This window comes from Streptomyces sp. NPDC002566 (assembly GCF_042889585.1).
GTDB lineage: Bacteria > Actinomycetota > Actinomycetes > Streptomycetales > Streptomycetaceae > Streptomyces.
Genome location: NZ_JBIARD010000004.1, coordinates 248,555 through 305,008, shown reverse-complemented (window position 1 = coordinate 305,008; position 56,454 = coordinate 248,555). Strand labels below are relative to the sequence as shown.

Sequence of the window (56,454 nt, the reverse complement as noted above, 5' to 3'; positions counted from 1 at the left end):
CCATGCTGGAGAAGGTCGGCATCAGGACCGAGGTCACCAAGGTCGCCGACGACAGCTACTTCAAGGACCACATCGCCTCCGGCCAGTACGACCTCGCCCTGTACTCCTGGCCGGCCTCGGCGTTCCCGGCCACCGACGCCCGGCCGATCTACGCCAAGCCGGTCCCGGCCGCCGACGGGTCGCTCACCGTCGAGCAGAACTACACCCGGGTCGGCACCGACCAGGTGGACCAGCTGTTCGACCAGGCGGTCTCCACCCTGGACGAGGAGGAGCGGCGGTCCCTGATCCGCAAGGCCGACGCCCGGATCTGGGCCGCCGCCGGATCGATTCCCCTCTACCAGCGCCCCCAGCTCACGGCGGTGCGCAAGAACCTCGCCAACGCCGGAGCGTTCGGTTTCCAGACCCCCGTCTACGAGGACATGGGCTTCCTGAAGAAGGGCGCCGCGGGTCCGGCGAAGCCGTCGGCGAAGTGACCCCCGTGGCCCTGCGGAGAACGCCCCCCGCCGGGCCACGTACCATGGGGTGAGGCCGTGGCATGTCAAGCCCGGCAGGGCCCGCGTAACACAGACGTACGTGCAGGCCTTCCTCACACTCCGGGAGAACGCCGCTTTATGGCCGTGTCCGCAACACGTCACGACATCCGCAACGTAGCCATCGTCGCCCACGTCGACCACGGCAAGACGACCATCGTCGACGGCATGCTGAAGCAGGCCGGGGCCTTCGCCGCCCACCAGCTCGACTCCGTCGACGACCGCATGATGGACTCGAACGACCTGGAGCGTGAGAAGGGCATCACGATCCTCGCCAAGAACACGGCGGTGAAGTACCACCCCAAGGACGGCGGCGAGCCGATCACCATCAACATCATCGACACCCCCGGCCACGCCGACTTCGGCGGCGAGGTCGAGCGCGGTCTGTCGATGGTCGACGGTGTCGTCCTCCTCGTCGACGCCTCCGAGGGCCCGCTGCCGCAGACCCGCTTCGTGCTCCGCAAGGCGCTCCAGCAGCGGCTGCCCGTCATCCTGTGCATCAACAAGACGGACCGCCCGGACTCCCGGATCGACGAGGTCGTCAACGAGACCTACGACCTCTTCCTCGACCTGGACGCGGACGAGGAGCAGATCGAGTTCCCGATCGTGTACGCCTGCGGCCGTGACGGCATCGCGTCGCTGACCAAGCCGGAGAACGGCACGGTCCCGGCCGACTCCACCAGCCTGGAGCCGTTCTTCTCCACCATCCTGGAGCACATCCCGGCCCCGACCTACGACGAGGCCGCCCCGCTCCAGGCCCACGTCACCAACCTGGACGCCGACAACTTCCTGGGCCGTATCGCGCTGCTCCGCGTCGAGCAGGGCGAGCTGCGCAAGGGCCAGACGGTCGCCTGGATCAAGCGTGACGGCTCCATCAGCAACGTTCGCATCACCGAACTGATGATGACCGAGGCGCTCACCCGCAAGCCCGCCGAGAAGGCCGGCCCGGGTGACATCTGCGCCGTCGCCGGTATCCCGGAGATCATGATCGGTGAGACCCTCGCGGACCCCGAGAACCCGATCCCGCTGCCGCTGATCACGGTCGACGAGCCGGCCATCTCCATGGTCATCGGCACCAACACCTCCCCGCTGGTCGGCCGTGGCGGCACCGGCAAGGGCGCCGACGCGAAGGCGGTCGTCAAGGACCGCAAGGTCACCGCCCGCCAGGTCAAGGACCGCCTCGACCGCGAGCTGATCGGTAACGTCTCGCTGCGCGTGCTGGACACCGAGCGTCCGGACGCCTGGGAGGTCCAGGGCCGCGGTGAGCTGGCGCTCGCCATCCTGGTCGAGCAGATGCGCCGCGAGGGCTTCGAGCTGACCATCGGCAAGCCCCAGGTGGTCACCAAGGAAGTCGACGGCAAGACCTACGAGCCGGTCGAGCGCATGACGATCGACGTGCCCGAGGAGCACATGGGCGCCGTCACCCAGCTCATGGGCGTCCGCAAGGGCCGGATGGACAACATGTCCAACCACGGCTCCGGCTGGGTGCGCATGGAGTTCGTGGTGCCCTCGCGCGGTCTGATCGGCTTCCGTACCGAATTCCTGACCCAGACCCGTGGCACGGGTATCGGCCACTCCATCCACGAGGGTTTCGAGCCCTGGTTCGGCACGCTCCAGACCCGTAACAACGGCTCCCTGGTCGCCGACCGCTCCGGCGCCGTCACCGCGTTCGCGATGACGAACCTCCAGGAGCGCGGTGTGCTGTTCACCGACCCGGGCACCGAGGTGTACGAGGGCATGATCGTCGGTGAGAACTCGCGTTCCGACGACATGGACGTGAACATCACCAAGGAGAAGAAGCTCACGAACATGCGGTCGTCCTCGGCCGACTCGTTCGAGGCGATCGTTCCGCCGCGCAAGCTGTCGCTGGAGCAGTCCCTGGAGTTCTGCCGCGACGACGAGTGCGTCGAGGTGACCCCGGAGGCGGTCCGCATCCGCAAGGTCGTCCTCGACCAGCGCGACCGCGCCCGCACCGCGAGCCGCGCCAAGCACGGCTGACGCCGGACGGCGCCCCGGCGGGCGCCCTCTGCGCATCCCTCGTCGCCCGGTCCGCCCTGTCCGGCGGGCCGGGCCTCAGGCATGCCGCCGGGCAGCCGGCCGGCGGGTCGTCCCCAGGGGTGGGCGACGGCGTGTCCGGGTGACGGACCATCACCCGGACGGCGCAGTCCGGATACCGGTGAATCAGCGATCGCGTTTCGGACATGTAAACCGAAACCTGTCAGTTAATGTCCGTTTTGACGGTTGTTCATCCTGGCTGTCAAGCGCGCTCAGGTGTCGGTCTGCGCAATTTTTCCTCAAAATATCGGCGGTAGGGAGATCCCTATGTCTTCCGCCCTTGACGCGCGTTGAACACTTTGGCGAAAGTTCCCCCAAACCACAGAACCTGCCGGTATCTGTGCTGCGCTCAACTCTCAACCCCCCGGGGGAAGAACAAACATGACCAGTCCAGCCAAGGCTGAGGGCACCGGGCCGTCGATCGCCTTGGAGCCCGAGCTCGAGCCGAACCCCGTTCCCGCCAAGGACGAGAAGAAGCTCGAGGGCCGTTCTCCCGGCCAGTTGATGTGGCAGCGCTTCAAGCGTGACCGTACCGGTGTCATCTGCGCGTGGGTAGTGATTATCTACTTCGTCATCGCGCTGGCGGCGCCGCTGCTGGTCAAGCTGAGCGGGACCGACCCGTACACGCTGTACGGCCAGGACCCGACCTACTCGGACAAGCCCGTCCTGGACGAGTTCGGGCTGCCTCTGGGGTGGTTCGGGGGGATCTCGGGGGACCACTGGTTCGGTGTGGAGCCGCAGTTCGGCCGTGACGTGTTCGCCATGCTGGTCTACGGCATGCGCACCTCGCTGTTCATGGCGCTCGGCGTGACCACCCTGCTGATGACGACGGGCATCGTCATCGGCCTGATCGGCGGCTACTTCGGTGGCCGTACCGACTACTGGATCGGCCGGGTCACGGACTTCTTCCTGTCCTTCCCGCAGCAGCTGTTCTTCATCGCCTTCATGCCCGTGGTGACCTCGTTCTTCGTGGACCCGCGGGAGGAGACGCCCACCTACTTCCGGGCGCTGGCGATGCTGATCGTGCTCTGGCTGCTGGGCTGGATGAGCATGGCCCGACTGGTCCGCTCCACCGTGCTGTCCCTGCGGGAGCGCGAGTTCGTGGAGGCGGCGAAGGTCTCCGGGGCCTCGCCCGGCCGGATCGTCCGCAAGGAGATCCTGCCCAACGTGGTCACGCCGATCCTGGTGCAGTTCACGTACCAGCTGCCCAGCACCATCCTCACCATCGCCTTCCTGTCCTTCGCGGGCGTCGGCTTCGTCGAGCCGACCCCGGACTGGGGCCGTCTGTTCGCGGCCGGCTCCAGCTACGCGCAGCAGGACCCCGCCTTCATCTTCTTCCCGGGCGTGGCGCTGGTGATCTTCGTCCTGGCCTTCAACCTCCTCGGAGACTCGGTGCGGGACGCCTTCGACCCCAAGTCCGGGCGGTAACCGTCCATTGGTGGGGGGTGACTGCCGCCCCCGCGTCGGCCTACCAGCCGCGTCAGGCAGTACTCATGGATAACAACCGACAGGTAGGTGTTTTCGCCATCATGAAGCCGTTCACCTCACGCAGGGCGCGTGCCGTCGTGGTCGCCATCGCGGCCGGCTCGCTGGCGCTCACGGGCTGCTCCGAGAACAAGGGCAGCAAGTCCAGCGGCGACTCCAAGAAGGACCAGGCGGAAGCCGCGACCCAGTCGAAGCCGGTCACGTACAGCGACGCGGCGGGCTCCACCGGTCCCGCCAAGGAGATCCCCGGCGCCAAGAGCGGCGGCACGGTCACGGTCTACCAGGAGGCGGGCCTCTCCCACCTCGACCCGAGCCAGATCTACGTCTCGGACGCCGGTCAGGTCGCCAACCTGCTCTTCCGCCGCCTGACCCAGTTCCAGGAGGACGACAAGGGCAACGTCTCGGTCGCCGGCGACATCGCCACCGACTCGGGCAAGTCCTCCGACGGCGGCAAGACCTGGACCTTCACGCTGAAGGACGGCGTCAAGGACGCCAACGGCAACGTGATCACCTCGGCCGACGTCCGCCACACCGTCGAGCGCCAGTTCGCGAAGTTCATCTTCGACGGCCCGCCCTACCTGCAGACCTGGCTCGCGGGCAAGAAGTACGAGGCGGACTACCGCAAGCTCCTGCCGGGCGGCGGCTTCGACGGCAAGCACCTGCCGGCCACCGTGCTGGACACCCCGGACGCGAAGACGGTGATCTTCCACTTCGACACCGCCCGCCCCGACCTGCCGCAGACGCTGGCCATGGCCGGCTACGGCATCGTCCCGGCGAAGACGGACACGAAGGAGAAGTACGACAAGGCCCCGGTCGCCACGGGCCCGTACAAGATCGCTTCGTACAAGGCCGGCAAGTCCCTGGTGCTCGTCAAGAACACCAACTGGGACCCGAAGACCGACTCCGTGCGCCACCAGTACCCGGACGGCTTCAACTTCCAGTTCGGCGTCACCGAGGCCACCCAGACCCAGCGTCTGATCGCCGACCAGGGCGGCGACAAGAACGCCATCCAGCTCACCGGCGCGGTCGAGGCCACCCAGATCCAGAAGGTCATCAGCACCCCGTCGGTCAACTCCCGCACGGTGAAGGGCTACCAGCCCTACGTCATGCAGCTGAGCTTCAACCTGGACCGGGTGAAGAACAAGGCGGTCCGCGAGGCCGTCACCTACGCGGTGAACTCCAAGTCCCTCATCGCCGGTGAGGGCGGTGTCTACGGCGGTGACGTGGCCCCTAACTACTTCGCCCCGACCCTGCCGGGCTACGAGCCCAAGTACGACCCGTACGGCCGTCTGAAGACCCCCCAGGGCAACGTGGCCAAGGCCAAGGAGCTCCTGAAGGACATCCCGGCCGCCGAGAAGAAGCTCGTCTTCGCCTACTCCAACAGCTCGGCCGGCCAGAAGCGCAAGGTCGCCATCGAGGACGCGCTGACCAAGGCGGGCTTCGAGGTCGTCTCCAAGGAGGTCGACTCCGCGAGCTACTACGAGCAGATCGGCAAGGTCAACAACCCGTACGACATCTACATCACGGGTTGGGGCCAGGACTGGCCGTCGGCGGGCACCGTGATCACGCCGATCTACGACCCGAGCCTGGTCTCCGACGGTTCGCCGAACTACTCGCACACCAAGGACCCGAAGGTCAAGGCCCTCATCCAGAAGGCGCTGACCCAGGAGCCGGTCGAGGCCGCGAAGACCTGGAAGGAGGCCCAGCACTACCTGCTGGAGACCGTCCTGCCGTCCGCTCCGCTGTGGTACACGAAGCAGTTCCAGCTCTCCGGCTCCAACGTCGGCGGAACCCGCTACGGCTCGGTGTCCAGCCTGCTGGACATCAACCGCATCTTCCTGAAGTCGTAACTCTCTACGGCTGATCGGCGGGGGCGCGCACCAGGCGGAGCGCGCCCCCGCACCTCCGTGAAACCTCCCACCGTCTCCGCAGAGAGCAGCCTCCCCGCCATGTTTCAGTTCATCATCCGGCGCACGGTCGGTGCCGTCGTCACCCTGTTCCTCATCGGCGCCGCCACGTTCTTCCTGTTCGTCGCCGCGCCCTCCGACTACGCGTCCCTGGCCTGTGGCAAGGACTGCTCTCCGCAGCGACTCGAGGACATCCGTACGGCTCTCGGCCTGAACCTGCCGCTGCACACGCAGTTCTGGGACTTCATGACCGGCATCGTGATGGGCCGTGACTTCCCCGCCGGGCACTGCGACGCGCCCTGCCTCGGCATGTCGTTCTACTCGGGCGACCCGGTCTGGTCCACCATCCTGGACCGCTTCCCGACCACCCTGACCCTCACCCTGGGCGGCGCGGTCGTCTTCCTCGTCGTCGGCGTCGGCGCGGGCATGCTCGCCGCGTACAAGCGCGGCTCGTTCGTCGACAAGCTCGCCACCGGCGGGTCGATGGTGCTCAGCTCGTTCCAGATCTACTTCCTCGGCCCGATCGTCCTGATCATCTTCGTCTACAGCACGGGCTGGATGGAGAACTCCCAGTACCACCCGATCACCGAGGACCCGGTCGCCTGGTTCACGGGCATGCTGCTGCCCACACTGGTGATGGCCACCATCTTCACCGCCCAGTACACGCGTATGGCCCGCTCGTCGATGATCGAGCAGCTCTCCGAGGAGCACGTGCGCACCGCCCGCGCCAAGGGCATGCCCCGCAAGTACGTGTTCTTCCGCTACGCCTGGCGCGGTTCGCTCATCCCGATCGTCACCGTTCTCGGTATGGACATCAGCGGCATGCTGGGCGGCGCCGTGGTCACCGAGCTCACCTTCTCCCTCCAGGGGATCGGCCGCCTCGCCGTCGACGGCGCGCAGACCAAGGACCTGCCGCTGACCATGGGCGTCATGCTGTTCGGTGCCTTCTTCATCCTGATCTTCAACATCCTCACCGACATCGCGTACGCCTACATCGACCCGCGCGTCCGGCTCTCCTAGGAAGAACGAACCACCGTGACCACACTGACCAAGACCGAGGACGCCCCGGCCCCCACCGGCCCGGAGAGCTTTCTGTCGGTGCGTGATCTGAAGGTGCGGTTCTCCACCGAGGACGGCATCGTCAAGGCGGTCGACGGCCTGTCCTTCGACGTCGAGCGCGGCAAGACCCTGGGCATCGTCGGCGAGTCCGGCTCCGGCAAGTCCGTCACCAACCTGACGGTCCTCGGCCTTCACAACCCCCGCAGCACCACCGTCGACGGCGAGATCGTCCTCGACGGCCAGGAACTCGTCACCGCCTCGGAGAAGGAGCTGGAGCGGCTCCGCGGCAACAAGATGGCGATGATCTTCCAGGACCCGCTGACCGCGCTGTCCCCGTACTACACGGTGGGCCGGCAGCTGTCCGAGCCGTACATCAAGCACATGGGCGCCTCCAAGAAGGAGGCGAAGGCCCGGGCGATCCAGATGCTGGAGAAGGTCGGCATCCCGCAGCCCAAGGCGCGCTTCGACGACTACCCGCACCAGTTCTCCGGCGGTATGCGCCAGCGCGCGATGATCGCCATGGCGCTGATGTGCGACCCGCAGCTGCTGATCGCCGACGAGCCCACCACCGCGCTGGACGTGACCGTGCAGGCCCAGATCCTGGACCTGCTCAAGGACCTCCAGCAGGAGTTCGGCTCCGCGATCATCTTCATCACCCACGACCTCGGCGTGATCTCCAACATGGCCGACGACCTGCTGGTGATGTACGCGGGCCGGGCCGTGGAGCGCGGCACCGTGCGCGAGGTCATGAGCGCGCCCCGCCACCCCTACACCTGGGGGCTGCTCAGCTCGATGCCGCGACTGGACAGCGACGTGGACGAGGCGCTCGTGCCGATCCCCGGCTCGCCGCCCTCGCTGCTCAACCCGCCCTCCGGCTGCCCCTTTCACCCGCGGTGCGCCTTCAAGGACGAGGTGCCGGGCACCCTGTGCACCGACAGCCGCCCGCCGCTGGGCGAGGGCCGGGCGTCCGCCTGCCATCTGACGGCCGAGCAGAAGCAGGCCATCTTCATCGACAAGATCCAGCCCCGGCTGCGCTAGGGAGTACCGAGACATGAGCGACAACCTCACCCTCCCGACGCCGCAGGACTCCGCCGGCTCCACCGCGCCCGAGCCGCTGCTGACCGTCGAAGGCCTCACCAAGCACTTCCCCATCTACGGCGGCTTCCCGATCAAGCGCAAGGTCGGCGCCGTCCAGGCCGTCGACGGCGTAGACCTGACGGTCGGCGTGGGCGAGAGCGTCGGCCTCGTCGGCGAGTCGGGCTGCGGCAAGTCGACCACGGGCCGGCTCATCACCCGCCTGCTGGACCCGACCGGCGGCAAGATCACCTACGCCGGCCAGGACATCACCAAGTCCTCGCGCAGGCAGCTGGCGCCGGTGCGGTCCGAGATCCAGATGATCTTCCAGGACCCGTACTCCTCGCTGAACCCTCGGCAAACCGTCGGCACGATCATCAAGTCGCCGATGGAGGTCAACGGGATCGAGCCCGAGGGCGGCCGGGAGAAGAAGGTCCGGGAGCTGCTGGAGCTGGTCGGCCTCAACCCCGAGCACTACAACCGCTTCCCGCACGAGTTCTCCGGCGGCCAGCGCCAGCGCATCGGCGTGGCCCGCGCGCTCTCCCTGAACCCGAAGCTGATCGTGGCGGACGAGCCGGTCTCGGCGCTGGACGTCTCCATCCAGGCCCAGGTGGTCAACCTGCTCAAGCAGGTGCAGGAGGAGATGGGCATCGCCTTCCTCTTCATCGCCCACGACCTGGCCGTCGTCCGGCACTTCTCGCAGCGCGTCGCGGTCATGTACCTCGGCAAGGTGGTCGAGGTCGGCGACCGCGACTCCATCTACAACCGCCCCCGCCACCCCTACACGCACGCGCTGCTGTCGGCGGTGCCGGAGGTGGAGCTGGACGGGGAGGACAGCCGGGAGCGGATCCGCCTCGCCGGTGACGTCCCCTCGCCGATCCACCCGCCGTCCGGCTGCCGGTTCCGCACCCGGTGCTGGAAGGCGCAGGACAAGTGCGCCACCGAGGAGCCGCCGCTGGTCCAGCTCTCCGGCAACCGTGAGGGCCACCTGACGGCCTGCCACTTCCCGGAGGACCCGACCACCGAGGCCCGTGCCGAGGACGTCGTCCTGGACCCGGCGCTGAAGGCCCTGGAGGCCGAGGCGGCCGCGGAGCCGGGCAAGGCCGCGAAGGAGTGACCCAGGGGCGCAGCGCGGTGTGTTGTTTGCACTGCAACTGCGTTAACAAGCAGGCAACTTGGCTGACGTCGTCCCGATATACGGACGCGTCAGGCTGAACGGCGTACGGCCGTGCGGGTGCCGTAAGCGGGCCGGGGAGCATCACGCTCCCCGGCCCGCCGCCATGCTCTAGGAAAGCCCCAGCGAGCGCTTGAGGAAGTCCACCTGGAGCAGGAGCAGGTTCTCGGCGACCTGTTCCTGCGGGGTCATGTGGGTGACCCCCGACAGCGGGAGCACCTCGTGCGGGCGGCCGGCGGCCAGCAGGGCCGAGGACAGCCGCAGGGCGTGCGCGACGACCACGTTGTCGTCGGCGAGGCCGTGCACGATCATCAGCGGGCGGTGCGGCTCGGCGGGCGAGGAGAGCCCCTCGTCGGTCACGAGGGAGCTCTCGGCGTACGCCCGCGCCGCCGTGGCCGGGTCGCCGAGGTACCGCTCGGTGTAGTGGGTGTCGTACAGCCGCCAGTCGGTGACCGGCGCGCCCGCGATGCCCGCGTGGAAGACGTCGGGGCGGCGCAGCACCGCCAGGCCGGCCAGCCAGCCGCCGAAGGACCAGCCGCGGATCGCCACCCGGGACAGGTCCAGCGGGTACCGCTTCGCGAGGTCCTGGAGCGCCTCGATCTGGTCGTCGAGGGCGACGGTGAAGTCCTGGTGGATCGCCTTCTCCCAGCCCGGGGAGCGGCCGGGCGTGCCGCGTCCGTCCGCGACGACCACCGCGAAGCCCTGGTCGGCGAACCACTGCGAGGTCAGGTGCGCGTTGTGCGCGGCGAGCACCCGGGGGCCGTGCGGGCCGCCGTAGGGGTCCAGGAGGACGGGGAGCGGGGGAGCGGAGGCGGGCGAGACGTCACCGGGGTAGTCCGTTGGCATAACCACGGCGCACGGGATGCGCCGTGCGCCCCCCTCGGTGAGGAACACGCGTGGGGACAGGCCGGGATCCTCCGCGAACGACCGGATCGTGACGCCCGAAGCCGCGCCCGGGGCCGCCTGCGCCCCCCTTTCCCTCCGGCCGCCCTCGCGCAGCATCCGCGCCTGACTCCCCGGCCGGTCGAGCGTCGCCGACACCAGTACGGTCACGCCCCCGGCGCGCACCGCCGAGTGCACACCCGGTTCCCTCGAAAGGCGCTCGACACCCAGTTCGTTGACGCGGTAGACGTGCACCTCGCCGGTCTCCGGGTGTTCCGCGGCCTCCCCGGCCGACGCCGCCACCAGCACGTCCTCGGCCGTCACGTCCAGCACCGCTCGCACATGCAACTGCGCCCCCGTCAGCGGCCGCCCGCCCACCGAGAGCACCCGCGCGCCGCCCTCGTCGGCGATCCGCACCAGATGCCCGGAGGGGCTCCAGCACGGCACCCCGGGGAAAAGATCCAGCCAAATCGGATCTTCGTCGGCATGCACCATACGGGTGGCCCCGGAGTCGGTGTCCACCGCCAGGAACAGCTGACTGCGCTGGTCGCGCGCCTGTACGAGCAGCAGCGGCGCACCCGCCGCTGACCAGTGCACTCGCGCCAGGTACGGATACCGCGCACGGTCCCAGCTGACCTCCGTGCGCACCCCGTCGAGGCCGAGGACGAACAGCCGCACCTCCGCGTTGGCCGTACCGGCAGCCGGATACGGCACGTGGTGTGGGTCACGTTTCGGCTGCGCCGGGTCCGAGATCCACCACCGCTCCACCGGCGCGTCGTCGACCCGCGCCACCAGCAACCGGTCCGACTCGGGAGCCCACCAGAAACCCCGCGAACGCCCCATCTCCTCGGCCGCGATGAACTCGGCCAATCCATAGGAAACCGACTCCGACTCCGGCTCGGCCAGCGCCCGGTCGCCCTCGCCCTCGGCGCCCACCACCCGCAGCGAGCCACCCGCGACATACGCCACGAGCCGGCCGTCCGGCGAGGGACGGGGGTCGATCACCGGCCCTGCGACCGGCAGTTCACGCGCGGTGCCGGCCCGCAGCTCAGCCGTGAACAGCCGCCCTGACAAGGCGAAAGACGCCAACTCCACGGCGTCATCGGTGGCGTAGGCGACGATGCCCGCCCCGCCTTCGCGGCTGCGCTCACGCCGCGCCCGCTCCTGCGGGGAGAGATCCTCCGAGGCCCCGCCCAGCAGGGCGCGCGGATCCGCCGCCACGCGCTCCCCGGCCTCGACGGGGTCGAGCACCCACAGCGCGTTCGCCCGGTCCGTGCCGGAGGCCGAGCGGAGGAACACGACGCGGGAGCCGTCGGGGGCCACCGTGAAAGACCGCGGCGCGCCGAGCGTGAACCGCTGGGTGCGGGCGTGCCGTCGGGGAAAGGAGTCGGACTCGGTCGTCATGCCCCGACCATATTGGCCATGCGCCCCCTTGTGCGGCTGTGCGCCGAGAGATGCGCGCGCACCCGAAGTTATGATCACTGGCGCTACGTGGGTATGAACCTGCTGGCAGTTGTATGGATTTACAAGTTCCCTAGCCCTGTTCCCCCACGTACCCGGGTTCTTGGAGGTGAGCCGCCGTGGCACTCTCGATTTCGGCGGTGGTGCTGCTGGCGATCATCGTCTTCTTGTTGATCAAGAAGTCAGGTCTGAAGGGCGGTCACGCGGTTGTCTGCATCCTGCTCGGCTTCTACCTCGCCTCCTCGACGATGGCGGGGACGATCAACGACCTGACGACGAGCGTGGCCAGCATGATCGGCAGCATCAAGTTCTGACACGCGCGCTGAGCCCCTGGGCGCCGGTGGGCAGTTGACCGGAGCTCACTCCTGACCGCCGTGTGTATCGCGTCTTCCCCGGATCCGGGTCCGTAAGCCACCCGGATCCGGGAGAGGCGGCCCCGACGAGTGCGGCAGCCGTCCGTCCGGCCTGAGGGCGACGCCTGATCCGTCGGCCGGTGGGCTGACCGGGGGTGGGGAGGTGGCCTGGTGACGGGGGTCGCCTCGTAGGGTTGGGGCATGACCGAACTGCCCGCGCGGCGTCTGCTGCTCGTCCACGCGCATCCCGACGACGAGTCGATCAACAACGGGGCCACCATGGCCCGGTACGCGGCCGAAGGCGCGCATGTGACCCTGGTCACCTGCACGCTCGGTGAGCGCGGCGAGGTCATCCCGTCCGGGCTGCGGCATCTCGCGGGCGCCGCCCTGGGCGCGCACCGGCGGCGTGAGCTCGCCGACGCCGCTGCCGCCCTCGGCGTCACCGACGTCCGGCTGCTCGGCGGCACCGGCCGCTACGCCGACTCCGGGATGATGGGCCTGGCCGACAACGACGACCCCGCCTGCTTCTGGCAGGCCGACGTCGACGCCGCCGCCGCGGCCCTCGCCGAGGTCGTCCTCGACGTGCGCCCCCACGTCGTCGTCAGCTACGACGACGAGGGCGGCTACGGCCACCCCGACCACATCCAGGCCCACCGCGTCGCCATGCGGGCCGTCGAGCTGGCCCGGGACGCCGGCTGGAGCGTCCCCAAGGTCTACTGGAACCGCGTCCCGCGTTCCGTCGCCGAGGCCGCCTTCGAGCGCCTTCGCGAGCGGCTGCCCGGCCTGCCCTTCGCCAAGAGCGCCGCCGTCTCCGACGTGCCCGGCGTGGTCGACGACGCGCTGGTCACCACCGAGATCGACGGCACCGCCCACGCCGCCGCCAAGGCCGCCGCGATGCGCGCGCACGCCACCCAGATCGAGGTCGCCCCCGACGACAGCTCCTTCGTGCTCTCCAACGAACTCGCACAACCCCTCTTCACCACCGAGTACTACCAACTCGTGCGCGGGGAGCGGGCACAGGGCGCCGGCCGGGAGGACGACCTGTTCGCCGGCGTCGAGGCGGAGGCGTGATGACGTACCACGGCTCCCCGCTCGCCCAGCCGCTCAAGCGCCCCTCCGCCGGACGCGTCGCCGCCTGCCTCGGCCTCTTCCTGCTCGGCGCGGTCACCGGCCTGGCCGGGGCCCTCGTCCAGGCCGGCTGGTTCCCCGGCGGGCTGCTGCTCGCGCTCGTCGGCGCGGCCGGCCTCTTCGTCGGCGGGGCCCGCGCCCTCGGCGGCCGCGCCGGGGCCGTCGCGCCCGCCGCGGGCTGGATGATCTCCGTGGTGCTGCTCACCTCGGGCCGGCCCGAGGGGGACTTCCTCTTCGCCGCCGGAAGCGGCTCCTATCTCTTCCTGCTCGGCGGCATGGCCCTCGCTGTGATCTGCGCCACCCTTGTCTCGGGGCGGCAACCGGTCGGCGACGACGCCCGACTTGGCAAGTGACGTACCACTTCTCCCCGGCGCGACGGTGGGAGTCCCGTGGGGGTTTCCCCGGCGGTCGTGGGATACAGGCCAGAAGTGGCCAGTATGGTGGTGCGCGCCGCCGAGCCGCCCGTGAGGTTGTGGCGGGCGGTGGAGCCAACCTGGAGAACCTGCCTTGAGTCGTGAAACTGACAGTCCGTCCTCCGGGCCCAACGGGCGCGGCGGAGCCGCATACCCCTCGGGCACCCCGCCGTACGGCACCCCCGTGGTGTCCGACGGCGGTGCGGACGCGGGCCGTTCGGCCGCGCAGCCGGAGGAACGCAAGACCGAGACCACGCTGACGACGCGGATCCGCATCAACATCCCCGGATCCCGGCCCATTCCGCCGGTCGTCGTGCGCAAGCCCGTCGCGGACGCGGAGGGCAAGGGCGGCGGCAGCGGCACCGACGCGCGGGCCGCCCTCCCCACCAGGGGCGGCGCGGGCGCCGCTGCCACGCCGACCGGTGCGCCCGGCGGCGGGAGTTCGGCCGGGGCCACCGCCTCCGCCGGCGCCGTCGAGGCGTCCGCCGAGCAGTCGCCCGGCGCGGAGGAGAAGCAGAGCGACTGGTTCGCGCCGCGCAAGTCCGGCGGCGGCAAGGGCGGTCCTGGCTCGGGCTCCAGCAACGGGGCGGGTCTGCCGGGTGGTTCGGCGGCGGGCGTGGGCCCCGGACCCGCCGGACCGGCCGACGGCGGCGCGCGCCCGGGCGGTTCGGGTGCGGGTGCGCCCGGCGGCCGCCCCGGTGCGGGTGCGGGACGCCCCGGCGGTGTGGTCGGCTCCATGAGCGTGCCGGGCGGCGCGCGTTCGGGCGGCACGAACGGCGCCGGCATGCCCGGCGCCCGCTCCGGTGGGACCAACGGCGCAGGACTCCCCGGCGCCACCGGCGGTCCCGTCGCGCCGGGGCACGGCGGCGGCACGGGCTCCTTCGACGTCACGGAGGCGCTCGCCGCGGGCCCGCTGGGCGGCGGCGCGCGACCCGCGCAGGGCGGCGGCCCCGAGACGCGCCGCGACGACCTGCCGTACTTCTCCGACAACGGCGGCGCGCGCGACGGCCAGGGCGTTCCCGACGGCCCCGGCGGCGGTCCCGGCGGGCCCGGTGGGCGCGCCGGCCTCGGCGGTCCCGGCGACCCCCACGACTTCAACGGGCCGGACAACCCCCGCGGCCTCGGCGGCCCGCAGCACCCGTCAGGCCCGACCGGCGGTCCGGTCACCGGCGACGGCCCCGCCGTGCCGCCGGTGCACGGCGGAGCGCCCGGCGCGCACGCAGGCTCCCTGGGCGCGCCGCAGGCGCCTCACGCGCCCGGTGCGCCCGCAGGTCAGGGCCGCCCCCGCGGCGGTCAGGGCAACCCCGCAGGCCCGGGCGGCCCCGGCCGTCCCGCCGGCCCGGGAGGCCCCGCCGGACCCGGCCGCCCCGGTGCGCCCGCGGGTGGCGGCGCTCCCGCCGGCCGGTACCCCGGCGGCGGGCTCAGCGACGACACCGCGATCCTCACCCCGCAGAAGCCGGCCCCCGAGCCGGGCGCGGGCGGCGGCTACCCCCGGCACGACAACATCTCCTCGGACACCGTCACCAGCGGTATCCCCGTCGTGCCCTCCGCAGGGCAGAAGCCGGGCCCCGGCGACCGGTTCGCGCCGGCCGGCCCCGGCGACGGGCCGCTGCCCAACACCCCGCCGAAGGGGTCCGAGCCGGCCGGCCAGAACGCGTCGGCGGGCGGCTCCAAGAAGAACCAGAAGGCCGCCAAGCCCAAGAAGAAGGGCCGCAGCAAGCTGGTCCTGGTCGGCGGTCTGCTCGTCGTCGGCGCGGCCGGCGCCTACGGCGCGGGTCTGCTGATGAACCACTCCGACGTGCCCAAGGGCACCACCGTGCTCGGCGTGGAGATCGGCGGCGGCACCCGTGACGACGCCGTCAAGAAGCTCGGCAAGGCCTTCGACGGCCGGGTGAACAAGGCGCTGAAGCTGTCCGTGGACGGCTCCGACGTCACCCTCAAGCCGGAACAGGCGGGCCTGCAGTTCGACATGCAGGCCACGGTCGACGCGGCCGCCGGGAGCGACTACAACCCGGTCTCCGTGATCGGCTCGCTGTTCGGTCAGCACCGCGTCGTCGACCCCGTCATGCCGGTCGACGAGGAGAAGCTCCAGGCCGCCCTGAAGACCGCCGCGGGCGGCGCCGGATCGTCCAGCGACGGCACCATCAAGTTCGAGTCGGGCAAGGCCGTCGCCGTCTACGGCAAGGCGGGCAAGGGCATCGACGCGGCGAAGGCCGGCACCGCCGTCGCCGAGGCCTACCGCGCCCAGGTGGAGAGCGGCACCGCGACTCCGGTGAGGGTCCCCACGACCACCCGGCAGCCGACGGTGCCGGACGCCGAGGTCGACCGGATGATGAAGGAGTTCGCGACACCGGCGATGTCGGGCAAGGTCACCGTCCAGACCGACGCGGCGCACTCCGTCCCGCTGAGCCCGAAGAACTCGCTGTGGAAGTTCCTCGGCGTCAAGGCGGTCAACGGCAAGCTCGTCGAGTACTACGACAAGGCCGCCCTCAAGGAGCTGTACGGCAGCGCCTTCGACGGCGTCCTGATCACCCGCGGCACCGGCCAGAAGACGCCCGTCACCGTCGAGGACGTCATCAACGCGCTGCGCCCGGCCCTCAAGAGCGAGACGAACCGCGTCGGAGTCATCGACACCGACCCGAGCTGACCCGCGCTTCCCCACAGGGGCGCCCGGTACAACCACCGGGCGCCCCTGTACCTATGTCCCGGCGCCTCAGCGCACGTCCCGGCACCCCGCCGCCCTCAGCGCACGTCCCGGCACCCGCCGCCCTCAGTCCCGGCACCGGGCCGGCCGGCCTCCGCCCGCCGGCGGCCCGGCCAGCCTCCGCCGGCCGACGGCCCGGCCGGTCTCCGCCCCGCCCGGTGGTCCGGCCGGCCTCCGCCCGCCGGCGGCCCGGCCGGTCTCCGCCCCGCCCAGTGGTCCGGCCGGTCTCCGCCCGCCCGGCGGCTCAGCCGCCCTCGGATCGCCCCGCCGTGTCGGCCGCCCTCCGCGGATGCCCGGCCGGCCTCCGCGCACCCGGCACCCCACACCCCGCCCGACTCTCCCGTAGTGCCCATGACATCTGTCATGCGGCAGTCCGGACGCCCGACACTGCCGTCGGAGACCGCCCGCGGGCCACCATCGACGCATGACGACGACGACACCGGTGGTCGAGTTCGACCAGGTGCACAAGGGGTTCGGGGACGTGCGGGCGGTGGACGGGCTCAGTCTCGCCCTGCACCCGGGGGAGACCGTGGCGCTGCTGGGGCCCAACGGCGCGGGCAAGTCGACCACGCTCGACCTGCTCCTCGGCCTCAAGAACGCCGACAGCGGCACGGTCCGCGTGTTCGGCGCGAGCCCGCGGGAGGCGATCGTCGCCGGGCGGGTGGGCGCGATGCTCCAGAGCGGCGGGCTGATGGACGAGGTCACCGTCGCCGAACTGGTGACGCTCGCCTGCCGGTTGCACCCGAAGCCCTACCGCCCCGACGAGGTGATGGCCCGCGCGGGCGTCACCAGGATCGCCGGCCAGAAGGTCGACAAGCTCTCCGGCGGCCAGGCCCAGCGGGTCCGCTTCGCCCTGGCCACCGCGGGCGACAGCGACCTGATCGTCCTGGACGAGCCCACCACCGGCATGGACGTCACCGCCCGGCGGGCGTTCTGGGCCACCATGCGCGAACAGGCCGACCAGGGCCGCACGGTCCTCTTCGCCACCCACTACCTGGAAGAGGCCGACGCGACAGCCGACCGCGTCCTGGTCCTGCGCCGCGGCCGCCTCCTCGCCGACGGCACCGCCGCCGAGATCAAGGCCAAGGCCGGAGCCCGGCGGATCGCCTTCGACCTCGCGGACGACGCGGTCGGCGAGGCGACCGAGAGCGCCCTGCGCGGCCTGCCCTTCCTCACCACGCTGGACGTCTCCGGCCACACCGTCCGCATCCAGTCCATCGACGCCGACGCCACCGTCCACGCCCTCTACGCCCTGGGCCTCTACCCCCGCAACCTCGAAGTCGCCGGCCTCGGCCTGGAGCAGGCCTTCGTCGCCCTCACCGCCGCCGAGGAGGCGCACACCTCATGAACGGCCTCATCAAACTCGAACTCACCCGCGCCCTGCGCAACCGCAAGTTCCTGTTCTTCTCGGTGATCTACCCCTCGGTCCTCTTCCTGCTCATCGCCGGCAGCGCCGACAGCACGACGAAGATCGACGGCACCGGGCTGACCCTTCCGACCTACATGATGGTCTCCATGGCCTCCTTCGGAGCCCTCACCGCCGTCCTGATGGGCAACAGCGAGCGCATCGCCAAGGAACGGGAGAACGGCTGGGTACGGCAGCTGCGGCTGACCTCGCTGCCCGGCCGGGGCTTCGTCCTCGCCAAGACCGCGAGCGCCGCCGTCGTCAGCCTGCCGTCCATCGTCGTCGTCTTCGTCGCCGCCGCGGCCGTGAAGCACGTCCGCCTGGAGGCCTGGCAGTGGCTGGTGCTGACCGCCGCGATCTGGGCCGGCAGCCTCGTCTTCGCCGCGCTCGGCGTCGCCCTCGGGTACCTGGCGAGCGGGGACGCGGTCCGCCCGATCACGATGATCACCTACTTCGGCCTGTCCATCCTCGGCGGTCTGTGGATGCCCACGGCCACCTTCCCGGAGTGGCTCCAGCAGATCTCGAAGTGGGTCCCCACGCACGCGTACGCTGCCCTCGGACAGGCCATCGAACAGAACCAGGCACCGCACGCCGAGGACATCGCCGTCCTGGCCGTCTACTTCGCCCTGTTCACCGGCGGCGCGGCCTGGCTGTACCGGAAGGACACGCTGAAGGCGTGAGCGGCATACGCATCGGGCAGCGCCCGCAGAACAACCGGCAGAGATACGTCAAGATGCTCTGGATCAGCATCTGGCTGGCGTATCTCGGCGCACCCGTCAGCGACTTGCTGCACGGCGGGCACAGCACCGTCGCCCGCGCCCTCGGCTGGATCGGGCTGGTCGCCTTCGTCGCCTGGTACCTGGCCCTGGTCTTCCGCACCGGGCGGGGTGAGCGCAACGGCGTGGTGCTCGCCTCGCTGGCGGTCCTGGCGACCGAGTCGACCGTCCTGGCCCTCTCCCTGGGCCGTGAATGGCTCGTGCTCTTCGTGTACGTGGCGATCTCCTCCGGCGCCGCCCTGCCGCTGCGCCTGTCCCGCTGGACCGTCCCGGCCGTCTCCGCCCTGCTGACCGGGGTCGCCTTCGTCGTCCCCGGCGGCAGCGACCTTCTGGCGGCGCTGCTCTTCCCGGCCCTCCTCGGCGGCTTCTCGATGACCGGCGTACGCGAACTCATCCGTACCACCGTGGAGTTGCGCGAGGCGCGCGCCACCGTCGCTCAACTCGCCGCCAACGAGGAGCGGTTGCGGCTCGCCCGCGACCTGCACGACCTGCTCGGACACTCGCTGTCGCTGATCACGCTGAAGAGCGAACTCGCCGGCCGTATGCTCCCCGATCACCCCGACCGGGCGGCCCAGCAGGTAGCCGACATCGAACAGGTCAGCCGGCAGGCCCTCGTCGATGTCCGCGAGGCCGTCACCGGATACCGGCGGCGCCGGCTGCCCGCCGAACTCGCCGGGGCCAAGGTCGCGTTGGCCGCCGCCGGAGTCACCGCGGACCTCCCCGGCGAACCCGACCTGTCCGGCGTGCCCGAGGAGAGCGAGGCGGCCCTCGCCTGGGCCCTGCGCGAGGCCGTCACCAACGTCGTACGGCACAGCGGGGCCCGGCGCTGCACCGTCGACCTCGCCCGGCGGCAGACCCTGGACGGCGCGGTCATCGAGCTCAGCGTCGAGGACGACGGCTCGGGCGGCCCGGGGGGAGGCCCCGGCAACGGGCTGACCGGCCTCTCCGAACGCCTGGAGAAGGCCGGCGGCTCCCTGGAGGCGGGCGGAGCCCGGCACGGCTTCCGCCTGGTGGCCCGCGCCCCGGCGGGCGCCCCGGCCGCCGACGTAGGATCCCGCGCATGACGACCCGAACGATCAAGGTCCTGCTCGCCGAGGACCAGTCCATGGTCCGCGAGGCCCTCGCCGCCCTGCTCGGCCTGGAGGACGACATCGAGGTGGTCGCCCAGGTAGCCCGCGGCGACGAGGTGCTGGCGGCCGCCCGGGAGCACGGCGTCGACGTGGCCCTCCTCGACATCGAGATGCCCGGCGCGACCGGCATCGAGGCGGCGGCCGAGCTGCACGCGGCCCTGCCGGGCGTGAAGCTGGTCGTCCTCACCACCTTCGGCCGCCCCGGCTATCTGCGCAGCGCGATGGAGGCGGGCGCCGACGCCTTCCTGGTCAAGGACGCCCCCGCCGCCCAGCTCGCCGAGGCGATCCGCAAGGTCCTCGCGGGGGACCGGGTCATCGACCCCACGCTCGCCGCGGCGGCCCTCGCCGACGGCGCCAACCCGCTGACCGACCGCGAACGCGAGGTGCTGCGCGCGGCGGCCGACGGCTCCACCAACGCGGAACTCGCGGCGGCCCTCCACCTGTCCCAGGGCACGGTCCGCAACTACCTCTCCACCGCCATCCAGAAACTGACGGCCCGCAACCGGGCCGAAGCGGTGCGCATAGCGAGGGAGAAGGGCTGGCTGTGACCCGGCCCGCGGACAGCCGGGGCGGCGACCGCCCACCAGTGCCCCCGCAGGCGACGTTCGCCCCGTCGCCCGAACGTTGCCTGCCGCGGCACTAGTTCAGCATCGACCGGGCCGCGTGGGCCTCCCGTCGCACCCGGTCGGCGGTGCCCTCGTCCACCACCTCCACCAGCCCCGCGTACTCCTCCATCTCCACCGCCCCGGCGACGAACTCACCGCGCTGCACCAGCAGTTGCCCCCGCTCGTAGCGCAACCGGGCCGGATGCGAGGGCAATAGCAGCGCCAGCTCCACCGCCCACAGCGCCACGTCCGAGCGCTCCGGCCGCGCGGACGCCCACGCCCGCACGTTGTTGAGGATCCGCGCGACCACGTCCACCGGCTCCGCCGGCCGCAGCATCTCCGGGTCCGGCGGAGCCCCCGTCGCCCCCGTCACCAGCAGCTCCGCGTCCCGCCCGGACAGCAGCCGGCCCCCGTCGAACGGGTCGACGAGCACCTGACGTCCCGGATCGTCCCGCGGCCCGAACCCGACCACGAAGTGCCCCGGGAGAGCGACCCCGTACACCGGCGCACCCGCCCGCCGGGCCACCTCGATCCACACCACCGACAGCAGGATCGGCAGCCCCCTGCGCCGCTGCAGCACCCGGTGCAGCAGCGACGACTCCAGCCGCTGGTAGTCCGCCGCCGAACCGCGGAACCCCTGCCGCTCGCCCAGCAGCTCCCGTACCGCCACCGCCCACGACCGGGGACCGCCCGGCCGGAACGGCACCTGGCCCGCCAGCCGGTCCAGTTCGACCTGCGCGACGTCCATCCCGGCCTCGTCCAGCGCCCCGTCCGCCTCCGCGGCCACCAGCAGGCACAGCAGCGACAGATCGGGCCGCTCGGACCGCGCCTCCTCGGCGAACCGCCGCCGCACCTCGCTGAACTCCGGCCCCGTCACGGCGCACCCGCCGCCCGCTGCCGGTAGTGGTGGTAGGCGTGGTGCGCCCCGAAGCCCAGCCCCGCGTACAGCGACCGCGCGCCCGCGTTGTCGTCCTCGACCTGCAGCCAGGCCGCCGAGGCGCCCTCTTCCAGCGCCCGCCCGGCCAGCGCGGCCATCACCCGCGTCCCGAGCCCCTGCCGCCGGAGCGCCGGATCGACCTCCACCGCCGCGAACCCGGCCCACCGCCCGTCCACGACCAACCGGCCGACCGCGGCGGGGACGCCCGCCTCGCCGGGCACGGACGCGAACCACACCGAGGGCCCCGAGCCCAGCACCTTCAACGCCACCTCGCTCACCCCCTTGCGCTGGTACCGCGCGAGCCACGCCTCGTCGGCCTCCCGGGCGAGCACCACACCCTCAGCGTCCGCCCGGTCCGCGACCGGCGCCAGCGCTCCGATCCACAGCTCGGCGCTCACCTCGCGCACCCACCCGCGCCGCTCCAGCTCCGCGCACAGCAACTCCTGTGTGCCCTCGGCCCCGGTCGCGGTCTGCACATAGGCGGGCAGCCCCCGGGCGCCGTACCAGCGCCGTACGGCGTCCAGCGCCTCGTCGAGGGGGAGCCCCGGGTCGCCGAGGGGCAGCACGGAGTTGGCGCGGCGGGTGAACCCGGCGGCCGCCCGCAGCTCCCAGCCGCCCAGCCGCTCGCTCTCCAGCGGCCGCCACGCCCGGGACGCGGCCCGGGCCAGCTCCTCGTAAGAGGCGGCCGGCCCCCGGCGGCGGGCGGGGGCGGCCGGCACGACCTTCCCCGCGACCAGGGAGGACGCGGGGATGCGGACGCTCTCACCGTTCTTGCGTGTGATCACCAGCACATCGTCGTCCCATGATGTGAGAACACCGACCGTGTCGGTGAATTTCCCCTGTGTCACGCCTGGTTCGCCAAGGCGTCGCACGGAGACGCGTTTGCCCACGTCAGCAGCGGTGATTCGGACCTCGAGGCGTCCGGCGGCCGAGATTTCCACGGGTCGACTCCCCCCTCCTGTTCGGATCATTGCCAGGAACGGAGATACTAGGGGCGGGCATCGACGACGCCGCGCTCCCGCGCGCCAGGCGGCGGAGCCTGAGAGAGGCCCGCCAGCGCCCTATCGAGGAGGAACGACAGCGTGACCTACGTCATCGCGCAGCCTTGTGTCGACGTGAAGGACAAGGCGTGCATCGAGGAGTGCCCGGTCGACTGCATCTACGAGGGCCAGCGGTCCTTGTACATCCACCCGGACGAATGCGTCGACTGTGGCGCCTGTGAACCGGTCTGCCCGGTCGAGGCCATCTTCTACGAGGACGACACTCCCGAGGAGTGGAAGGACTACTACAAGGCGAACGTCGAGTTCTTCGACGAGCTCGGCTCACCGGGCGGCGCCAGCAAGCTGGGGCTGATCGAGCGCGACCACCCCTTCATCGCCGCGCTGCCGCCGCAGGCCGGGTAAGGGGCCCTCGGCCCCCTGGGGGCCCTCGGCCCCTGAGCGCACGAGCGCCCCGTACCGCTCCGTGCCGCCTCGGCCCCGTACGGCCTGATCACGGCCGTGCGGGGCCGATCCGTCCGCGTACGGGGCCGTCGCACCCGACGAAAGTGAGCCAGTGACCGTGTCCGCAGTCTCCGACCGCCTTCCGGCCTTTCCTTGGGACAAGCTGGAGCCGTACAAGAAGACGGCCGCCGCCCACCCCGACGGCATCGTCGACCTGTCCGTCGGCACGCCGGTGGACCCGGTCCCCGACCTGATCCAGAAGGCCCTGGTCGACGCGGCGGACTCCCCGGGCTACCCCACCGTCTGGGGCACCCCGGCGCTGCGGGACGCGATCACCGGCTGGGTGGAGCGCAGGCTCGGCGCCCGCGAGGTCACCCACCGGCATGTGCTGCCGATCGTCGGCTCCAAGGAACTCGTCGCCTGGCTCCCCACCCAGCTGGGCCTCGGCCCCGGCGACCGGGTCGCCTTCCCCCGCCTGGCCTACCCGACCTACGAGGTCGGCGCCCGTCTGGCCCGCGCCGGACACGAGGTCTACGACGACCCGACCGAGCTGGACCCGGAAGGGTTGAAGCTCCTCTGGCTGAACTCACCGTCGAACCCCACCGGCAAGGTCCTCGGCAAGGCCGAGCTGACCCGGATCGTCGCCTGGGCCCGCGAGCACGGCGTCCTGGTCTTCTCCGACGAGTGCTACCTCGAACTGGGCTGGGAGGCCGACCCCGTCTCCATCCTCCACCCGGACGTCAACGGCGGCTCCTACGACGGGATCGTGGCGGTCCACTCCCTGTCCAAGCGGTCGAACCTCGCGGGCTACCGCGCCGCCTTCCTGGCCGGCGACCCGGCGGTCCTGGCGCCGCTGCTGGAGATCCGCAAGCACGGCGGCATGATGACGTCGGCGCCCACGCAGGCGGCGGTCGTGGCCGCCCTCTCCGACGACGTCCACGTCCACGAGCAGCGCGAGCGCTACGCCGCCCGCCGCACCGCCCTGCGCGCCGCCCTGCTCGACCACGGCTTCCGCATCGAGCACAGCGAGGCCAGTCTCTACCTGTGGGCCACCCGCGACGAGTCCTGCTGGGCCACCGTCGCCCACCTGGCCGACCTGGGCATCCTGGTGGCCCCCGGCGACTTCTACGGCACGGCGGGCGACCGCCACGTACGGGTGGCCCTGACCGCCTCGGACGAGCGGGTGACGGCGGCGGTGGCCCGCCTGACCCGGCGCTGACACCGACCGCACCCGCGGACGGCGGAAACGGACAAGGGGCCCGGCGTGACCGCCGGGCCCCTTCGCGCGTCGCGGGCGTCAGCCCAGCGGCAGCCCCTTCGTGGGCAGCCCCTTCGTGGGCAGCGTGCCCGTCCCCGGCAGGCCGCCCTTGGTCGCCGAGGCGGCCGTGTCCCCGAGGATCCCGCCGGCCGACCCGGCAGCCTCGCCGGCCGCCTTCTGCGCCACCGGCGTGGCCTTCTTCACGGCCTTGCCCCCGGCCTTGCCCGCCGCCGGAACGGCCTGCTTGACCGCCTTGCCGCCGGTGTCGGCCGCGGCCCCGGTGACGCCGCGCGCCGCGCCGTCGAGCGTGTTGCCGACGTTCGCCCCGTCCAGGGCGGTCAGCCCGCCGACATTCGGGGCAGCGGGCAGCGCGGGGGCCGCGCCGGCGGAGCCGGCCGCACCGACCCCGGCGGCCGCTCCCGCAGCGACGAGCAGCGCGGCACGGGCGATCCTGCGGGTCAGGGGGAGGGTCATGATGCTCCTTACACGGTTACGCGATTTCACGGGTCACGCGGAGGGGAACGCCGGACGATCGTCAGGAAGCCGATCGCCCGCCTCGGTCGCAGTGACTACCGCTCGAGATCCACGAAGGTTGCGGACCGCCGCCGTAAAGAGTTGGTAATGCGTCGCATAATCGCCTGCGGATGAAACGGGCAAAAAGTGCCCGGTGTGAAAGTCCGTCGACCCCTCGGAGCCCAGTCCTCCCAGGGGTCCGCCCGGCGCCGGGAGCGGTGGCGCGAGCGACCGGCCGCCCCCGGCCCCGCACCGGCTCCCCGTGACCCGACCGGGTGACCGTCCGTACTACCGACCGGTGACGATCCGTACGGCGTTCGCGCCGGAACCCGCGCTCGAACCCGTGCCCGCCGCCCCCGCGGCCTCCGTCCCGCTCTCCTCGGCCGGACGCCACTTGCTGTCGGTGTGCCCGGCGGTCCACTCCCGCCCGGCGTACGTGACGCGCTCGATGTGCAGCGCCGAGGCGTTGGCCACCGCCCAGTGCGCGAGCTGCCAGCCGCGCTCGCCGACGGCCCGCCCGCCCGCGGATCCGCCTTCGGACAGGGGGAGCGTCACGGTCCGCCCGCTGGTCTCCGCGGCCGGCACGTCCGCACCGGTGGCCGACGACTTCGACGCCCCGGCCTTGGAGTCGTCGGCGTCGGAGTCGTTGACGGACTTCGAGTCCTGCGCCTGCGCCCCCTCCGCGCGGGCTCGCTGCGCCGCCTCCCGGCCGAAGTCGCGCGCGAGCGCCGCGCGCACCGCCTCCGGGCCGGTGGCCGTCGCGCTCGCCGGCACGCCCTCGCAGGTCAGCGTGGCCGCCGAGGTGCCCGTGAGCGCGGCGGCCAGCAGCGTGGCGTCCGGCTCGTGCTTGGCGTACGCCTCCGGGTAGCCGCTGCGCTGCACGCGCTGCGCGGCCACCGTCAGCGGCAGTTCCGTGTAGTCGCGCACCTTCGCCAGATGCGCGTAGAAGACGTCCGCCGCGTACGTCGGGTTCGTGACCTGCCGCTCGGTGCCCCAGCCCTGCGAGGGCCGCTGCTGGAACAGGCCGAGCGAGTCCCGGTCGCCGTGGTCGAGGTTGCGCAGCGCCGACTCCTGCAGGGCGGTCGCCAGCGCGATCGTCACCGCCCGCTGCGGCATGCCCCGGTCGGTGCCGACGGCGGCGATCGTGGCCGCGTTCACCGCCTGCTCGGGCGTGAACTCGTACTCGGGGCCGCCGCCTCGGGCGGAGACGACCCTGCACCCCGGGTCACCGGCGCCGCCGGTGACGTACTGCACCGCGACATAGCCCGCGACGGCGGACAGGACCACGCAGGCCGCCCCGGAACGGAGGAGGCGGCCGCGACGCTTGCGGGAAGGGGACGGCTCTGGCACGCGTACAAGGTACTGGAGAGTACGGAAACCGGGGAGACCGAAGGGAAGGGAGGGAACGGCGGGTGCCGCAGTCGGCGCGTTAGGGTCGACGGCATGGCCGAGACCCCGCTTGACCTCACGCTGGACGCCGCTGCGCTCACCGCCCGGCTCGTCGACTTCCCGTCGGAGAGCGGCACTGAGAAGCCCCTCGCGGACGCGATCGAGACCGCCCTGCGCGCGCTGCCGCACCTGACGGTCGACCGGTACGGCAACAACGTCATCGCCCGCACCCGGCTGGGCCGCCCGGAGCGGGTGATCCTCGCCGGTCACATCGACACCGTCCCCATCGCCGGCAACGTCCCCTCCACGCTGGACGAGGACGGCGTGCTGTGGGGCTGCGGCACCTGCGACATGAAGTCCGGCGTCGCGGTCCAGCTGCGCATCGCGGCGACCGTCCCCGAACCGAACCGGGACCTGACCTTCGTCTTCTACGACAACGAGGAGGTCGCCGCCGACCTCAACGGCCTCAAGCACGTCGCCGAGGCCCGCCCCGAGTGGTTGGAGGGCGACTTCGCGATCCTGCTGGAGCCGTCCGACGGCCAGGTCGAGGGCGGCTGCCAGGGCACCCTGAGGGTGCTGCTGAAGACCCGGGGCGAGCGGGCCCACTCCGCGCGCGGCTGGATGGGCTCCAACGCGATCCACGCGGCCGCCCCGATCCTGACCCGCCTCGCCGCCTACGAGCCGCGGTACCCCGTCATCGACGGCCTGGAGTACCGCGAGGGCCTCAACGCGGTCGGCATCAGCGGCGGCGTCGCCGGCAACGTCATCCCCGACGAGTGCGTGGTCACCGTCAACTTCCGCTACGCGCCGGACCGTTCGCCCGAGGAGGCGATCGCCCACGTGCGTGAGGTCTTCGCGGGGTGCGGGGTCGAGGAGTTCGTCGTGGACGACCACAGCGGCGGCGCGCTGCCCGGCCTCTCCCACCCGGCCGCCGCCGCGTTCATCGAGGCGGTGGGCGGCGTCCCGATGCCCAAGTACGGCTGGACGGACGTCTCCCGCTTCTCGGCGCTCGGCGTCCCCGCCGTCAACTACGGCCCCGGGAACCCCCACTTGGCGCACAAGCGGGACGAACGCGTCGACACGGCGAAGATCCTCGCGGGCGAGGAGCGCCTGCGCGCCTGGCTCACCGGCTGAACCGTCACGGGACCGGACACGCCGACGTCCCCCCTCCGTAACCCGCGTGGATCTACGCTGAGGTACGAACGACGCGCAAGCGGAGGGAGCTCACATGGCTACAGGCAACCCCGAGGGCAAGAAGCAGCCACCGGAGGAACAGCGCCTGGGACCGGTCCTCCGGAGGCGGGACCAGGTGCAGGCGAGCACCACGGACCAGCGGCTGCTGGACGAACGGGCCCCGTCCGACTGGGTCCACACCGACCCCTGGCGGGTGCTGCGCATCCAGTCGGAGTTCATCGAGGGGTTCGGCACCCTCGCCGAACTTCCGCCCGCCATCAGCGTGTTCGGCTCCGCCCGGACGCCCGCGAACTCCCCCGAGTACGAATCGGGCGTGCGGCTCGGCCGGGCGCTGGTCGAGGCCGGCTGGGCCGTCATCACGGGCGGCGGCCCGGGCGCGATGGAGGCCGCCAACAAGGGCGCGAGCGAGGCGGGCGGCGTCTCGGTGGGGCTGGGCATCGAACTCCCCTTTGAGCAGGGCCTGAACCCGTACGTCGACATCGGCCTCAACTTCCGGTACTTCTTCGTCCGCAAGATGATGTTCGTCAAGTACGCCCAGGGGTTCGTGGTGTTGCCCGGCGGGCTCGGCACCCTCGACGAACTCTTCGAGGCCCTCACCCTCGTCCAGACCCAGAAGGTCACCCGCTTCCCGATCGTCCTCTTCGGCACGGAGTACTGGGCCGGGCTGATCGACTGGCTCCGGAACACCCTCATCGCCCAGGGCAAGGCCGCCGAGAAGGACCTCCTTCTGTTCCACGTCACGGACGACGTGGAGGAGGCGGTGGCACTGGTGTCGAAGGAGGCGGGGCGTTAGGGCGCCTGTCCACCGACCGGGTCAGGTGGTGGGTGGGCACAGGCGGGGGTCCAGGGGCGGAGCCCCCTGGTGCGGCCCGCCGGACGACCGCCCACCTGCCACCGCCGGCGGCTTACGCGAGCCCCCGCCGCGCCACCGCCGGCGGCCGGTGCCCCGCGATGGACGCCACCATGTCCAGCACCTGCCGCGTCTCCGCCACCTCGTGCACCCGGTACACCTGGGCCCCCAGCCACGCCGACACGGCGGTGGTCGCCAGCGTCCCCACCACCCGCTCCTTCACCGGCCGGTCCAGGGTCTCGCCCACGAAGTCCTTGTTGGACAGCGACACCAGCACCGGCCACCCCGTCTCCACCATCTCCGGCAGCCGCCGCGTCGCCTCCAGGCTGTGCCGCGTGTTCTTGCCGAAGTCGTGCCCGGGATCGATCAGGATCGACTCGCGCGGCACCCCCAGCCCCGCCGCCCGCTCCGCGAGCCCCACGGTCACCCGCAGGATGTCGGCCATGACGTCGTCGTACGTCACCCGGTGCGGCCGCGTCCGGGGCTCCGCGCCGCCCGCGTGGGTGCACACCAGCCCCACCCCGTACCGCGCGGCGACCTCCGCCAGCCGGGGATCGACGCCGCCCCACGCGTCGTTCAGCAGATCCGCGCCGGCCTCGCACACGGCCTCGCCGACCTCCGCCCGCCAGGTGTCCACGCTGATCACGACGTCGGGGAAGCGCCGCCGCACCTCGGCCACGAAACCGACCGTGCGCCGTGCCTCCTCCTCGGCGGACACCTCCTCGCCCGGCCCGGCCTTGACCCCGCCCACGTCGATGATCGCGGCGCCCTCCGCCACCGCCCGCTCCACGCGCGCGAGGGCCGGCTCGTCGAGGAAGGTGGCCCCCTGGTCGTAGAAGGAGTCGGGGGTGCGGTTCACGATCGCCATGATCACCGGCTCGTGGGTGCCGAATTCACGCCTGCCGAGCCTGAGCATCCGCTGTGACCTCTCCTGGAACGTCCTGCACATCCACCGCCTGCGACCCTAACCGCCGCGCCCGCATGGCACGATCGGACCCTGACACATCCGATACGAGCACAGCGAGCGTGGTGGCCCACCGATGGTTATGTTCTTCTTCCTGGTCGTCGCGCTCGCCGTCGTGGTCGCCGCGGTGACGCTCGCCGTGGTGGGCGGCGGCGAGGGCGACGGCCCGCTGCCGGACGCCGTCGCCCAGCGGCTGCGTGATCCGCTGCCGCCGGACCGCCCCGTCCAGCGGGCCGACGTCGACCGCCTCCGCTTCCCCCTCGCCGCCCGCGGCTACCGCATGGCGGAGGTCGACGACGTGCTCAACCGCCTCGGCGCGGAACTCGCCGAACGCGACGACCGCATCGCCGAACTGGAATCCGCCCTGACCGCCGCCCGGACGCCCGAGCACCAGGTCTCCATGGACAAGCCCGCTCCCGAGGACCAGCGATGAGCGACGGCGCGGCCCTCGCCGGCCCGGACGGCGCGCTGCGCTGCCCGTGGGCCCTGTCCACCGCGGACTACGTGACGTACCACGACGAGGAGTGGGGCCGCCCGGTCCACGGCGACGACGCCCTCTTCGAACGCCTCAGCCTGGAGGCCTTCCAGTCCGGCCTGTCCTGGATCACGATCCTGCGCCGCCGCCCCGGCTTCCGCAAGGCGTTCGCGGACTTCTCGATCAGCTCCGTCGCCGCCTTCACCGACGAGGACCGCGAGCGCCTCCTCGCCGACCCCGGCATCATCCGCAACCGCGCGAAGGTCGACGCGACCCTCGCCAACGCGCGCGTGCTCGCCGACTGGGCCGCGGGCGACCTGGACGACCTGATCTGGTCCCACGCCCCCGACCCGGCGGGTCGCCCGGTCCCCAGGACCCTCGCCGACGTCCCGGCGGTCACCCCCGAGTCGACGGCGCTGTCCAAGGCGCTGAAGAAACGGGGGCTGCGCTTCGTCGGCCCGACGACGGCGTACGCCCTGATGCAGGCGTGCGGCCTGGTCAATGACCACCTGGAGACCTGCGCGAGCCGCTGACGCCGTCCCGCGGGAGAGTCTCTAGCGGCCCAGGTACTTCGGCTTCTCCTTCTGCACGAAGGCCTGCACGGCGATCGTGTGGTCTTCGGACCGTCCCGCCCGCGTCTGCAGCTCGTCCTCCTTCTCGAGCGTCTCGGCCAGCGAGTGGGAGAACCCGTACGCCACGGCCTCCTTCAGCGCCGCGTAGGCGACCGTCGGCCCCTCGGCCAGCGCCCGCGCGACGCTCTCCGCCTCGGTGCGCAGCTCCGCCGAGGGCACGACGCGGTTGGCGATGCCCAGGTCGTACGCCTCCTGCGCCTTCACGGTGCGCGGGAAGAGCAGCAGGTCGGTGGCCCGGCCGGGGCCCACCACACGCGGAAGGGTCCACGAGACGCCGGAGTCGGCGGTCAGCGCCACGCCCGCGAACGAGGTGTTGAAGGCGGCCGTGTCCGCGACGATCCGGTAGTCCGCCGCGAGGGCGAAACCGAAGCCGGCCCCGGCCGCGACGCCGTTCACCGCGGCGACCACCGGCTTCGGCGCCTCGGTGATCGCGCGCACGATCGGGTTGTAGTGCTCCCTGACCGTGCTCATCGTCTGCCCCGACCCGGTCTCCTTGTCGGCGGCGAGCAGCCCGATGTGCTCCTTGAGGTCCTGGCCGACGCAGAACGCCCGGTCCCCCGCGGCGGTCAGGAGCACCGCCCGGACCGCGTCGTCCTCCGCCGCCGAGCGCACCGCGTCGCGCAGGGCGACCTTGGTCGCGATGTTCAGAGCGTTCATCGCCTCGGGGCGGTTCAAGGTGATCGTCGCGAGCCCGTCGCTCACCTCGTAGAGCACGGTGTCGGCCATGGGGTGTCCCCTCCGTCGTCGGTCACGGTCCGTGGTTGCGGGCGACGGCGTACCGGCCGGTACGCCGTCGCCCAGGACAGCATGAAGGACGCGGGGGCGGTGGTCGTGTGACCTGCGTCTAACAATCCGCGGTGATTTCCGGCGGCCCTGAGCGCGTGCGGACGCGAAGTATGGCATCCACATCGCCGAAATGAGTGGTTTTGCTCGCGTGCGTTGCCCAAGCGATGCCTACTGATGTTGGTCATCGGGTCCTGAGATGCGGGATAATGGCCTGGAAGCAATGTGTTCGATGCCGGTGTCGCGCGTCCCCTGACGGAGTGCGCGTGCCCTTCACGGGCCGTCGGCCTTGACGATGAGCTGGTTTCAGGAAGGGGAACGAGCATGGCGGCCATGAAGCCGCGGACGGGCGATGGCCCGCTCGAGGTGACCAAGGAGGGGCGGGGCATCGTCATGCGCGTTCCGCTCGAAGGCGGCGGTCGGCTCGTCGTCGAGCTGACCCCTGACGAGGCCGACGCGCTGGGCGACGCCCTGAAGAAGGTCGTCGGCTGACCGCGAGCGAGCTGTGAGGCGCAGGTCGCGAAAGCGTGCTTGCCGCCCGAGCGGGGATGGGCCTGTCGTCGGCTGACGCGCAAGCGACCATACCCTTTCAGTCGCCCCGGCATCCTCACGGGTGCCGGGGCGGCTGTTTCTCCACGGGACCGCGTGCCGCGTCGCCCTGGTGAGCGGGTGCGCCGCAGGTCAGCGCTTGACCGCGCACAGCAGGCCGTCGCCCACCGGCAGCAGCGAGGGCACCCACTCCTGGCTCTCCCGCACCTCCCGCAACAGCTCACGCACTCTTATGACCTCCGTGGGCTGCGGGCCGGAGTCGATCGTGCGGCCGTTGGCGAACACGCCCTCGAACACCACCAGGCCCCCCGGCCGCAGCAGACGGAACGACTCGGCGAGGTAGTCCATGACCTCCAGCCGGTCCCCGTCGCAGAAGACCAGGTCGTATCCGGAGTCCGCGAGCCGGGGCAGGACGTCGAGCGCGCGGCCCGGGATGAAACGGGCCCGGTTGCTGGCGAAGCCGCAGGCGCGGAAGGCCTGCCGGGCGAACTGCTGGTGCTCCGGCTCCGGGTCGACGGTCGTCAGCACGCCGTCCGGGCGCATGCCGTGCAGGAGGTGTATCCCGGAGACGCCGGTGCCGGTGCCGATCTCCGCGACCGCTTTGGCGTCCACGGTGGCTGCCAGCAGGCGCAACGCGGCACCCGTGCTGGGCGACACCGAGCGCAGCCCTGCCTCGCGGGCCCGCTCCCGGGCCCAGCGCAGCGCTTCGTCCTCGGCGACATAGGCGTCGGCGAACGCCCAGCTCGTCTGCCGGTTGCCGGTGATGTCCCTCTCCTGTCCCCGTGGTTGCCTCGGCGTGACTGTATCCGTTGGTGTCGGGAACCCGCAGATGGGACCGCGCGTTTGAAGGGGTGGGACAGACGACGGGGGACACAGTTGGATCACGACGAGGGACGAGACGTCGAGCAAGTGCTGACGCAGCCGGATGAGCGGCGCCAGCGCACATCAAATTCTCGTAAAACCGCTTATCCGGAGCTAACGGGCGAGGTGGCTATGGTAGGGGCTCCACTGGACACCACCAGAGCCGACAGGGGAGGTGCGGCTGCACCTGTGGATCGGGGAGGAGTGCTGCGGCGCTTCCTCGGATCGGCGGGCAGGCCGAAATCCGTGAACGACACCGCTGCCGACCACAGCCAGGCCGCCGGTCCCACCGCCGGCCACGCCCCGACCGCGACCTTCTCCACCGACGCGGACGGGCAGGCGTGGACTCCGCCCACGTGGGAGGAGATCGTCAGCATGCACAGCGGCCGGGTCTACCGGCTCGCCTACCGCCTCACCGGCAACCAGCACGACGCGGAGGACCTCACCCAGGAGGTCTTCGTCCGCGTCTTCCGCTCCCTGTCGACGTACACGCCGGGCACCTTCGAGGGCTGGCTGCACCGCATCACCACCAACCTCTTCCTGGACATGGTCCGCCGCAAGCAGCGCATCCGCTTCGACGCGCTCGGCGAGGACGCGGCCGAGCGGCTGGCCAGCAGGGAGCCCAACCCGCAGCAGATCTTCAACGACGCCCACTTCGACGCGGACGTCCAGCAGGCCCTGGACACCCTCGCGCCCGAGTTCCGCGCCGCGGTCGTCCTCTGCGACATCGAAGGACTGTCCTACGAGGAGATCGCCGCGACCCTCGGCGTCAAGCTCGGCACGGTCCGCTCGCGCATCCACCGCGGCCGCTCGCAGCTGCGCAAGGCGCTGGCCCACCGTTCGCCCGAGGCGCGCGCGGAGCGGCGCTCCTTCATGGCCCGGGTGCCCGCTCTGGGGGGAGGGGGCGCGACGGCGTGAGCGGATCCCGTCCTACCCCCGCGGAACAGCACCTCGGCGACCGACTCTCCGCCCTCGTGGACGGCGAGCTCGGTCATGACGCGCGCGAGCGGGTGCTCGCGCATCTGGCGACCTGTGCCAAGTGCAAGACGGAGGTCGACGCGCAGCGCCGGCTGAAGAACGTCTTCGCCGAAGTGGCCCCGCCGACCCCCTCCGAAAGCTTCCTGGCCCGGCTCCAGGGGCTCCCCGGGGGAGGTGATCCGGGCGGCGGCGGCATGCCGCCGCTCGGGGGAGCGTTCGGGGACCGGTTCACAGCCGCCCGCCCCGGAGCCTCCTCCGTCTTCGGGGTGAGACGCGACGAGCCGTTCGAGTTCGGCTACGTCCCCGCTCGTGAGCACGGCTCGGTGCTCCCGCCCTCCTCGGACCGCGGTTTCCGGATCCACCCGGTGGGCCGGGGTGACGCCGAGCGCTCCCGTGGGCTGCGGCTCGCGTTCGTCGCAGCCGGCGCGGTGTCGCTGGCGGCGATCGCCCTCGGCGGCATGAACACCGGCATCCCGGCCGACGCGGAGGCCCGCGGCGGCGCGGGCGCCGGAAGCAATGTGACCCCGGCCCGCACACCGGGCGGCTCCGGTTCGACGGCGGTCCCGGAGAACCAGCGTCGGCGTGCCGCAGGGCCCCTCCTGTCCCAGGGCGCCGGGGCGACCCTCGGCGACGCCCCGGTGGCCCCGACCCAGGTGTCCGCGCCGCTGCTGCCCGGGATTCCGGCCCCGGCAGGCACTCCGGTGGAGCCGCAGGTGCTGCACCGGCTCACCACGCCCATGGTGGCCGGGGCGGCGGCGATGTCCCCGCTGATACGCCCGCTGGCCTCGCCTCCGCCGATCGCGCTCACCGCTTGGGACGCCGCGCCCTCGACCGGTGCGCCCAACCTGCTCGCCGCCCCCGCTTCCGTCCCCGAGGCCGCGCCCGCCCCCAGCCGCTCCCCCTTCTCTCCGCAGATCGCCCACTGACCGAACCCTGCCGCCGGGCCGCCGTGACCTGGTTGAATCCAGGGAGGATCGCGCCCGTGCGAGGAACCGGGCGCGACGGGGGCCGAGCGGGGAGAGCATGGACGAGGGCAAGCTGACCAAGGCGAAGTGGTGGAACCGCCCACGCCCCGAGCCCAGGGAGACCCCCGACGGCGACTTCCAACTAGCCGACCCGAACCCTTCGCCGGAGCCTCCGGCGGACCCGCAGACGGACCAGGCGGAGGCACCCGCCGGGGTTGCGGCGAGCCGGCCGACGGCGCCCGCCGGAGTTGCAGCGGGCGGACCGGGGGCACCCACCGGGGTTTCGGTGGACCAGCCGACGGTGCCCGCCGGGGTTCCGCTGGACCAGCCGTGGTCGCCGGGGGATACGGCGGATCAGCCGGGGCCGCGCGAGGGGGTCCCGGTGGCCGAGGCAGGGCCGCTCGCGGGGGTTCCGGTGGACCGGGCGGAGGCGGCTGTTGACGCGTCGGCGGATGAGGCTGGGGCGCCCACAGGGGTTGGGGTGGACCAGTCCGAGTCGCTCGCCGGGGTTCCGGGGGCCCGTTCCGCCGACGTGTCCGAGGGTGTTGCCGTGGGGCAGGCCGACTCGGCCGCTCCCGTCGGGGAGTCCCTCGGCCCGCTTCCCACCCCTGCCGTCGGCGACGTGCGTCCCAAGCCGGTGCACGATCCCGACGCCTACAGCACCCCGCCCTACGGCGAACCCGGCCCCTGGGCCCCCGCACCGCCGGTGCAGCACCCGGCGGCCGCGCACGCCCAGGACATGCCGTCGGCCGCCCCCGTCCCGCCATCCGCACCGCCCGTACAGCACCCGGCGGCTACGCACGCCCAGGACATGCCACCGGCCGCCCCCGTCCCGCCATCCGCACCGCCGGTACAACATCCGGCGGCCACCCCGGGCGCCCCTGTCCCCGAAGTCGACGCATCCCCAGAGGCCGCCGGCCCCTGGTACCGGTACGACCCCTGGGCCGCCCCCGGTGGCACCTCAGCGTCCGCCGGGCCGTTGCAGCAGACCGGTGCCGCCGTGCTCAGCCGGGATCAGCGTCGTAGCCGGGCGCGGAAGGCGCTCGTCGGGGGAGCCCTCGGCATCGCGCTCGTGTCCGGGCTGCTCGGCGGGTTCGTCGGTGCCCAACTGGAGCGCAACGGCGGCCTCGACACCGTGAAGCTGCCGCAGGCCTCCGCCGCGCCCGCCGGGCGGGACGCCGACAGCATCGCCGGGATCGCCGCCCGCGCCCTGCCCAGCGTCGTCACCCTGCACGTCAGCGGAAGCGCGGAGTCCGGCACCGGCACCGGATTCGTGCTGGACACCCGGGGCCACATCCTCACCAACGAACACGTCGTCGCGCCCGCCGGATCCGGCGGCGAGATAAGCGTCGTCTTCAACGGCGGCCAGACCGCCCGCGCCGAGATCGTCGGCAAGGACAGCGGCTACGACCTCGCCGTGGTGAAGGTGAGCGGGGTGCGGGGGCTGACCCCGCTGCCCCTCGGCAACTCCGACAACGTCCGGGTCGGCGACCCGGTCGTCGCCATCGGCGCCCCCTTCGACCTGGAGGGCACCGTCACCTCCGGCATCATCAGCGCCAGGGAGCGGCCCATCACCGCCGGCGGCGAGAGCGGCGACGGCAGCGACGTCTCCTACGTCGACGCACTGCAGACCGACGCGCCCATCAACCCGGGCAACTCCGGCGGCCCCCTCCTCGACGCGCACGGCCAGGTCGTCGGCATCAACTCCGCCATCCGCTCGGCCGTCGACGGCGCCGACGCCGACGGCGGTCAGGCCGGCTCGATCGGCCTGGGCTTCGCCATCCCGGTCAACCAGGGCAGGCGGGTCGCCGAGGAACTGATCAACACCGGCCGGGCGACCCACCCGGTCATCGGCGTCACCCTCGACATGGACTACACGGGCGACGGCGCCCGGGTCCGCGCCGAGGGCGGCGACGGCGGCCTCCCGGTCACCCCGGGCGGCCCCGGCGACCGCGCCGGCATCCGCGCCGGCGACGTCATCACGGCGATCGACGGCCGGCGCGTCCACTCCGGTGAGGAACTGATCGTCAAGACGCGGGCCCACCGCCCCGGAGACCGGATGAAGCTCACCGTCCGGCGCGACGGCGAGGACCGCACGCTCACCCTGGTCCTCGGCTCCGCCGGGGGCAGTGATTGACAGCGACTCACAGACGGCCGCCGGCCCGCGGCGCGCCAAGGCAAACAACGCTCAAAACCGGCCGCCGACCGGCACGCGTCCGCCGTGGGGCGGTACCGGTCGGACAGGTGCGACAGGTACCGTGGACCCGGCCCGGACCACGGAAGACCGGAACTGACCACCGAGGGCCGAGGACCGCGGACATCGCAAGGAGCTTCAGGTGTTCAATGACATAGGCCCGCTCGAGCTGGTGACGCTCGCCGTCCTCGCCGTGCTCGTCTTCGGTCCGGACAAGCTCCCCAAGGTCATCCAGGACGTGACGCGCACGATCCGGAAGATCCGTGAGTTCTCCGACAGCGCCAAGCAGGACATCCGCGCCGAACTGGGCCCGGAGTTCAAGGACTTCGAGTTCGAGGACCTCAACCCCAAGACGTTCATCCGCAAGCAGCTGGACAACGAGGACCTGGGGCTGAAGGAGATCCGCAACGGCTTCGACCTGAAGAAGGAGATGGCCGAGGTCACCGACGCCGTCCACGGCCACGAGCCGGACTCCACCGCCTCGCCGTCGTCCTCGTCCGGCGGCCGTCTGGACATGACCAAGAAGCCCGAGGAGCCGGGCAAGGACGACCGTCCCCCGTTCGACGCGGACGCCACCTGAGCGTTTCGCGCCCCGCGTCGCCCCCTCCGATGTGAGGGGGCGCACGTCGTGCGCACCGGGTGGTTTCCCCGCGGTCGGCGGCGGGGTGGCTATGCTGCCTGGTTGTTGTGCGGGCCGTACCAGTGAGGCGACGCCGCCCGAAGGGCGGCGGGCCGGGGCGGTCCGGCGAGAGCGAGGAGGCGTCGGGCACATGGAGACGACGAGTCGGGCAGTCGAAGAGGCGCCGGCCGCGGAGGGTGGACAACACGTCACCTCCACCCGGCGCGCGGTCGACCGCTACCTGGAGGCGCCCTTCCCGTGGTACGGCCTCGACGAGGCCTTCACCGGGCCGCGCTGGCTGATGCAGGTGGGCACGGCGGCCGACGGGGCCGTCGAGCACGGCGCGATCGGGCACGGCGAGGAGCCGTCGGTGCGGTACGAGACCTCGGGCGAGGACCGCGGGAAGTTCGCGGTCGTCGTGACCGTCGCCGCGAACCCGGTGCGGCGCAGCGCGGACGGCACCGGGCTGCTGGAGGCCACGTCGGTCTCCTCGGCGGCCTGGCTCGCGGGGGTGGGGCTGCTGTCGCACACCTGGCCGGGCCAGCTGGACCACAGCCTGCGCGACGACTGGCTGGACCAGCAGACCGAGACGGCGTGGGCCCTCGCGGACGACCTCGCCGGCTCCGCCTGGTCGACGCTGTCCCTGCCGGTCGACGGCGTGTCCGCGCCGTTCCACTACCGCGAGTCCGAGTTCGGCTGGGTCCTCGCCGGCTCGACGGGGCAAGGGGTGCACGTCGGGGCGTACGGCAGGGGGATGAGCGCGTACGGGCTCGGCTTCGCCATGATCAAGGACATCGCCGCGTACGCGTGAGGCCGATCGCCGCGCAGGCATGACAGAAGGGGCGCCGCGGGCGGCGCCCCCCTTGTCGCAAGGCTCAGCGCTCAGCGCTCGGGCAGAGCGCCGGCGGCATCCCGTGGGATCAGAACTTGTTCCTCGGCGTGATTCCCAGGGACAGTCCCGAAAGGCCCCTCTGGCGTCCCCCCAGCTTTCCGGCGATGGCCCGCAGGGCGGAGCCCGCCGGGCTGTCCGGGTCGGTCAGGACGACCGGCTTGCCCTCGTCGCCGCCCTCGCGCAGGCGGACGTCGATGGGGATGCTGCCGAGGACGGGCACGGACGCGCCCGTGGTGCGGGTCAGACCGTCGGCCACCTTCTGGCCGCCGCCCGTGCCGAAGACGTCGACCATCTCGTCGCAGTGCGGGCAGGGCAGGCCCGACATGTTCTCGACCACGCCGACGATCTTCTGGTGGGTCTGCACGGCGATGGAGCCGGCCCGCTCGGCGACCTCGGCTGCCGCCTGCTGAGGCGTCGTCACGACGAGGATCTCCGCGTTCGGGACCAGCTGCGCCACCGAGATCGCGATGTCGCCGGTGCCCGGCGGCAGGTCGAGCAGCAGCACGTCCAGGTCGCCCCAGTACACGTCCGCCAGGAACTGCTGGAGCGCGCGGTGCAGCATCGGGCCGCGCCACACCACGGGGGCGTTGCCCGGGGTGAACATGCCGATCGAGATGACCTTCACGCCGTTCGCCGACGGCGGCATGATCATGTTCTCGACCTGGGTGGGGCGCCCGTCGGCGCCCAGCATGCGCGGCACGCTGTGGCCGTAGATGTCGGCGTCGACGACACCGACCTTCAGTCCGTCGGCCGCCATCGCCGCCGCCAGGTTGACCGTCACGGAGGACTTGCCGACGCCGCCCTTGCCGGACGCCACGGCGTACACGCGCGTGAGGGAGCCGGGCTTGGCGAAGGGCACCTCGCGCTCGGTCTGGCCGCCGCGCAGCGCGCCCGCCAGCTCCTTGCGCTGCTCGTCGCTCATCACGTCGAGCGTGACGTCGACGCGGGTGACGCCCTCGACCCCGGAGACCGCGTCGGTCACGCGCTGCGTGATCGTCTCGCGCATCGGGCAGCCGGAGACCGTCAGGTACACCGCGACCGCGACCGCTCCGTCCGCGCCGATCTCCACCGACTTGACCATGCCGAGCTCGGTGAGGGGCCGGTTGATCTCGGGGTCGTTCACCGTCGCCAGCGCTTCGCGCACCGCGTCTTCCGTAACCATAGGACGATGGTACGGCGCTCGGCCGGGGCCCCGGGATGCCGGTCACCGGTCGTCTACGTCACGTCCACGCGACCGTTCTGCCGGGAATACGACGTGCTCGTGGTGTCCGTCGCGCCGCCCCTCCAGTTCCTTGACCATGTCCTGCAGTTCGGAGCGGATCCAGTCGCGGGTGGCGACCTCGCCCAGCCCGATGCGCAGGGCGGCGATCTCACGCGTGAGGTACTCGGTGTCCGCGATCGACCGCTCGTTCTGCTTGCGGTCCTGCTCCAGGTTGACCCGGTCCCGGTCGTCCTGCCGGTTCTGCGCGAGCAGGATCAGCGGGGCGGCGTAGGAGGCCTGGAGGGAGAGCATCAGCGTCAGGAAGATGAACGGGTACTCGTCGAAGCGCAGCCCGCTCGGCGCGAAGATGTTCCACACCACCCACAGGATGATGACGACGGTCATCCAGACGATGAACCGGCCGGTGCCCAGGAAGCGCGCGATGCGCTCGGAGAGCCGCCCGAAGGCCTCCGGGTCCCACTCGGGCACGATCCGGCGGCGGGGCGGACGCGGCTGGTCCAGGCGGACGCGGGTCCGGGTGGCGGTGGCGCCGGACGGGGTGCGCTCGGCCCGCCCTCCCTCACGCTCGTGCGTCACCTCGGACCACCCCCCGTCGAGGTCTCGTCGAGGTGGAACTCCGTCTCCCGCCAGTCCTCGGGCAGCATGTGGTCCAGGACGTCGTCCACGGTCACCGCGCCCAGCAGCGACCCCGAGTCGTCCACGACGGGCGCCGCGACCATGTCGTACGCCGCGAAGAACCCGGCGACGACGGGCAGCGTCGCGTCCGGCTCCAGGGGCTGCAGGTCGGCGTCGAGGATGGAGCCGACGAGGGTGTACGGGGGGTCGCGCAGCAGGCGCTGGAAGTGGACGGTGCCGAGGTACTTGCCGGTGGGGGTGTCGTCGGGCGGCCGGCAGACGTAGATCTGGGCGGCGAGGGCGGGGGACAGGTCCGGGTTGCGGATCCGCGCGAGGGCGTCGGCGACGGTGGCGTCGGGGCGCAGCACGATCGGCTCGGTCGTCATCAGACCGCCCGCGGTGTGCTCCTCGTACGCCATCAGGCGCCGCATGTCGGCCGCGTCGTCGGGCTGCATCAGGCTCAGCAGCCGTTCCTTGTCCTCCTCGGGCAGCTCGCCCAGCAGGTCGGCCGCGTCGTCGGGGTCCATGGCCTCCAGGACGTCCGCCGCGCGTTCCTCCTTCAGCTTGCCGAGGATCTCGATCTGGTCGTCCTCCGGCAGCTCCTCGAGGACGTCGGCGAGGCGGTCGTCGTCGAGGGCGGCGGCGACCTCGGCGCGGCGCTTGGAGGAGAGGTGGTGCAGCACGTTGGCGAGGTCGGCGGGGCGCAGCTGCTCGAACGTGGCGAGCAGGTTCTCCGCGCCCTGTCCGTGCTCCTCCAGGGAGAAGCCGGTGACGGCGGACCACTCCACCATCAGCGTCTCGCCCTTGCCGCGCCGGAAGGCGCCTCCCTTGCGGCCCTTGCGCACGAAGACCCGGTCGATCTCCCAGTCCCGGCGGGCGGGCAGCTGCTGCACGGACACGTCGAGGGCGGTGACCTCCTCGCCGGTCTCCACGAGCGTGACCCGCCGGTCCAGGAGCTCGCCGACGACGAGACGTTCGGTGGGCCGCTGCTCGAAGCGCCGGACGTTGAGCACGCCGGTGGTGATGACCTGTCCGGACTCGATGCTGGTGACCCGGGTCATGGGCAGGAAGATGCGGCGGCGGGTGGCCAGTTCGACGACCAGCCCGAGCAGCCTGGGCGGCTTGCGCCCGACGCGCAGCATGACGACGAGGTCGCGCACGCGTCCCACCTGGTCGCCGTTGGGGTCGAAGACGGCGACACCGGTGAGGTGCGAGACGAAGATCCGGGGGACGCCCGCGGCCATGGCCGCACCTCCTTCTCGTACGCGCGCGTACGGGCCAGGGAACTGATCGGTCGGTGAGGTGTTTCCTGTGGGGTTCTTTCCCCGATTGCCCGCTCGCGCGGGCTTCAGGCTAGCCCGTCCCGATCGGCGCCGCCCTGGTGAACGGTCCGGACGGACTGCCTCCGCCGGGCCGGCGCGCCCCCGGTACGCTGCGGTACGCCGTTCAGGACACCCCCGCAGAAAGGCAGCCCCCTCTGTGACCGCGATTCCCCAGGGCCGTACCCGACGCCGGACCGTGCTGGCGGGCGCCGTGTGCGCGCTGGTCGTGACGAGCACGGGACTGACGGGGTGCGGCGGCGAGGATCCGGACGCCGGCACCAACGGGGTGGGCAAGCTGGCCGCGGACGAGATCCAGGCGAAGGCGAAGGCGGCGGCGGGCGCGGCCGGCGCGGTGCGGCTGGCGGGGACCGTGGTCGCCGGCGGCCGGTCGTACAAGCTCGACATGCGGCTGAAGGCGAACGGGGGCTCCGGGACGGTCACCGCGCAGGGATCGTCCTTCCAGCTGCTGCGGGTCGGCGAGGAGCTGTACCTGAAGGCGGACGCGGGGTTCTGGAAGCACGAGGACTCCAAGGACTCCGAGGGCGGCGGCGGGAAGGACACGGACGCCGCGGACAAGCTCGACGGCAAGTACGTGAAGGTGCCGACGGGCGACCCCTCGTACAAGAAGTTCAGCGGCTTCACCGACAAAGCCCTCCTCCTCGACTCTCTGCTGACGCTGCACGGTTCGCTGGGCAAGGACGGGCACCAGGAGGACCCCGCCTCCGGGGCGCGCACCATCCGGATCTCGGGCGGCGGCGGTTCCGGCGGCACGCTGGACGTGGCCCTGGAGGGGCAGCCGTATCCGCTGCGCCTGGTGCGCGCGGGCGACGCCGGGACGCTGAGCTTCTCGGCGTGGGGCGAGGACTTCGCCCTGGCCGAGCCGGCGAAGGACGACACGGTGGACTACGGCAAGGAACTGCCGACGTCCTGACCCGGGCCGGGGCGGCACGCGCCCCGGGTGTCAGCGTCCGGCCCGTTTGCGCTTTCTGAGCAGCAGGCGGGGGAGCCCGGCGGGGACCGGCTCGCGGGTCGTCGCCGGGGACGGCAGCGGGGCCTCGGCCAGGGAGCCGTCGGGCAGCGGTGCGACGCCGCCCGCCGGCTCCAGCCGCAGCACCCGGCACTCGGCCGCCCACCGCCCGGTCATCGCCTCGCCGTCGGGCGCGTTCAGCCGCTTGCCCTTGAGTTCGGTGACGGTCTCCTCCCACGCCTCGGTGCCGGGCGCGAGCTCGACGACCCTCGCGGTCCAGGAGACCAGCCGGCCTCCCTTGTCCTTGCTGCGCACGGTCACCTCGGCCGAGTCGCCGTCCGTCAGGTGCGGCAGCGGCTGCTCGCCGCTCCCGTCGCCGACCAGGCAGGCCGCGCCGTCGTGCCACACGTGCCACAGCGCCCGCGCGGCGGGGGCCCCGGCGCCCCTGACCCAGACCAGGCCGGACTTCTTCGTGGCCTCCTCGACGAGCGCCCGCTCGGCGAGGGACTGGTCCTGCGGCTCGCGTGTCATGGCCTCACCCTATCCAGGGCCGCTCACAGCCAGCCGTTGCGCTTGAGCATGCGGTGGATGCCGAGGCAGGTCAGCACGGTGACGCCGAGCACCACCGGGTACCCGAACCGCCACCGCAGCTCCGGCATGTAGTCGAAGTTCATGCCGTACACCCCGCAGACCATCGTCGGTACGGCGATGATGGCCGCCCAGGACGTGATCTTGCGCATGTCCTCGTTCTGCGCGACGGACGCCTGCGCGAGGTTGGCCTGGAGGATGGAGTTGAGCAGCTCGTCGAAGCCGACGACCTGCTCCTGGACGCGGGCGAGGTGGTCGGCGACGTCCCGGAAGTACTTCTGGATGTCGGGGTCGACCAGCCGCATCGGCCGCTCGCTCAGCAGCTGCATCGGCCGCAGCAGCGGCGACACCGCCCGCTTGAACTCCAGTACCTCACGCTTGAGTTGGTAGATCCGGCCGGCGTCGGTGCCGCGCGGGGCGCCCTTGCGGCCGGGGGAGAAGACCTCGGTCTCCACCTCGTCGATGTCGTCCTGGACGGCGTCGGCGACCGCGATGTAGCCGTCGACGACGTGGTCGGCGATGGCGTGCAGCACGGCCGAGGGGCCCTTGGCGAGCAGCTCGGGGTCGTCCTGGAGGCGGTGGCGCAGCGCGCGCAGCGAGCCCTGGCCGCCGTGCCGCACGGTGATGAAGAAGTCCTTGCCGGTGAAGCACATCACCTCGCCGGACTCGACGACCTCGCTGTTGGCGGTGAGCCGGTCGTGCTCGACGTAGTGGATGGTCTTGAAGACGGTGAAGAGGGAGTCGTCGTAGCGCTCCAGCTTGGGCCGCTGGTGGGCCTGCACGGCGTCCTCCACGGCGAGCGGGTGCAGCCCGAACTCCCGCGCGATGCCCGCGAATTCGCTCTCCGTCGGCTCGTGCAGCCCGATCCACACGAAGCCCCCGTCGCGCCGTACCTGCCGCATCGCCTCGTGGGGGGTGAGCGGCGTCGCGTAGTGCACCCGGGCCCCGTCCCGGTAGACGGCGCAGTCGACGACGGCCGAGGGGGTCGCCGGGTCGCGCGTGGTGTCGTACGAGCCGCTGTCGCTCCGCAGGGAGGGACGGGACGGGCGGACCACGGCACGCAGGTCGCGGATCATCGACATGGCAGGCTCCTTCGCTACGGGCGACGGAAGGCCGGCGACGGGTGGAACTGCCCGGAATGGGGACGTCCTGAGTGCGGATGTTTGGCACGTCCACAAAGCGGGGAGCACCGCACCGTCGCGGTGGCGTTCTCGTTGCTGGTACAGCTACTGCTTCTGATCGGATGGATCGGTCGGACCGCGGGCCGGGGAGTTCGGCCGGGTCGGACGGATCAGGCAAAGCGAAACGCAGCGCTCTTCCGCGCGGTGTGGAGATGCGAGAGGTGGCGGTCAGCAGGAGCCGGGTCAGCTACGTCAGCGGCGGGAAGAGCGAGTGGTACTGCACGGTCGACTTCGATCCATGACAGCCCCACCTCCTCCGGCCGGTCCCCCGTGGGGGATGCTCATCGGCGTCGGGGCTTGATCGCGACGCTCTGCGTGCTGCCCCGAACCACTGGGCAAGAGTATCAGCCGACCACAGTGTCAAGGCGCTGCTTTGCCCGGTGCTGACGAGTTCTATGCTCGCGGCATGGCAGATGTTCTTCCCCTGGTCGAGGCCCGGTTGCGTACCGCGCTCGGCGAGCCCGACGCCCGCGCCGCCGTCACCTTCCTCGGCACGGACCGCATCGAGGTCCTGCGTTTCCAGGAGGGCGACATCGTCCGCTACGCCACGCTCGGCATGTCCGCGCAGCCGATGAGCGACCCCACCGCGATGCTCGCCGACGCGGTGCGGGGTCCGCGCGCCGAGCTGGTCCTCTCGGTGCGCTCCGGTCTGGCCGACACCGGCAAGGTGCTGCGCCCGCTCGCCGTGCTGGCCGCGTCCCCGCAGGTCGAAGGGGTGGTCGTGGCGCCGGGTGCGTCCCTGGACGTCGGCGAGCCGCTGTGGCCGGGCGCGCCGTTCACCTCGGTGCTGGTCGCCGAGCCGGGCGGTCTGGTGGAGGACCTGGAGCTCGACGAGCCGCTCGACCCGGTCCGCTTCCTGCCGCTGCTGCCGATGACGCCGAACGAGGCCGCCTGGAAGCGGGTGCACGGCGCGCAGGCGCTCCAGGAACGCTGGCTGACGCACGGTACGGACCTGCGGGATCCCTCCCGCAGGTCCGTACCGCTGGACTGACGACGCGTGACCAAGGTCACCAACTGGCTTCCGGGGCAGGGGATTTGACCCGGCAGAGGGTGACGTCCGCTCGTCCCTGACGGTCAGTCGGCGAAGACGGCGACCCCGTCCTCGGTGGCGTGCGCCGGCGCCGACTCCGCGACATCGTGGGTGAGCGCCTCACGGCGCACGACGACGACCAGCGCGCCCAGGGCCGCGGTGGCCGCCGCCACCACGAACGGGATGTGGACGTCGGTCCACTCCTCGATCTTCGGCGCGAAGAAGGGAGCGGCAGCCGCCGCGAACCAGCGCACGAAGTTGTAGCCCGCGCTCGCGACCGGACGGGGGGCGTCCGAGACCCCGAGCGCGAGTTCGGTGTAGACGGTGTTGTTCACGCCGATGAACGCGCCCGACAGGACCGTGCAGACGACGGCCGTGCCGTGGTCGCCGTAGCCGAGGACCAGCACGTCGGCGGCGAGCAGCGCCAGCGAGCCGCAGAGCACCTTCAGCGAGCCGAACCGCTCCTGGAGGCGCGGCGCGACGACGACCGAGAAGACGGCGAGCAGCACGCCCCAGGCGAAGAACACCGCGCCCGACTTGTAAGGCGTCATGTCCAGCACGAACGGCGTGAAGGCCAGCACGGTGAAGAACGTGTAGTTGTAGAAGAACGCCGAGACCGCCGCCGAGGCGAGGCCGCCGTGGCCGAGCGCCCGGATCGGGTCCAGCAGCGAGGTCTTGCGGGCGGGCCTCGGCTGCTCCTTCAGGAACGCCGTGATGCACAGGAAGCCCACCGCCATCAGGGCCGCGGTGCCGAAGAACGGGTAGCGCCAGCTGGCGTCGCCGAGCAGCGCGCCCAGCAGCGGTCCGCAGGCCATGCCGAGGCCGAGGGCGGACTCGTACAGCAGGATCGCGGCGGCGCTGCCGCCCGCCGCCGCGCCGACGATGACCGCGAGGGCCGTCGAGACGAACAGCGCGTTGCCCAGACCCCAGCCGGCCCGGTAGCCGACGAGCTGGCCGACGGTGTCGGAGGTGCCGGACAGGCCCGCGAAGACGACGACGAGGGCGAGGCCCAGCAGCAGCGTCTTGCGGCCGCCGATCCGGCTGGAGACGAACCCGGTCACCAGCATCGCGAAGGCGGTGATCAGGAAGTACGAGGTGAACAGGAGGGAGACCTGGCCGGCCGTGGCGTTCAGTCCGGAGGCGATGGACGGCAGGATCGGGTCGACGAGTCCGATGCCCATGAAGGCGACGACGGACGCGCCGGCGGTCGCCCAGACCGCCTTGGGCTGCCGCAGAAGGCCGCCTGCTCCCGTGGGCGCCTCGAGGGTGGACTCCGTGTCGTGCTGCATGCCGGTGCTCCGATCCCGCGGCGATGGTTGGTGTATACACACACTAAGTTAGGATGCCTAATTAATGCAAGTTACATCCAACTTGGCGGGCCCGGACGGGTGATCGTCCTTGACGTGGACGGGATCGGGTAGGACCGTGGGGCTCTATGAGGGGCGAACCCAGTTGCCCGAAGTGCGGTGGCCGGGTCAGGGCTCCCGGACTCTTCGCCGATTCCTGGCAGTGCGATGTGCACGGCACGGTGCATCCGCTGCAGCCCGTGATCCCGCCCAGCGTCGAGGCCCTCGGTGTGGTCGTGCACCGCACCCGGGTACCGGTGTGGATGCCGTGGCCACTGCCGGTCGGCTGGCTGTTCACGGGCGTGGCCTACGCCGGTGACGACCGCAGCGGCGGGCGGGCGAGCGCCGTCGCGTGCTCGGGGCCCGGTCCGCTCGGCGGCATGGGCGAGCTGATCCTCGTCGCCGAGGAGCTCGGCGTCGGCCTCGGCGCGCGCTACGCCGGCATGGAGGGGCCCGACCCCGGTCCCTATATGGATGTCGAGAAGCCGCCCCAGGTCAAGGTTCTGGCCGCCGGTCGCCCCACCCCCCTGTGGCATGTCACCGGCGCCCCCGACGACCGCGCGGTCTTCGCGGGCGAAGCGTGCGGGCTGTGGCTGTGGGCGGTGGCGTGGCCCGAGCAGTCCGGGCTGCTGATGTACGGCGAGCTGGTGCTGACGGACCTGCGGGACGCGGGCGCCGAGGTGGAGCTGGTGCCCTGCGGGGCGTTGTCGCCGCGCCTGCTCAAGCCGTGAGGGCCGGCCGGGGACGCGGGGACACAGCGCGGGGGCATCCGGGCGTGCTCCGTGTGTGTAGGGGGCGCTTGCCGGGTGCGGGTGTGACAGAGGTCGTCCGGATTCCCGTTATGCTGGAGCGTCCCGTTCCGCTCTCTCGCCGTCTGGAGCCCGTGCCGTGCGCATCGACCTGCACTGTCACTCCACGGCTTCCGACGGTACGGACACCCCTGCCGAACTGGTCCGGGGTGCGGCCGCGGCCGGCCTCGACGTCGTCGCGCTGACCGACCACGACACCACCCGCGGGCACGCCGAGGCGATCGCCGCGCTGCCCGAGGGGCTCACCCTCGTCACCGGCGCCGAACTGTCCTGCCGGATCGACGGCATCAGCATGCACATGCTGGCCTACCTGTTCGACCCCGAGGAGCCCGCGCTGCTCGCCGAGCGGGAGCTCGTGCGCGACGACCGCGTGCCGCGCGCCCGGGCCATGGTCGCCAAGCTCGACGAGCTGGGTGTCCCCGTCACCTGGGAGCAGGTCGCGCGCATCGCCGGCGACGGTTCCGTCGGCCGGCCGCACGTCGCCACCGCGCTGGTGGAACTGGGCGTCGTCCCCACCGTGAGCGACGCGTTCACCCCCGACTGGCTGGGCGACGGCGGGCGGGTCTGGATCCCGAAGCACGAGACCGACCCCTTCGAGGCGATCCGGCTGGTCAAGGCGGCGGGCGGCGTGACCGTCTTCGCCCACCCGGCCGCGAGCAAGCGGGGCCGCACGGTCCCCGAGTCCGTGATCGCCGAACTGGCCGCCGCCGGCCTCGACGGCATCGAGGTCGACCACATGGACCACGACGCGGACACCCGCGCGCGACTGCGGGGGCTCGCCCGCGACCTGGGCCTGCTGGTGACCGGGTCCAGCGACTACCACGGCAGCCGCAAGACCTGCGCGCTCGGCGAGTACACGACCGACCCCGAGGTGTACGGGGAGATCACGCGACGGGCGACCGGGGCGTTCCCCGTCCCGGGGACCGGCGGGCCCGAGGCCCTTCGGGCCTGAGGCCGCCACGCCCTCGGGCCCAGCTCCGCACGTCCACTTCCACCCTCTCTCGCGCAAGGCCTCCGTACCGATGTTCGACGTCGCCGTCTTCGGCTCCCTGTTCCTCACCCTGTTCGTCATCATGGATCCCCCCGGCATCACCCCGATCTTCCTGGCCCTGACCTCGGGCCGCCCGGGCAAGGTGCAGAAGCGGATGGCGTTCCAGGCCGTCTGCGTGGCCGGCGGCGTGATCACCGTCTTCGGGCTGCTGGGCCACCAGATCCTGAACTACTTGCACGTGTCAGTGCCCGCGCTGATGATCGCGGGCGGGCTGCTGCTCCTGCTGATCGCGCTCGACCTGCTCACCGGCAAGTCCGACGAGCCCAAGCAGACCAAGGACGTCAACGTCGCGCTGGTCCCGCTGGGCATGCCGCTGCTCGCCGGACCGGGCGCGATCGTGTCCGTCATCCTCGCGGTGCAGAAGGCCGGCAGCGTCTCCACGCAGGTGTCGGTGTGGGCGGCGATCTTCGCCATTCACGTCGTGCTGTGGCTGGTGATGCGCTACTCGCTGCTGATCATCCGGGTCATCAAGGACGGCGGCGTGGTCCTGGTGACACGGCTCGCGGGCATGATGCTCTCCGCGATCGCCGTGCAGCAGATCATCAACGGGGTCACCCAGGTCGTCCAGGGCAGCTGACGCGGCGGCGGCGTCCCGGCTGTCGGATCCGGGGGCCGGCGTGGCCGCGCACCGGTTCAGGCCTCGTGGTGATCGGGGCGGTCGGAGTGGGCGCGCAAGCGCTGCCAGTAGCGGTGAACATGCCGCTCGGCCTCCAGCACGGCCGATTCGGCGGGGCGGACGCCGCCGTGGGGTGTCGCGGTGCGACGGGCCGCGGCCGGGGTGTGCGTGCGTCGCGCCGAAGGAGACGGCATGGGTCCGGAGTGCGGCCGGGCAGCCGGCTGGTCGGGGCGGGCGGGTGCCTTGGGGGACGTCGCGGCGCGCCACCCGCATCTGAGGGCGGTGCCGACCGCCCGGCGCCGCGCATAGGGGCGGGTGGCCGCGAACCGTGCCGCCAGGATGACGCCGGTGGCGGCCGCCGCGGCCAGAGCGGGTTCGGCGTGGTGTACGAGCACAGGGAGAGGGCCTTCCCGTGAAGTGGCGGTCGGGGCGGCGCGGACGCCGGGTGCTCACCAGGTACCCGCGCCGGACGGGATCACCCCGGGCAACTTCCTCACTCTGGCCCCCTCGCGCTCGCGAGGATTTCCGACCCGCCCACCTTCACCCGTTCGGGTGAACTCCGGATGGGGCCTCCCCGTCCCGCCCGGACATGGGCGGAGCCCCGCCCGGCGTCGTGTCGACGCGGTGCGGGGCTCCGGAACGCATGTGAGGGGGCCCGTAGAGGGGGGTCGAGGTGCTACGAGGCCGAGGTGTCGGCCGGACGGATCCACAGTCGCTGCCCGATGGCGGCGGCCTGCTGAACGATCCGGTTGACGGAGGCGGCGTCCACGACGGTGCTGTCCACGGGCGTGCCGTCGACGTCGTCGAGTCGCATGATTTCGAAGCGCATGGTGGCTTCTCCCTTCGTCTGGTCATCCTCCTGAGGAGAACTGCTGATGTGCGGCCCACGGGACGACGGTGCCCCCTGTTCCGTACGTATTCAACGCGGTGCTTGTTACAAACATTCCCTACGCTAATGAAATTTTTCGAACGTCTAATTACTGACGGGTAGACGCAGTAACCGTGGTGGAACAGGGCCGGAGCGGGACTGAACGGGACCGGTTGTAGCGTGACCGCCGGGACAATGGAAGGGATGAACGACGACCTGACGGCCCTCGCCGCCCGTATCGACCGCACGAACGAGCTGCTGACGCGCATGCTCGCCGAGGTGGCGAAGACGCCGTCGACGCACGCGATCTTCGTCGACGCCGGCTATCTGTACGCGGCGGCGGGCCGGCTGGTCGCCGGGACCGAGGACCGGCGGGCGTTCGACCTGGACGCCGAGGGCCTGATCGAGGCGCTCATCGACCGGGCGCGCACGGTCTTCGCGGACAGCCGGCTGCTGCGGGTCTACTGGTACGACGGCGCCCGGCGCCGCATCCACACCGCCGAGCAGCAGTCCATCGCCGAACTCCCGGACGTCAAGGTCCGGTTGGGCAATCTGAACGCCAACAACCAGCAGAAGGGCGTCGACTCCCTGATCCGCACCGACCTGGAGTCCCTCGCCCGGCACCGCGCCATCAGCGACGCGGCGCTGCTCGGCGGCGACGAGGACCTGGTCTCGGCGGTGGAGGCGGCCCAGGGGTACGGCGCACGCGTCCACCTCTGGGGCATCGAGGGCCCCGAGGGCCGCAACCAGGCCGAGCCGCTCCTGTGGGAGGTCGACAGCCAGCGCACCCTGGACCTCGACTTCTTCAAGCCGTACGTCTCGCGGCGCACCGCCCCGGCGTACGAACCGGCCGGCGTGCAGCGGCCCACCCGTGAGGAAGTCCGCTTCGCCGGCGCGCAGATCGCCGCAAAGTGGCTCGCGGCGCGCGGCAGGGAGTCCCTGGCGGACCTCCTCCCCGGCCACCCCTACCTGCCCGGCTCCGTCGACCAGGACCTCCTGGTGGACGCGGAGCGCATCCTGCAGTACTCGCTCCGCGGGCAGGCGGAGCTGCGGCGCGTACTGCGGGACGGCTTCTGGGAGCACCTCCAGACGCAGTTCTAGCTGCCTCAGGACGGGCCCCGTCCGGTCAGCGGTCCGGTCGCCCGCGTACGACCTTGTCCCAGAAGTCCGCCAGGCCGTGGGCCGTGGCCAGGGGCTGGTCCAGGTTGGGGGAGTGCTCCGCGCCGGGAATCACCGTGCGTGCCGCGCCCAGCTCCACGGCCATGTCGTCCAGGATGCTCACCGGCCAGGTGTCGTCACGCGCGCCCGACAGTACGTGCAACGGCAGCGGCACGGCGGCGAGTTCGGCGACCCGGTCGGGCTCGACGAGCAACTGGCGGCCGGTGGCGAGGAGTTGCGCCGGCTTGTGGTTCAGCCAGCGCAGCCGCATCAGCGCCAGTTCGCCGAACCCCCGCGCGGGGCCGCCGATCTCCTCCGGCGGGCCCATCGCGAGGATCGCCTCCCACACCTCGGGCATCTCCATCACCGCGAGGGCGTCGTGCAGCAACTGCACGCGCTGCCGCTGCGACTCGGAGATGTGCGCCGGACCCGAGGCGACGAGGGTGAACGAGACGAAGGGGGAGTGGTCCAGGAGAACGGCCGCCCGCGCGACCTGGCCGCCCATGGAGTGCCCGACCAGATGCACGGGAGTGTCGAGGGCGGCCGCCTGCGCGAGCACATCCCGCGCCAACTCGGCCTGAGCATAGGGCGTTTCGTCGCGCGCCGGGCCGTGGGACTCGTTCTGCCCGCGTCCGTCCACGGCGACCGTGCGGTAGCCGCGGGCCGCCAGGGGCTCGTGCAGGAAGTGGAAGTCCTCCTTGCTCCCGGTGAACCCCGGCAGCAACAGCGCGACGCCCGACGGCTCGACACCGGGCGCCGCCGGCGCGTCGACGACGGCGAACTCACCGCGCGCTGTCCGCAGCTGGTACGCGCGTGCGCCGGGAGGCGGGGTGAAGCTGATCGGCGTGGTCACGGGCTGAGGTTACCGGGACCCGGAGGCCGGGTGCAGAGCGCCTCTCGGCCCGGGCAGAACCTCTTCACACGCCGACGGCCCGGCTCCCCGAGGGGGAACCGGGCCGTCGGCGGTCGCTGTCGTCGCGCGCGGCGATCAGCTGTCCGCGGGCTTCGCGGCGGCCGTCGCCTTACGCGTACGCCGCGGCTTCGGCTGCGCCTCGGCCGTGTCGGCGGCGGCCTCCGCCGGGGCGGCCGTCTTGCGGGTCCGGCGGGGCTTGACCTCCGGCTCCTGCGAGACCTGAGCCGGAATGGCGGCCGTACCGGTCGCCGGGGCGGCGGCCTTGCGGGTACGGCGCGGCTTGGCCTCCGCGGCCTCGGCCGTGTCGGCGGCGACCTCTGCCGGGGCGGCCGTCTTGCGGGTACGGCGCGGCTTGGTCTCGACCGTCTCCGCCGTGTCGACGGCGGTTTCCGCCTTGGTGGCCGCGGTCTTGCGGGTGCGACGCGGCTTGACCTCTACGGCCTCGGTGACGTCGGCCGTGTCGGCGGCCGTTGTCGTGGCGGCGGCGGTCTTGCGGGTGCGGCGGGGTTTGGCCTCGGCGGTCTCCGCCGTGTCGACGGCGGTTTCCGCCTTGGCGGCCGCGGTCTTGCGGGTCCGGCGCGGCTTGACCTCCGGGACCTCCGTCGCCTCGGCCGTGTCCACGGCGGTCTCCGCTGCGGCAGCGGTCGTCGCGGCCGTCTTGCGCGTGCGGCGCGGCTTGGCCTCGGCGGTCTCCGCCGCGTCGACGGCGGTTTCCGCCTTGGCGGCCGCGGTCTTGCGGGTCCGGCGCGGCTTGACCTCCGCGACCTCCGCCGCCTCGACCGTGTCCACGGCGGCTTCCGCCAGAGCGGCGGTCCTGCGCGTGCGGCGCGGCTTGGCCTCCGGCTCCTGCGCGGCCTGGGCCGGGATGACCGGCGTGGCGGCCGTCTCCGGCTGGGTCGCCTTGCGGGTCCGGCGCGGCTTGGCCTCGGCGGCCTCGGCCGTGTCGACCGCAGTCTCGGCCGGGGCCGTCGCCTTGCGGGTGCGGCGGCGCGGCTTGGTCTCCGCGGGCTCCGCCGGAGCGACGGCGGCCTCCGCAGACGGCGTCGCCTCGACGGCCGGGGCGGCCGACTCGGTCACGGCCTGCGTCTCGGGGACCGGCTGCTCGGCCGGCTCCGTCACGGTCGCCGAGGCGTCCGACGCGACCGCGTTGCGGCGGGTGCGGCGGCGGCGCGGCTTCTCGGCCTCGGCGGACGCGACCTCCGAGGGGCCCTCCGCCGTCGTCACGGCCGCTTCCGCTGCCTCAGGGGCGGCGGACTCGACGGCCGTGGCGGCCGACGCGGCGACGGCGTCCTGCGAGGCTCCGCCCCTGGTCCGGCGACGGCGACGCGGCGTACGAGGAGACGTCGCCGCCTCCTCGACGGCGGGAGCCGCGGCCTGCGCGGACTGCTCGGTCCTGACCTGCTCGGTCCGGGCCTGCTCGGGCGCCGGCGTCCCGTCGACGGTGGTGCCACCCCGCGTACGACGGCGGCGGCGCGGCGTACGGCCGACGCGCTCACGCTGCTCGGCGGAGCGGGAGTCGTCCCGTCCGCCCCGGCGGTCGCCGCGCCCGCGACCACCGCGGCCGCCCGGCTCGCCCAGGTCCTCCAGCTCCTCCGCGTCGAGCCCGGCGCGCGTGCGCTCCGAGCGCGGCAGGACACCCTTGGTGCCCGCGGGGATGCCGAGGTCCTCGTAGAAGTGCGGGGAGGTGGAGTACGTCTCCGGCGGGTCGCTGAAGTCGAGCTCCAGCGCCTTGTTGATGAGCTGCCAGCGCGGGATGTCGTCCCAGTCGACGAGCGTGACCGCGATGCCCTTGGCGCCCGCGCGGCCGGTACGGCCGATGCGGTGCAGGTAGGTCTTCTCGTCCTCGGGGGACTGGTAGTTGATGACGTGGGTGACGCCCTCGACGTCGATGCCGCGCGCGGCGACGTCGGTGCACACGAGCACGTCGACCTTGCCGTTGCGGAAGGCGCGCAGCGCCTGCTCGCGGGCGCCCTGGCCGAGGTCGCCGTGGACCGCGCCGGAGGCGAAGCCGCGCTGCTTGAGCTGGTCGGCGAGGTCGGCCGCCGTGCGCTTGGTGCGGCAGAACACCATCACCAGGCCGCGGCCCTCGGCCTGCAGCATGCGCGCGACCATCTCGGGCTTGTCCATGTTGTGCGCGCGGTACACGTGCTGCTTGGTGTTCGCGACCGTCCGCCCCGCGTCGTCGGGCGAGGTGGCGTTGATGTGCGTGGGCTGCGACATGTAGCGGCGGGCGAGGCTGATGACCGCGCCCGGCATGGTCGCGGAGAACAGCATGGTCTGCCGCTTCACCGGCAGCATGCCGATGATCTTCTCGACGTCGGGCAGGAAGCCGAGGTCGAGCATCTCGTCGGCCTCGTCGAGGACCAGGCACTTGACGTGCTTGAGGTTGAGCTTCTTCTGGCCCGCCAGGTCCAGCAGCCGGCCCGGGGTGCCGACGACGACGTCGACGCCCTTCTTCAGGGCCTCGACCTGGGGCTCGTACGCGCGGCCGCCGTAGATCGCGGTGACGCGCACGTTGCGCACCTTGCCCGCGGTCAGCAGGTCGTTGGTGACCTGCGTGCACAGCTCGCGCGTGGGGACCACGATGAGCGCCTGCGGGGCGTCGGTGAGGTCCTCGGGGCGGGCGCGGCCGGCCTCGACGTCGACGGGGACCGTGACGCGCTCGAGGAGCGGGAGGCCGAAGCCGAGCGTCTTTCCGGTGCCGGTCTTGGCCTGGCCGATGACGTCCGTGCCCGACAGGGCCACGGGGAGCGTCATCTCCTGGATGGGGAAGGGAGTGGTGATGCCGACGGCCTCCAGGGCCTCGGCGGTCTCGGGGAGGATTCCGAGCTCTCGGAACGTCGTAGTCAGGGTGCTGCCTCTTCTGTGTGCGCGGTGCGAGGCGAGCGCGGGGGTCGTGTCGGACCGTGCCGGGGGACGCGGCCGCCTCTCACGGGCGAGCCGTCAGCACACGGGACCTCATCCGACGCTCCAGCGTTCGTACCGCTGAGGGTGTCCCGCCGATCGTCGTACGCGCAGAGCCGTACGGTCAGGGTGGGCTGTCGGGTCGGAGCCGATCGGGCCACCGACCGGGCATCCTCATACATGCGGCCCGTCGAATACTCGGCAGGCGCATTACCACCATACCTTGGATCCGCGCACATGCGATGGCCGATTCGGTCACGTTGTGGTTGTCACATCGACGGGCACGGTCCCGCGCGCTTCGTCGCCGCACACGTCGACCAGGGCCTTCCCCCGCGCGGGGAGCGGGTTATTGTGCGCTTCATGACGACCTCTGACAAGCCCGACAACGAGAACGCCGCCACCGGCATCGCCGCCCAGGACTGGGCGACGGCCGCCGCCGATCCCCAGTACCGGGCCGCGGTCGTGGACCTGCTCGGTGCGCTCGCGTACGGCGAGCTGGCGGCGTTCGAACGGCTCGCTGAGGACGCCAAACTGGCGCCCACCCTGGAGGACAAGGCGGAGCTGGCGAAGATGGCGTCCGCCGAGTTCCACCACTTCGAGCGGCTGCGCGGCCGGCTCACGGAGATCGGCGAGGAGCCCACGCGCGCGATGCAGCCGTTCGTCGCCGCGCTCGACGGCTTCCACCGGCAGACGGCCCCCTCCGACTGGCTGGAGGGTCTGGTCAAGGCGTACGTGGGCGACTCGATCGCCAGCGACTTCTACCGGGAGGTCGCCGTGCGTCTGGACGCCGACACGCGCGCCCTGGTGCTCGCCGTCCTCGACGACACCGGTCACGCGGGCTTCGCCGTGGACCGGGTGCGCGCGGCGATCGACGCCGACCCGCGCGTGGGCGGACGGCTGGCGCTGTGGGCGCGGCGGCTGATGGGCGAGGCGCTGTCCCAGTCGCAGCGTGTGGTCGCGGACCGCGACGCGCTGTCGACGATGCTGGTCGGCGGCGTCGCGGACGGCTTCGACCTCGCCGAGGTCGGCCGGATGTTCTCCCGCATCACCGAGGCCCACACCAAGCGGATGGCGGCTCTGGGACTCGCCGCGTAGGTGCCGTCGGGCGCCGTGGGGCGGGGGAGACTGCTTCGGCTGCCGGCCCGTGCAGGGCCGGCTGGTCGCGCGGTTCCCCGCGCCCCCTCGGTGCGCCTCAGGCTGTGGCTGATCGCCGCAGGCCTCGGCCCGTGGGGCGCAGGAGCAGGGACAGCGAGGCGGCGGAGACGACCGCCGCTCCGAGCAGGCTCAGCAGCACGTTGCCCGGGCCGAGCGCGCTGTGGGTGACGAAGTCGCCGAACAGGGCTCCGGCGACGCCCGTCGCGAACACCATGGTGGGCGCGGGCAGCCGGTGGGACAGGCGGTGGAACGCCGCCCACGCGAGCACGAGACCGAGCACAGCGGAGCCGAGCGCTTCCAAGATCATGCGGGTCCCTCCCAGACGGCGGGCTGTGCATCGAGTTCGTAGCCCGTCTTACCCGTGACCTGCGAAAGGCAATCCTCCCCTGTGGGGAAGTCGTGCTCCATCCGTGGAGAATTCCGCCGCCGCCGACAGGGAGAGCCCGGCGGCCGTCGCCGCCCGCGTACGTGGGACCGGCCGCGGTGCACGACGAGGGGCCCGGCAGCCGAATCGGAATCGGCTGCCGGGCCCCTCGCCACGCGTCGCCTACAGGGTGCCGAAGCCCACCTTGCGCGGGGCGGGCTCGCCCAGCTCGACGTAGGCCAGGCGGTCGGCCGGGACCAGGACCTTGCGGCCCTTCTCGTCCACGAGGCTGAGCAGCTGCGACTTCCCCGCCAGCGCCTCGGCGACGAGGCGCTCGACCTCCTCGGCGCTCTGACCGCTCTCCAGAACGATCTCGCGGGGCGCGTGCTGCACGCCGATCTTGACCTCCACGGCTATGTCCCTCCGACGGTCAGTGGTGCGCGGGCGTCCGCGCCGTACGCTGCACACATTAGCCCGGTGAGGGGACGGGTAAGCCGCGGCCGTCCACGCCAGGAGCGAACAGCGGACGGGAACAAAGTGCCGACAGCCCGCACGCGGGCGTGCGCGCTCAGTGCTGCTCGGTGCCGTGCAGCGGGAAACCGGCGATGCCCCGCCAGGCCAGCGAGGCCAGCAACTGCACCGCCTGGTCGCGCGGGACGCTACGGTCGCTGTGCAGCCAGGAGCGGGCCACGACCTGGGCGAGACCGCC

55 protein-coding genes (2 of these 55 only partly in view) are annotated in these 56,454 nt (G+C 72.2%); 34 read left to right on the top strand and 21 right to left on the bottom strand.

The annotated features are described in order from the left end of the window. The 7 genes from ACFYXA_RS18570 to ACFYXA_RS18540 form a co-directional block, all read left to right on the top strand. Positions 1–473 carry the 3' portion of an ABC transporter family substrate-binding protein gene (locus ACFYXA_RS18570; protein WP_389033948.1) on the top strand. 1,651 nt of this gene lie to the left of the window's left edge, so 473 of the gene's 2,124 nt are visible here — the last part of the coding sequence; its start codon lies off the left edge, out of view; its stop codon occupies positions 471–473. Between the two features lie 138 nt (positions 474–611). Beyond that, positions 612–2,528, top strand: coding sequence for a translational GTPase TypA (gene typA / locus ACFYXA_RS18565; protein ID WP_352246702.1), 1,917 nt, complete (start codon positions 612–614; stop codon positions 2,526–2,528). A 438-nt stretch (positions 2,529–2,966) separates the two neighbouring features. Beyond that, entirely contained in the window at positions 2,967–4,013 is a 1,047-nt protein-coding gene (locus ACFYXA_RS18560) for an ABC transporter permease (protein ID WP_352246701.1), read from the top strand. 101 nt (positions 4,014–4,114) lie between these two features. Continuing rightward, positions 4,115–5,920 carry an ABC transporter substrate-binding protein gene (locus tag ACFYXA_RS18555; RefSeq protein ID WP_351094872.1) on the top strand — a complete coding sequence of 602 codons (1,806 nt, stop codon included), beginning with the start codon at positions 4,115–4,117 and terminating at the stop codon, positions 5,918–5,920. 99 nt (positions 5,921–6,019) lie between these two features. Then, positions 6,020–6,997 carry an ABC transporter permease gene (locus ACFYXA_RS18550; protein WP_352246699.1) on the top strand — a complete coding sequence of 326 codons (978 nt, stop codon included), beginning with the start codon at positions 6,020–6,022 and terminating at the stop codon, positions 6,995–6,997. Between the two features lie 15 nt (positions 6,998–7,012). Continuing rightward, a complete protein-coding gene (locus tag ACFYXA_RS18545; protein ID WP_352246698.1) occupies positions 7,013–8,074 on the top strand; it encodes an ABC transporter ATP-binding protein in 1,062 nt (353 codons plus the stop codon). 13 nt (positions 8,075–8,087) lie between these two features. Continuing rightward, positions 8,088–9,227, top strand: coding sequence for an ABC transporter ATP-binding protein (locus ACFYXA_RS18540; protein ID WP_389033939.1), 1,140 nt, complete (start codon positions 8,088–8,090; stop codon positions 9,225–9,227). A gap of 168 nt (positions 9,228–9,395) precedes the next feature. Here the strand turns inward: ACFYXA_RS18540 and ACFYXA_RS18535 are convergent, their stop codons facing one another. Next, positions 9,396–11,570: a prolyl oligopeptidase family serine peptidase gene (locus ACFYXA_RS18535; RefSeq protein ID WP_389033935.1), complete on the bottom strand. Its 2,175-nt coding sequence runs from the start codon at positions 11,568–11,570 to the stop codon at positions 9,396–9,398. A 176-nt stretch (positions 11,571–11,746) separates the two neighbouring features. Here ACFYXA_RS18535 and ACFYXA_RS18530 point away from each other — a divergent pair, with 176 nt between their 5' ends. From ACFYXA_RS18530 to ACFYXA_RS18495, 8 genes are all read left to right on the top strand, one after another. After that, a complete protein-coding gene (locus ACFYXA_RS18530; RefSeq protein ID WP_030783885.1) occupies positions 11,747–11,941 on the top strand; it encodes a hypothetical protein in 195 nt (64 codons plus the stop codon). A gap of 240 nt (positions 11,942–12,181) precedes the next feature. Next, the gene (gene mshB, locus ACFYXA_RS18525; RefSeq protein WP_352246695.1) at positions 12,182–13,051 is read left to right on the top strand and encodes an N-acetyl-1-D-myo-inositol-2-amino-2-deoxy-alpha-D-glucopyranoside deacetylase; all 870 of its coding nucleotides are present in this window, start codon (positions 12,182–12,184) and stop codon (positions 13,049–13,051) included. Further along, on the top strand, positions 13,051–13,461 hold the full coding sequence (locus ACFYXA_RS18520; RefSeq protein ID WP_130443848.1) for a DUF6113 family protein: 411 nt from the start codon (positions 13,051–13,053) through the stop codon (positions 13,459–13,461). The genes mshB and ACFYXA_RS18520 overlap by 1 nt, the downstream gene beginning before the upstream one ends. 154 nt (positions 13,462–13,615) lie before the next feature. Next, complete coding sequence (locus ACFYXA_RS18515; protein WP_389033929.1) at positions 13,616–16,168, top strand: hypothetical protein; 2,553 nt, start codon at positions 13,616–13,618, stop codon at positions 16,166–16,168. A 481-nt stretch (positions 16,169–16,649) separates the two neighbouring features. Beyond that, the gene (locus ACFYXA_RS18510) at positions 16,650–17,573 is read left to right on the top strand and encodes an ABC transporter ATP-binding protein (RefSeq protein WP_389033926.1); all 924 of its coding nucleotides are present in this window, start codon (positions 16,650–16,652) and stop codon (positions 17,571–17,573) included. Continuing rightward, on the top strand, positions 17,570–18,310 hold the full coding sequence (locus ACFYXA_RS18505; RefSeq protein WP_352250235.1) for an ABC transporter permease: 741 nt from the start codon (positions 17,570–17,572) through the stop codon (positions 18,308–18,310). Before ACFYXA_RS18510 ends, ACFYXA_RS18505 begins: the two co-directional genes overlap by 4 nt. Then, positions 18,307–19,470: a histidine kinase gene (locus ACFYXA_RS18500; protein ID WP_352250237.1), complete on the top strand. Its 1,164-nt coding sequence runs from the start codon at positions 18,307–18,309 to the stop codon at positions 19,468–19,470. The genes ACFYXA_RS18505 and ACFYXA_RS18500 overlap by 4 nt, the downstream gene beginning before the upstream one ends. After that, positions 19,467–20,084 (top strand): response regulator transcription factor, encoded by a 618-nt coding sequence (locus ACFYXA_RS18495; protein WP_351094891.1) that lies wholly within the window; start codon positions 19,467–19,469, stop codon positions 20,082–20,084. Before ACFYXA_RS18500 ends, ACFYXA_RS18495 begins: the two co-directional genes overlap by 4 nt. 91 nt (positions 20,085–20,175) lie before the next feature. Here ACFYXA_RS18495 and ACFYXA_RS18490 read toward each other — a convergent pair whose 3' ends face one another. Continuing rightward, on the bottom strand, positions 20,176–21,018 hold the full coding sequence (locus ACFYXA_RS18490) for a tetratricopeptide repeat protein (RefSeq protein WP_389033921.1): 843 nt from the start codon (positions 21,016–21,018) through the stop codon (positions 20,176–20,178). Beyond that, on the bottom strand, positions 21,015–22,019 hold the full coding sequence (locus ACFYXA_RS18485; RefSeq protein ID WP_389033918.1) for a GNAT family N-acetyltransferase: 1,005 nt from the start codon (positions 22,017–22,019) through the stop codon (positions 21,015–21,017). The genes ACFYXA_RS18490 and ACFYXA_RS18485 overlap by 4 nt, the downstream gene beginning before the upstream one ends. A 141-nt stretch (positions 22,020–22,160) precedes the next feature. Between ACFYXA_RS18485 and fdxA the strand changes: the two genes are divergently transcribed. Then, positions 22,161–22,481 carry a ferredoxin gene (fdxA, locus tag ACFYXA_RS18480; protein WP_130443832.1) on the top strand — a complete coding sequence of 107 codons (321 nt, stop codon included), beginning with the start codon at positions 22,161–22,163 and terminating at the stop codon, positions 22,479–22,481. A 157-nt stretch (positions 22,482–22,638) separates the two neighbouring features. Then, positions 22,639–23,739, top strand: a complete 1,101-nt coding sequence (locus ACFYXA_RS18475) for a bifunctional succinyldiaminopimelate transaminase/glutamate-prephenate aminotransferase (protein ID WP_389035064.1) — start codon at positions 22,639–22,641, stop codon at positions 23,737–23,739. A gap of 78 nt (positions 23,740–23,817) precedes the next feature. Here ACFYXA_RS18475 and ACFYXA_RS18470 read toward each other — a convergent pair whose 3' ends face one another. Next, on the bottom strand, positions 23,818–24,252 hold the full coding sequence (locus ACFYXA_RS18470) for an ATP-binding protein (protein ID WP_352250243.1): 435 nt from the start codon (positions 24,250–24,252) through the stop codon (positions 23,818–23,820). 327 nt (positions 24,253–24,579) lie between these two features. Next, positions 24,580–25,641 (bottom strand): heavy metal transporter, encoded by a 1,062-nt coding sequence (locus tag ACFYXA_RS18465; RefSeq protein ID WP_389033913.1) that lies wholly within the window; start codon positions 25,639–25,641, stop codon positions 24,580–24,582. A gap of 93 nt (positions 25,642–25,734) precedes the next feature. Here ACFYXA_RS18465 and dapE point away from each other — a divergent pair, with 93 nt between their 5' ends. Next, entirely contained in the window at positions 25,735–26,814 is a 1,080-nt protein-coding gene (dapE, locus tag ACFYXA_RS18460; RefSeq protein WP_389033910.1) for a succinyl-diaminopimelate desuccinylase, read from the top strand. A gap of 94 nt (positions 26,815–26,908) precedes the next feature. Further along, positions 26,909–27,667, top strand: coding sequence for a TIGR00730 family Rossman fold protein (locus ACFYXA_RS18455; RefSeq protein ID WP_130443824.1), 759 nt, complete (start codon positions 26,909–26,911; stop codon positions 27,665–27,667). Between the two features lie 112 nt (positions 27,668–27,779). Here ACFYXA_RS18455 and folP read toward each other — a convergent pair whose 3' ends face one another. Further along, positions 27,780–28,640, bottom strand: a complete 861-nt coding sequence (gene folP, locus ACFYXA_RS18450; protein WP_130443948.1) for a dihydropteroate synthase — start codon at positions 28,638–28,640, stop codon at positions 27,780–27,782. A gap of 124 nt (positions 28,641–28,764) precedes the next feature. Between folP and ACFYXA_RS18445 the strand changes: the two genes are divergently transcribed. Next, positions 28,765–29,121: a DivIVA domain-containing protein gene (locus ACFYXA_RS18445; protein ID WP_130443822.1), complete on the top strand. Its 357-nt coding sequence runs from the start codon at positions 28,765–28,767 to the stop codon at positions 29,119–29,121. Beyond that, complete coding sequence (locus tag ACFYXA_RS18440) at positions 29,118–29,696, top strand: DNA-3-methyladenine glycosylase I (protein ID WP_389033903.1); 579 nt, start codon at positions 29,118–29,120, stop codon at positions 29,694–29,696. Before ACFYXA_RS18445 ends, ACFYXA_RS18440 begins: the two co-directional genes overlap by 4 nt. Positions 29,697–29,717: 21 nt before the next feature. On the opposite strand, the gene ACFYXA_RS18435 is transcribed toward ACFYXA_RS18440, so the two are convergent. Next, positions 29,718–30,521, bottom strand: a complete 804-nt coding sequence (locus ACFYXA_RS18435; RefSeq protein ID WP_352250251.1) for an enoyl-CoA hydratase-related protein — start codon at positions 30,519–30,521, stop codon at positions 29,718–29,720. A gap of 381 nt (positions 30,522–30,902) precedes the next feature. Between ACFYXA_RS18435 and ACFYXA_RS18430 the strand changes: the two genes are divergently transcribed. Continuing rightward, complete coding sequence (locus ACFYXA_RS18430) at positions 30,903–31,070, top strand: DUF3117 domain-containing protein (RefSeq protein WP_003966491.1); 168 nt, start codon at positions 30,903–30,905, stop codon at positions 31,068–31,070. 189 nt (positions 31,071–31,259) lie between these two features. Here ACFYXA_RS18430 and ACFYXA_RS18425 read toward each other — a convergent pair whose 3' ends face one another. Then, complete coding sequence (locus ACFYXA_RS18425) at positions 31,260–31,958, bottom strand: O-methyltransferase (RefSeq protein ID WP_130443946.1); 699 nt, start codon at positions 31,956–31,958, stop codon at positions 31,260–31,262. Positions 31,959–32,120: 162 nt separating this feature from the next. Here ACFYXA_RS18425 and sigE point away from each other — a divergent pair, with 162 nt between their 5' ends. From sigE to ACFYXA_RS18400, 5 genes are all read left to right on the top strand, one after another. Further along, positions 32,121–32,906: an RNA polymerase sigma factor SigE gene (sigE, locus tag ACFYXA_RS18420; RefSeq protein WP_242620994.1), complete on the top strand. Its 786-nt coding sequence runs from the start codon at positions 32,121–32,123 to the stop codon at positions 32,904–32,906. Then, the gene (locus ACFYXA_RS18415; RefSeq protein ID WP_389033897.1) at positions 32,903–33,892 is read left to right on the top strand and encodes a zf-HC2 domain-containing protein; all 990 of its coding nucleotides are present in this window, start codon (positions 32,903–32,905) and stop codon (positions 33,890–33,892) included. Before sigE ends, ACFYXA_RS18415 begins: the two co-directional genes overlap by 4 nt. Positions 33,893–34,481: 589 nt before the next feature. After that, the gene (locus tag ACFYXA_RS18410) at positions 34,482–36,068 is read left to right on the top strand and encodes a trypsin-like peptidase domain-containing protein (protein WP_389033894.1); all 1,587 of its coding nucleotides are present in this window, start codon (positions 34,482–34,484) and stop codon (positions 36,066–36,068) included. Positions 36,069–36,267: 199 nt separating this feature from the next. Then, complete coding sequence (locus ACFYXA_RS18405; protein ID WP_389033891.1) at positions 36,268–36,705, top strand: sec-independent translocase; 438 nt, start codon at positions 36,268–36,270, stop codon at positions 36,703–36,705. A 190-nt stretch (positions 36,706–36,895) separates the two neighbouring features. After that, the gene (locus tag ACFYXA_RS18400; RefSeq protein ID WP_389033888.1) at positions 36,896–37,555 is read left to right on the top strand and encodes a hypothetical protein; all 660 of its coding nucleotides are present in this window, start codon (positions 36,896–36,898) and stop codon (positions 37,553–37,555) included. 109 nt (positions 37,556–37,664) lie between these two features. Here the strand turns inward: ACFYXA_RS18400 and ACFYXA_RS18395 are convergent, their stop codons facing one another. From ACFYXA_RS18395 to ACFYXA_RS18385, 3 genes are read right to left on the bottom strand one after another with little or no spacing between them, the layout of a single operon-like run. Next, entirely contained in the window at positions 37,665–38,798 is a 1,134-nt protein-coding gene (locus ACFYXA_RS18395) for an Mrp/NBP35 family ATP-binding protein (RefSeq protein ID WP_352250262.1), read from the bottom strand. A gap of 42 nt (positions 38,799–38,840) precedes the next feature. Continuing rightward, complete coding sequence (locus tag ACFYXA_RS18390; protein WP_389033883.1) at positions 38,841–39,434, bottom strand: DUF1003 domain-containing protein; 594 nt, start codon at positions 39,432–39,434, stop codon at positions 38,841–38,843. Then, positions 39,431–40,717 (bottom strand): magnesium transporter MgtE N-terminal domain-containing protein, encoded by a 1,287-nt coding sequence (locus ACFYXA_RS18385; RefSeq protein ID WP_352250266.1) that lies wholly within the window; start codon positions 40,715–40,717, stop codon positions 39,431–39,433. The genes ACFYXA_RS18390 and ACFYXA_RS18385 overlap by 4 nt, the downstream gene beginning before the upstream one ends. Before the next feature lie 235 nt (positions 40,718–40,952). Between ACFYXA_RS18385 and ACFYXA_RS18380 the strand changes: the two genes are divergently transcribed. Beyond that, entirely contained in the window at positions 40,953–41,726 is a 774-nt protein-coding gene (locus ACFYXA_RS18380; RefSeq protein ID WP_352250268.1) for a hypothetical protein, read from the top strand. A 30-nt stretch (positions 41,727–41,756) separates the two neighbouring features. Here ACFYXA_RS18380 and ACFYXA_RS18375 read toward each other — a convergent pair whose 3' ends face one another. Next, positions 41,757–42,293: a hypothetical protein gene (locus ACFYXA_RS18375; RefSeq protein WP_389033880.1), complete on the bottom strand. Its 537-nt coding sequence runs from the start codon at positions 42,291–42,293 to the stop codon at positions 41,757–41,759. Between the two features lie 23 nt (positions 42,294–42,316). Beyond that, positions 42,317–43,432 carry a magnesium and cobalt transport protein CorA gene (locus tag ACFYXA_RS18370; RefSeq protein ID WP_389033877.1) on the bottom strand — a complete coding sequence of 372 codons (1,116 nt, stop codon included), beginning with the start codon at positions 43,430–43,432 and terminating at the stop codon, positions 42,317–42,319. Positions 43,433–43,937: 505 nt separating this feature from the next. Here ACFYXA_RS18370 and ACFYXA_RS18365 point away from each other — a divergent pair. After that, a complete protein-coding gene (locus ACFYXA_RS18365; RefSeq protein WP_130443796.1) occupies positions 43,938–44,522 on the top strand; it encodes a suppressor of fused domain protein in 585 nt (194 codons plus the stop codon). Positions 44,523–44,605: 83 nt separating this feature from the next. Here the strand turns inward: ACFYXA_RS18365 and ACFYXA_RS18360 are convergent, their stop codons facing one another. Continuing rightward, positions 44,606–45,850 (bottom strand): MFS transporter, encoded by a 1,245-nt coding sequence (locus ACFYXA_RS18360; protein ID WP_389033872.1) that lies wholly within the window; start codon positions 45,848–45,850, stop codon positions 44,606–44,608. 146 nt (positions 45,851–45,996) lie between these two features. Here ACFYXA_RS18360 and ACFYXA_RS18355 point away from each other — a divergent pair, with 146 nt between their 5' ends. From ACFYXA_RS18355 to ACFYXA_RS18345, 3 genes are all read left to right on the top strand, one after another. After that, positions 45,997–46,638, top strand: coding sequence for a DUF6758 family protein (locus ACFYXA_RS18355; RefSeq protein WP_352250274.1), 642 nt, complete (start codon positions 45,997–45,999; stop codon positions 46,636–46,638). A 157-nt stretch (positions 46,639–46,795) separates the two neighbouring features. Then, a complete protein-coding gene (locus ACFYXA_RS18350) occupies positions 46,796–47,668 on the top strand; it encodes a PHP domain-containing protein (protein WP_352250276.1) in 873 nt (290 codons plus the stop codon). Between the two features lie 70 nt (positions 47,669–47,738). Continuing rightward, positions 47,739–48,344, top strand: coding sequence for a MarC family protein (locus ACFYXA_RS18345; RefSeq protein WP_130443788.1), 606 nt, complete (start codon positions 47,739–47,741; stop codon positions 48,342–48,344). A gap of 56 nt (positions 48,345–48,400) precedes the next feature. Here the strand turns inward: ACFYXA_RS18345 and ACFYXA_RS18340 are convergent, their stop codons facing one another. Both ACFYXA_RS18340 and ACFYXA_RS18335 read right to left on the bottom strand, forming a co-directional pair. Continuing rightward, entirely contained in the window at positions 48,401–48,778 is a 378-nt protein-coding gene (locus ACFYXA_RS18340; RefSeq protein WP_352250278.1) for a hypothetical protein, read from the bottom strand. 281 nt (positions 48,779–49,059) lie between these two features. Continuing rightward, positions 49,060–49,212 (bottom strand): hypothetical protein, encoded by a 153-nt coding sequence (locus ACFYXA_RS18335; RefSeq protein ID WP_007384531.1) that lies wholly within the window; start codon positions 49,210–49,212, stop codon positions 49,060–49,062. Positions 49,213–49,446: 234 nt separating this feature from the next. Between ACFYXA_RS18335 and ACFYXA_RS18330 the strand changes: the two genes are divergently transcribed. Further along, on the top strand, positions 49,447–50,352 hold the full coding sequence (locus ACFYXA_RS18330; protein ID WP_352250337.1) for an NYN domain-containing protein: 906 nt from the start codon (positions 49,447–49,449) through the stop codon (positions 50,350–50,352). Positions 50,353–50,377: 25 nt separating this feature from the next. Here ACFYXA_RS18330 and ACFYXA_RS18325 read toward each other — a convergent pair whose 3' ends face one another. Together ACFYXA_RS18325 and ACFYXA_RS18320 are read right to left on the bottom strand one after the other, a co-directional pair. Further along, entirely contained in the window at positions 50,378–51,262 is an 885-nt protein-coding gene (locus ACFYXA_RS18325) for an alpha/beta fold hydrolase (protein ID WP_389033865.1), read from the bottom strand. Between the two features lie 135 nt (positions 51,263–51,397). Beyond that, the gene (locus ACFYXA_RS18320; RefSeq protein WP_389033862.1) at positions 51,398–54,079 is read right to left on the bottom strand and encodes a DEAD/DEAH box helicase; all 2,682 of its coding nucleotides are present in this window, start codon (positions 54,077–54,079) and stop codon (positions 51,398–51,400) included. Between the two features lie 498 nt (positions 54,080–54,577). On the opposite strand from ACFYXA_RS18320, the gene ACFYXA_RS18315 reads away from it, so the two are divergent. Continuing rightward, complete coding sequence (locus ACFYXA_RS18315) at positions 54,578–55,321, top strand: ferritin-like fold-containing protein (protein ID WP_389033858.1); 744 nt, start codon at positions 54,578–54,580, stop codon at positions 55,319–55,321. Between the two features lie 97 nt (positions 55,322–55,418). On the opposite strand, the gene ACFYXA_RS18310 is transcribed toward ACFYXA_RS18315, so the two are convergent. From ACFYXA_RS18310 to ACFYXA_RS18300, 3 genes are all read right to left on the bottom strand, one after another. Next, complete coding sequence (locus ACFYXA_RS18310) at positions 55,419–55,688, bottom strand: hypothetical protein (RefSeq protein ID WP_352250288.1); 270 nt, start codon at positions 55,686–55,688, stop codon at positions 55,419–55,421. A gap of 240 nt (positions 55,689–55,928) precedes the next feature. After that, on the bottom strand, positions 55,929–56,156 hold the full coding sequence (locus tag ACFYXA_RS18305) for a DUF3107 domain-containing protein (RefSeq protein WP_352250290.1): 228 nt from the start codon (positions 56,154–56,156) through the stop codon (positions 55,929–55,931). A 157-nt stretch (positions 56,157–56,313) separates the two neighbouring features. Continuing rightward, a protein-coding gene (locus tag ACFYXA_RS18300; protein WP_351094951.1) for a TetR/AcrR family transcriptional regulator crosses the window boundary here: on the bottom strand, positions 56,314–56,454 show its end. Its footprint extends 501 nt past the window's final position; only the last 141 of its 642 coding nucleotides appear in the window; its start codon lies beyond the right edge, outside the window; its stop codon occupies positions 56,314–56,316.

Coding starts and splice junctions, on each gene's coding strand:
- ACFYXA_RS18330 (WP_352250337.1), top strand. CDS start 49,447: ATGGAAGGGATGAACGACGACCTGACGGCCCTCGCCGCCCGTATCGAC.
- ACFYXA_RS18505 (WP_352250235.1), top strand. CDS start 17,570: ATGAACGGCCTCATCAAACTCGAACTCACCCGCGCCCTGCGCAACCGC.
- ACFYXA_RS18335 (WP_007384531.1), bottom strand. CDS start 49,212: ATGCGCTTCGAAATCATGCGACTCGACGACGTCGACGGCACGCCCGTG.
- ACFYXA_RS18495 (WP_351094891.1), top strand. CDS start 19,467: ATGACGACCCGAACGATCAAGGTCCTGCTCGCCGAGGACCAGTCCATG.
- ACFYXA_RS18430 (WP_003966491.1), top strand. CDS start 30,903: ATGGCGGCCATGAAGCCGCGGACGGGCGATGGCCCGCTCGAGGTGACC.
- ACFYXA_RS18360 (WP_389033872.1), bottom strand. CDS start 45,850: ATGCAGCACGACACGGAGTCCACCCTCGAGGCGCCCACGGGAGCAGGC.
- ACFYXA_RS18550 (WP_352246699.1), top strand. CDS start 6,020: ATGTTTCAGTTCATCATCCGGCGCACGGTCGGTGCCGTCGTCACCCTG.
- ACFYXA_RS18435 (WP_352250251.1), bottom strand. CDS start 30,521: ATGGCCGACACCGTGCTCTACGAGGTGAGCGACGGGCTCGCGACGATC.
- ACFYXA_RS18395 (WP_352250262.1), bottom strand. CDS start 38,798: ATGGTTACGGAAGACGCGGTGCGCGAAGCGCTGGCGACGGTGAACGAC.
- typA (WP_352246702.1), top strand. CDS start 612: ATGGCCGTGTCCGCAACACGTCACGACATCCGCAACGTAGCCATCGTC.
- ACFYXA_RS18345 (WP_130443788.1), top strand. CDS start 47,739: ATGTTCGACGTCGCCGTCTTCGGCTCCCTGTTCCTCACCCTGTTCGTC.
- ACFYXA_RS18560 (WP_352246701.1), top strand. CDS start 2,967: ATGACCAGTCCAGCCAAGGCTGAGGGCACCGGGCCGTCGATCGCCTTG.
- ACFYXA_RS18400 (WP_389033888.1), top strand. CDS start 36,896: ATGGAGACGACGAGTCGGGCAGTCGAAGAGGCGCCGGCCGCGGAGGGT.
- ACFYXA_RS18470 (WP_352250243.1), bottom strand. CDS start 24,252: ATGACCCTCCCCCTGACCCGCAGGATCGCCCGTGCCGCGCTGCTCGTC.
- ACFYXA_RS18520 (WP_130443848.1), top strand. CDS start 13,051: ATGACGTACCACGGCTCCCCGCTCGCCCAGCCGCTCAAGCGCCCCTCC.
- ACFYXA_RS18375 (WP_389033880.1), bottom strand. CDS start 42,293: ATGACACGCGAGCCGCAGGACCAGTCCCTCGCCGAGCGGGCGCTCGTC.
- ACFYXA_RS18455 (WP_130443824.1), top strand. CDS start 26,909: ATGGCTACAGGCAACCCCGAGGGCAAGAAGCAGCCACCGGAGGAACAG.
- folP (WP_130443948.1), bottom strand. CDS start 28,640: ATGCTCAGGCTCGGCAGGCGTGAATTCGGCACCCACGAGCCGGTGATC.
- ACFYXA_RS18310 (WP_352250288.1), bottom strand. CDS start 55,688: ATGATCTTGGAAGCGCTCGGCTCCGCTGTGCTCGGTCTCGTGCTCGCG.
- ACFYXA_RS18535 (WP_389033935.1), bottom strand. CDS start 11,570: ATGACGACCGAGTCCGACTCCTTTCCCCGACGGCACGCCCGCACCCAG.
- ACFYXA_RS18540 (WP_389033939.1), top strand. CDS start 8,088: ATGAGCGACAACCTCACCCTCCCGACGCCGCAGGACTCCGCCGGCTCC.
- sigE (WP_242620994.1), top strand. CDS start 32,121: ATGGTAGGGGCTCCACTGGACACCACCAGAGCCGACAGGGGAGGTGCG.
- ACFYXA_RS18510 (WP_389033926.1), top strand. CDS start 16,650: ATGACGACGACGACACCGGTGGTCGAGTTCGACCAGGTGCACAAGGGG.
- ACFYXA_RS18385 (WP_352250266.1), bottom strand. CDS start 40,717: ATGGCCGCGGGCGTCCCCCGGATCTTCGTCTCGCACCTCACCGGTGTC.
- ACFYXA_RS18320 (WP_389033862.1), bottom strand. CDS start 54,079: ATGACGCTCCCCGTGGCCCTGTCGGGCACGGACGTCATCGGCCAGGCC.
- ACFYXA_RS18555 (WP_351094872.1), top strand. CDS start 4,115: ATGAAGCCGTTCACCTCACGCAGGGCGCGTGCCGTCGTGGTCGCCATC.
- ACFYXA_RS18440 (WP_389033903.1), top strand. CDS start 29,118: ATGAGCGACGGCGCGGCCCTCGCCGGCCCGGACGGCGCGCTGCGCTGC.
- mshB (WP_352246695.1), top strand. CDS start 12,182: ATGACCGAACTGCCCGCGCGGCGTCTGCTGCTCGTCCACGCGCATCCC.
- dapE (WP_389033910.1), top strand. CDS start 25,735: ATGGCCGAGACCCCGCTTGACCTCACGCTGGACGCCGCTGCGCTCACC.
- ACFYXA_RS18365 (WP_130443796.1), top strand. CDS start 43,938: ATGGCAGATGTTCTTCCCCTGGTCGAGGCCCGGTTGCGTACCGCGCTC.
- ACFYXA_RS18355 (WP_352250274.1), top strand. CDS start 45,997: ATGAGGGGCGAACCCAGTTGCCCGAAGTGCGGTGGCCGGGTCAGGGCT.
- ACFYXA_RS18370 (WP_389033877.1), bottom strand. CDS start 43,432: ATGTCGATGATCCGCGACCTGCGTGCCGTGGTCCGCCCGTCCCGTCCC.
- ACFYXA_RS18445 (WP_130443822.1), top strand. CDS start 28,765: ATGGTTATGTTCTTCTTCCTGGTCGTCGCGCTCGCCGTCGTGGTCGCC.